Raw genomic sequence first — 56,085 nt, forward strand, 5'->3', positions numbered from 1 at the left:
TGGTACTGCACTCGGGAGGGTGTGGGAGAGTAGGTCACCGCCGGACAATCTTTGATGACGGGGAAGGGCTCCACGCACACGCGTGGGGCCCTTTTTCGCGTTTCATTCGCGTTTCAGGGGCCTCGCGCGTTGCGGGGCCTTGCGCGTTGTGGGGTTTTGCGCGTTGTGCGTTGGGCCTCTTTTCGCGTTGACGCGGTGTACTGGAACGGCAGCGTCGACCGCCAACTCCAACAGCGATTCCGCGGGGGGCAGCTTCGGCTAGAAGACCGGTAGGTTCGACTGCTCCGGCCCCGGCAAGCCGGCCTACGCCAACGCCGACGCGTACGCGTACGACACGATGTCGGGGCGCTGGTCGGCTCGCGTCCCTGTCCGGATCAGGTGTGCCGTGCTGTGAACTGCGCCCGTGCTGTGAGCTGGTCGTGCTTTGAGATGCGCCGTGGTGTGAATGTGCGACTGAGAGGGCCGACCTGGTACATCCGGGTCGGCCCCTCTGCTTGTACGGCTGCCTGCACGCCTACATGTACGGCTTGTACGGCTTGTCCGCAAGCTTGCGGCAGTGGCGGCCACGCTATGGCCAGCTGCCGCCAATGTGTCCCGCCTTTTCCTTCTCCACACGTGTGGCCGCCCCTCGTGGCCTCCCCTTGTGCGGTCCCGGGGTGCCGTGCTCGGGCGACTCGGACGCGGTTTCGCGGGTGCAGGGAAATAAGGGAAATAGTGGAAGGGAGCGGCGCTGGGGGTGGTGATCAAGGGCGGGGATTCTCGCATGCGCTCCTATGGGAACCAGCTTGGCGGAGCCGCGTGTGCGCTCTCACGGGTTTCGGGCCCGACGGAGTCGCACGCTGAAACCGACCTGGTGGAGCCACGTGTTCGCTCACGCTGGTACCGGACTGGCGGAACCGTGTGGCCCGCACTGGTACCGCGCCGCGGAGTCGTGCCCGCTCATACCGCAACTGCTAGGCGGAGTTGTGCCCGCTCACACCGAAACCGCTCGGCGGAGCCGTGCCCGCTCACACCGAAACCGCTCGGCGGAGCCGTGCCCGCTCACACCGCAACCGCTCCGCGGAGTCGTGCGTACACCTCGATCTCGAAGCGCATGCGGGGATCGGACAGGCCGCACACGAGCATCGTCGCCGACGGGCGGATCTCGCCGAAGTAGCGGCGGAGGGTCGGCCAGCACGGCTCGAAGTCCTCCCGGTCGGGCAGCAGGTAGCGGACCCGGACGACGTCGGCGAACGTACAGCCTGCGTCCGTCAGCGCGGTCCCGACGTTGCGCAGGCACTGTTCGGCCTGTTCGACCACGTCGTCGGAGATCGTCATGGTCGCATAGTCGAACCCGGTGGTCCCCGAGACGTGGACCCAGTCGCCGTCCACCACGGCTCGGGCATATCCGATCTGCTCCTCGAAGGTGGAGCCGCTGAAGATCGCGCGTCTTGCTTCTGTCATACGCCGAACCGTAGGGGAACTGCTGTGATACGTCTAAGACGTTTCAGCGAATGATGTGATATCTCTGCGCGTATGGAACGCCCTCAACTTGCGCTGCATCAGCTCTACGCGTTCGCCGTTCTGGCCGAGGAACTGCACTTCGGGCGGGCCGCCGTACGACTGGGTGTCGCGCAGCCGCCCTTGAGCCAGCAGATCAGGCGGCTGGAGGAGAGAGTGGGGCATCCGCTGTTCGAGCGAAGGGCTAGTGGGGTCGTTCTGACGTCGGCGGGGCACGAACTGCTGCCTGCCGCTCGGCGTGCGCTCGGCGAGATAGCGGACGGGCTGGAGGCGGCGCGGCGCGTCGGTGGGGGAGAGGCCGGGCGCATTCGGGTCGGGTTCGCGGCGTCGCTGGCGTTGACAATCCTGCCGGGGATGCTGCGGGCCTATCGGGATCGCTATCCCGGGGTCGAGATGGAGATCAGGGAGATGACGACGGCGCCGCAGGTGGCCGCGCTCCTTGAGCGTTCGATCGACGTCGGGCTCCTGCGGGAGCCGCCTGACGATCCGGGGCTGGCCGCCGAGGTTGTGCTCTCGGAGGAGTTCGTGGTGGTTCTGCCGGTTGGTCATGTTCTTGCCGATCGGCGGGTGGTTCCTGTCGCGGCGCTGGCGGAGGAGCCGTTCGTGCTGCTGAACCGGGACGCGGGGCCGACGGTTCACGATCGGATCGTGGGTCTGTGCCGGTCGGTGGGGTTCGAGCCGCGCATCGGTCAGTACGCGGTGGAGTGGGCGACTGTCTCCGCGCTGGTCGAGGCGGGGCTCGGGGTGTCCCTTGCCCCGGCGAGCGTGCGGCGGATCAGGCTCAAGGGGGTGGCCTATCGCCGGATCGAGCCGGACAGCGCGCGGACCACGGTGGCCATGTGCTGGCGGCGGGATGATGCGAATCCGCTGGTCGCTCGGTTTCTGGACGTGGGTAGGGAGAGTCTCCCCGGCCCGCGTTAGTGTTACATGCCTTGATGCGTACATACGCCTTGAGGTATGTTGGCTGGTATGAGCGATGTGATCTGGGCGGCTCTCGTGGATCCTCATCGGCGAGCGGTGCTCGATCTGCTGCGTGAGCGTGATCGGTCGGTCACGGAGCTGGTCGACGAGCTCGGTGTCACCCAGCCGACCGCGTCCAAGCATCTCCGGGTGCTCCGGGCGGCGGGGTTGGTCCGGGTGCGCAAGGACGCGCAGCGTCGCATCTACGCGATTGATCTGGAGCCGATCGCCGAGCTCGATCAGTGGCTGGCCCCGTACCGGCGGCTCTGGAACGACCGGCTCGACACCCTCGGGCGCCACCTCGATGAGATGGGCACAGGCGCAGACATAGGCAAGGAGTCATGATGGACCGCGGAACATACGTCGAGATCGACGGCCGGCCGGCCGTACGCTTCCAGCGCACGTACCCCCACCCGATCGAGCGGGTGTGGCGGGCGGTGACCGAGCCGGGCGAGCTGACTCACTGGTTCCCGCAGAACGTGACGATGGACGCGCGGGAAGGCGGGAAGATCGAGTTCTCTGGCGACCCGCATATGGACAGCATCACCGGCACCATCCTGGCCTGGGATCCGCCGCGGCGCTTCGCTTTCACGTGGGGCGGTGACGAGTTGCGGCTGGAGTTGGCGCCCGACGGTGCTGGTGGGTGTACGTTCACGCTGGTCAACGTGATCCAGGCGCAGGACGCGGCGGCGCGCAACGCGGCAGGATGGGCGGTCTGCCTGGCCGAGTTGGACAAGGTCGTGGCCGGGCAGCCGGCCGACGGGCCGCACGGCAAGAGCGCCGAGTCGTGGCGTGAGCACTACGACGCCTATGTCGCGGACGGCCTGCCGTCGGGTGCCGAGATTCCTCAATAGTGCCCTAGCCTGGCCCTTCGTCCGCCGGGAGAGCTTCCCTGTTGCACGAGTGGTCGGCCGCGCCCTCGTCGATGAGATCCTCGTACACCCCGACCTTGTAGTTGATCAGGTCCATGCACTCGCTGAGGTTCGCCATCTGGGTGATCAGATACTCGCGGTGCCGTCTCAGCAGGGCGAGTCGTTCCGCCTCGTTCCCCGCGCCCTCCCTGACTAGCTCGGTGTAGCGGCGGATCGCCGCCAGCGGCATGTCGGAGGCGCGCAGGACCATGCACAAGGTCAGCCACTCGATGTCCTGCTCGCTGTAGACGCGGTTCCCGCCGGCCCCGCGGCGCACCGGACTGTGCAGGATGCCCTCGCGCTCGTAGAAGCGCAGCGTGTGGATGCTCAACCCGGTCCGCTCCGCGACCTGCCCAATGCTCAAAATATCCGGCATGTCATACAGGTTAGGGCTTGATCTAGAGTCGACTCCAGATCCTAGGATGCCGCGCATGACCATGCGTTACCGCACTCTCGGCGGCACCGGCATAGAAGTAAGCGTCCACTGTCTCGGCGCGATGATGTTCGGGGCTGTCGGCAACAAGGACCACGATGAGTGTGTCCGCATCATTCATGCCGCGCTCGACCGGGGGATCAACTTCATCGACACCGCGGACATGTACTCCGCGGGTGAGTCCGAGGAGATCGTCGGCAAGGCGCTCGAGGGACGCCGCGACGAGGTCGTGCTCGCCACCAAGGTGCACTTTCCCATGGGGGAGGGCCGCAACCGGGGCGGCAATTCGCGGCGCTGGATCGTCAAGGAGGTCGAGGAGAGCCTGCGGCGTCTCCGGACCGACTGGATCGACCTCTACCAGGTGCATCGTCCCGACCACATGACCGACATCGAAGAGACGCTCTCCGCGCTGACCGACCTGGTACGCGCGGGGAAGATCCGCGCCTTCGGCTGCTCGACCTTTCCGGCCGACGAGATCGTCGAGGCGTATCACGTCGCCGAGCGCCGGGGCCTTCAGAGGTTCAGGACCGAGCAGCCGCCCTATTCGCTGCTCGCCCGGGGGATCGAGGCCTCGGTGCTGCCGGTCTGCCAGCGCCTCGGGATGGGGGTGCTGACCTGGAGCCCGCTCGCGTCCGGCTTCCTGAGCGGCAAGTACAGGAAGGGGCAGGCCGTCGATCTCACCACCGGTCGTGCCTCGCTCACGCCGGCCCGGTTCGACCCCTCCATCCCCGGGAACGTGGCCAAGTTCGACGCGGTGGAGGAGCTGGCCGAGGTCGCGGACGGTCTCGGGTGCTCGCTCCCTGAGCTTGCCGTGGCCTTCTGTGCGGCGCATCCTGGGGTCACGTCGGTGATCACTGGGCCGAGGACTATGGAGCAGCTGGAGTCGTTGCTGAAGGGGGCCTCGCTTACGCTCGACGACGCGGTTCTTGACCGGATCGACGAGATTGTGCCGCCGGGGACCAACGTCTACCACCCGGACGGCGCCTGGACCCCGGCGACGCTGTCGGACCCCGCTCGGCGTCGGCGGCCGCTGGTGGAGCGCGCGGCGGGTTGATGGGTCGCAGGACGCTGAAGGGCCGTTGCCTGGCTCGCTGGTGATCTGGGTGGGCGCGGCTTAGCTCGCGCTCACCTGGCCGGGTCGCGTTTGCCTGGCTGGTGCCGGTGACCACTGGTTCGCCGGGTGGTCCGTCACGCGACCGTCTCGAGCCCTGTGGCCGTTCGTCGTGGCTGGGGTCCCTCGGAGGAATACCCCCTTCGGGGAATGGAAGAGACGGTCCGTCGTGGTTGGGGCCCTCAGGTGGGATTCCCGCTTCCGGGGGGCGGAGGAGGACGGTCCGTCGTGGGTGGGGCCCTGGGGAGGGATTCCCCTTCCGGGGGAGCGGAAGGGGCGGTCCGTGGTGGTTGGGGTCCCTGGGTGGGATATCCCCTTCCGGGGGGTGGGCGGTCCGTCCCGGAAGGGGTCCCGTTCGGGGGCGAGCGGGTGGTTACTTCGGCAGGATCAGTAGGGCGTCGCCGACGCCGCGCTCCACCCCGTCGGACGGGCGGTTGACCAGCTTGTTGCCCACCACCATCGCGGTGGAGCCGCCACCATCCAGGTTGACCGCCTGGTTGGCGCCCAGCCAGCGCATGAACTGGGCCGCCTCGATGAAGTTGGCCCCCACCGACACGCCGGGCTGCCGGCCGTCGATGGTCGCCAGGATCAGGCTGCCGTTGCGGGTGGTGCCCAGCAGCGTGCGCGGGTGGCGGCGGAGGATCATGTTCACGGAGTCGTGGCCGTCACGCTTGGCGGTGATCTTGACGTGCCCGTTCCTGACCAGGCCGACGTTGCCGCCGATCACGCTGAGGTCGGGGGTCAGCTTGAGTGCCTTGCCCGCCCGTACGTCCACGACCTTGGTGTCGATCTTGACGGTTCCGCCTTCCGCCGCGTGCGCGTTCAGCCATTCGGCGGCGATTCCGGCGGAGCCGTGCAGGACCCGGGAGCCGGCCGGTACCTCGGCGCCCGGCGCGCGTAGTGCCACGACCTTGTCGTTGGCGTCGAGTACGGCGTCGGCGCCGTTGTCCGTGGGCGTCTTGGCGCCGTACTCCGCGGTGTAGAGGATCAGCTCGTCCGCTGCCGCGGCGCGGTTGACGCCGTTGACCACCAGTTTCTGGCCGTCCTGCGCGATCGCGGTCACGGTCGACTTGAGCTCGGTGATGCGGGCCGTACGGCCCTTGAGCACGACGGCCGAGCGGCCCGGTACGGCCTCGCTGAGCAGTCTGCCGCCGACCACCGAGATGCCGACCGGCTCGCCGCGCAGGTTCTTGGCGGTGTGGATGTTGAAGAAGCCGCCGTTCACGGCCGCGAGTGCCTTGTTGGCCTTGGCCATCGAGGAGACGGTCTCGCGGGCGGCGACGCTGGTGCCGAGCGTGGAGCTGTACGAGCCGCGGAACTTCCTGGCGTCGATCATGACCACCTTGACGTCCCAGGGCCCGGTGGTCTTCATGCCGTCGTCGCCGACGTAGTCGACCCTGACCTTCAGACCGGCGTCCTTGAGCTTCTTGGCCGTCTCGGCGGCCTTGTCCTTCTCCTCAAACTTCCAGAGGCCGACCCGCACCATGTAGACGGTCTGGGCGTCGGCGTCGGCGACCTTCGGCCGGACGACCTTCTGCAGGCTGGCCGTCTCGCCCGTGGCCTCGACCTCGGCGACCTTGGCCTCGGCCGTCTGCTGCATGCCGTAGTCGCGGCCGCTCGGCATCAGGACCGTGACGGTGAAGCCGTCGGTCGCCTTGCCCGCCTTCACGTTCCAGAGGTCGATGCCCGGCGCCACGCTGGTCATCGTCTTGGCCGGTACGGCCGGCACGCCCAGCGGGAACTTGGCCGAGGGGAACGAGACCGAAACCTGCTCGGCGGCTGCGCTGGGGACAGCCGTCGCCGTGAGGACCGTGGCTAGCGAGAAGCCGACGGCGAGGGTGCGTCGAGACATGAAAACTCCAGAGGGCGGGCAAAGGGACCGACCCATCCTGGCGAGATCATGGTGGCGGAGGCGGGGAAACACGCTAAACGGTCTGAGAGGTTACAAGATTGACATCCCTCGGGGGATTTTCCTGCGCGCACTGTGGGCGCGGCGTTACCGTGCGGTAGGCCGCGACCGAGCGGCGTACCAGTCCGAGAGGCAGCCGTGATGGGGCTGAACATCCTCCTTGTGATCATCGCGAGCGTGGTTCTGGGGTTCATCCTGGGCGCGTTCGTCACCCGTCCGCGCGGATGGGTGATGTATCCCGACGACCGGACCCGCCCCGTCGTGACGCGCGATCCTCACGAGTGACTACGAGCCGGCGCAAGCCGCACAGCTTCTGGGTTCTGTGCGGCTTGCGCCTACCCCTGCAACTACAATGGAGCGCATGACACGCATCAGCATGTGGTGGCGGCCGACAGACGGCCGCTGATCTCCGCATGCTCGGGCCGTCCTCAGGACGGGCCCGGCGCGTGGGTTCTTCTTCAGGACGGCATGACCTGAAGAAAGGAACCCATGATGGACCACGTCGTGCTCACCGGAGACCGCCCGACAGGGCCGCTCCACCTGGGCCACTACTTCGGCACGCTGGCCAACCGCGTCGCCCTGCAGGACGTCCACCCGATGTACGTGCTGGTCGCCGACTATCAGGTGATCACCGATCGGGATCTTCCCGGCGCGATCCAGCAGAACATCACCAGCTTGGTACTCGACTATCTCGCCATCGGGCTCGACCCCGCGAAGGTGACGATCTTCCAGCACAGCGCGATCCCTGAGCTGAACCAGCTGCTGCTGCCCTTCCTCAGCCTGGTGTCCGTGGCCGAATTGAGCCGCAACCCCACCGTCAAGGACGAGATCGCGCACAGTACGCAGCAGGCGGTCAACGGCCTGATGTTCACCTACCCGGTGCATCAGGCGGCCGACATCCTGTTCTGCAAGGGCACGCTGGTGCCGGTCGGCAAGGACCAGCTGCCGCACGTCGAGGTGACACGGCTGGTGGCGCGGCGCTTCAACGAGCGCTACGGGCCCGTCTTCCCGGTGCCGGAGGCGATGATGGGCGCGCGGCCGCTGCTCAAGGGCCTCGACGGCGGCAAGATGAGCAAGAGCCGGGGCAACGCGATAGCCCTGTCCGCCACCGAGGACGAGACGGCGGCGCTGATCCGCGCGGCCCGTACCGACTCCGAGCGGCTCATCACCTTCGACGAGGCGAACCGGCCGGAGGTGGCGAACCTGCTCACCTTGGCCGGCCTCTGCCTCGGCCGCGCGCCCGAGTCCATCGCCGAGGAGATCGGGAACGGCGGGGCCGCCGCGCTGAAACGGCTGGTCACGGAGGCGGTCAACGAGTTCCTGCGCCCGATGAGGAAGCGTCGCCTTGAGCACTCGGCGGCCGATGCCAGGCAGGTGCTGATGGACGGCAACGAGCGCGCCCGTGAGCGGGCGATCGTCACCCTCGGGGAGGTACGAGCGGCGATGGGCTTCTAGGCGAGGGGTTTAGCGTGGTTTTTAGCGCGGCCCTCTGGCGATGGCCAGTTCGGTGGCCGGGGATCTCAGGGGGCGGCGATGCCGCGGTCTGGTGAATCCGGCCGCCCTGAGCAGGCGGGCCACTTCCTTGTAGTCACGTATCCGGCCGCCGCCCGCCACCAGGTAGTTGAGGTGGAGCAGGTGGAGCAGGGTGCGGCTGGCCCGGCCCGGCATGAGGCTGTCACCGAACTGGTCGCCGATCGCGATCGTGCCGCCGGGGTTGAGCGCCTTGGCCAGCCGCCCCAGCAGGGTGCCCACCTCCTGGTCGTTCAGACAGTGCATGACGTTGAACAGCAGGATCACGTCGTACCCGCCGCCCAGGTCCTCGTCGAGGAACGAGCCGGCCCGCAGCGTCAGCCGGGGGTGGGCCGCCGCCGAGGCGAGGGCCTCGGGCAGGTCGATCACCGTGCCGCGCAGTCCCGGGTGCCGTCGCAGCAGCTCTACGCTGTAAAGGGCATGGCCGCCGCCCACGTCCAGCATCCGCGTGGCGCCCGCGGGGACCGAGATGGCGGCCGCGATGGCGGGAGCCTGGCGGCCGGCCACGGCGGCGGTCCACGCCTGGAACGAGCGCGACAGCTCGGGCTCGCTCTCCGTCAGCGCGTACAGCGAGGTGATGGGCGATCCGTCACGTACGGTCCGTTCGAGCTGGGGCCAGATCACGCAGGCGGTACGCTCCCAGAAGTACAGGCCCTCGACCAGGCAGGCGGGGGAGTCGGCGGTGAGCCAGACGCGCGCCGTGCGGGTCAGCCGGTAGCGGCCGCGTCTGGCGCGCAGGTAGCCGAGGCCGGCCAGCCCGCGCAGCAGCACGTCCGTCGCGTGCGGGTTCAGGCCGAGCGAGCCCGCGAGGTCGGCGGCGGTCGCGGGGCCGCCGCGCAGGGCGTCGAAGAGGCCGAGCCGCATCCCCGCGATCAGCGCGTGCAGGCCCATGACGCCGAAGTAGTCGAGCATCGGGGGCAGGATCGACAGGCGGTGCGCCGCCGCTTCCAGGGGATTACCGAATAAGGGCACATCGCGACGGTAAGCCGAAATGTTATCTGCTGTCCCGGCGGAACGACTCCAGCGCCAGCAGCGCCACGTGCAGGGACAGGCACGACTCGACGTCGTCCAGGTCGGTGTCGAGGATGCGTTCGAGGCGGCGCAGCCGGTCGTAGAAGGCGGGCCTGGACAGGTGGGCCTTCTGGGCGGCCACCGCCTTGTTGCGCCCCGCGTCCAGATAGATGCGCAGGATGCGGGCCAGGTCGCCGCCCCGCTGCGCGTCGTGCGCCAGCAGCGGTCCGAGCTCCCGCTCGGCGAACGTCTGCAGCCTGGCGTCGTCGCGCAGCAGGTGGAGCAGCCCGCGCAGGCGCAGGTCGGGCAGCCGGTAGAAGGCCCGGCCGTCGGGCTGCCGGACGGCCACGTCGGCCACCTGCTCGGCTTCGAGGAAGCTGCGGCGTACGTCCCTGATCGACTCCACCACCGAGCCCGAGGCCAGGACGAACGCGGCGCCGGGCTTCCACAGGACGCGCAGCCGATCGGCGAGCGCCGTCAGCGCGGGCTCGGCGCCCGAGCGTGGGGGCAGGGGGAGCAGGACGCCGACGCGGTCCTGGTCGAGCGCGCCCACGAGGGCGGGCAGCCGGGCGTCGCGGCAGGCGGCGGCGGTGGCCTCGGCCAGCTCGCCGAGCTGCGCCTGCCCGTCGAGCGCCTGCTCGACGGGCTCGGTCGGCCGGATGACGACGCTGACCAGCTTGCGCCCGGTGAGCGGCACGCCCACGGCGCGGGCGCGGGCGGCGGCCTCGTCCGGATCGGCGTAGGCGTGGGTGAGGATGCCGGTGATGATCGTGCCGTGCGCCTGGCGTTCGAGGGACTCCTGGTGGCGTTCGAGCAGGCGGCCCAGGGCGAGCGTGGTGGCGGCGCGCTCGGCGAGCACCAGGTCGCGGGGCGACGGCGGCCTCTCGCAGATCAGGATCAGCCGCCCCCAGTCCTGTCCGCGCGCGCCGACCGTGGTGACCAGCCAGCCGGAGGCGGCGTCGTAGGCGGTCCGCTCGGCCGGTGCGACCGCGCGTGACCTGCTCTCCCAGCCGGCCAGCAGCGCGCCGGCGTCGCGGCCCGCGGACTCGCAGGCCAGCACCTGGTGGGCGAGGTTCTCCAGCAGGACCGGGCGGCTGGACAGCCGGGCCACCTGGACGAGCACCTCGGCGGGCGAGGCGCCCTCCACGGACAGCTCGGTGAAGACCTCGTGCAGCTGCTCGGAGGCGCGCAGCTCCTCCAGCTGGATGTCGATGATCCGCTCGTGTACGGACTCGGTGATCTGCACGAACGGCGTCTCGCGGGTCAGCACGATCAGCGGCAGCCCGTGCTCCTCCGCCGTCTTGACCACCGCGCGGGGCAGTTCGCGGACGAACCGGCGGCCCAGCTCGACGATCAGCCCGGAGGCGCCGACGGCGGACAGCTCGCCGATGTAGTCGGCGAGCTTCTCCGGGTCCTCGGGCAGCGCCACTCCCGTGGTGAGCACCAGCTCCCCGCCACGGAGCAGGTGGGCGATGTCGACGATCTCGCCGACGTGCACCCACCGCACCTTGGTGTCCAGCCGGTCGCCGCCCGCGACCACGCGCGGGTTACCGCGGCGGACGGTGTCCAGGGCGAGGACGTCGGCGATGGTGGGCAGCACGCGCCCGAGCCTAGCCGATCAGCCTGTAAGATCGGATAGGTACCCATTTACAGAGTGCCGGTCACGAGCCCAGTTCGTCCTCTCTGAACTCCTGGGCGGCCGCCCGCTCCCGCAACTCCACTCTCCGGATCTTGCCGGAGATGGTCTTGGGCAACTCACCGAACTCCAGCCTGCGCACGCGCTTGTACGGCGCCAGTTCGCGCCGCGAGTGCTCGAAGATGGAGCGGGCCGTCGCCTCGTCCGCCTCGAACCCGGGCGCCAGCGTCACGTAAGCCTTGGGTACGGCCAGCCGCACCGGATCGGGCGCGGGCACCACGGCCGCCTCCGCGACGGCCTCATGCTCCAGGAGGACGCTCTCCAGCTCGAAGGGTGAGATGCGGTAGTCGGAGGCCTTGAAGACGTCGTCGGTCCGGCCGACGTAGGTGATGTAGCCGTCGCCGTCACGGGTCGCGACGTCGCCCGTGTGGTAGTAGCCGCCCCGCATCGCCTCACTAGATCCACCGACATATCCGGACATGAGGCCGAGGGGGCGGTCGGTCAGCGGCAGGCAGATCTCGCCGTCGTCGCCCACCTCGCCGGTGATCGGGTCGAGCAGCACGACGTCGTAGCCGGGCAGCGGCCGGCCCATCGACCCCGGCTTGACCGGCTCGCCGGGCACGTTGCCCACCTGGGCGGTGGTCTCGGTCTGGCCGTAGCCGTCCCTGATCGTCAGCCCCCATGCCTTGGCGACCTGGTCGATGATCTCCGGATTGAGCGGCTCGCCCGCCGCGACGGCCGTACGCAGTGGCAGCCGCCAGGCCGCCAGGTCCTCCTGGATGAGCATCCGCCACACGGTCGGCGGCGCGCAGAACGTGGTGACCCGCTCGTCGCGCAGCACCTCCAGCAGGGCGACAGCGGAGAAGCGCTGGTAGTCGTGGATCAGCACGGTGGCGCCCGCGTTCCACGGCGCGAACACGTTGCTCCACGCGTGCTTGGCCCAGCCGGGCGAGGACACGTTGAGGTGCACGTCGCCGGGCCTGAGCCCGATCCAGAACATGGTCGACAGGTGGCCCGCCGGATAGGAGGCGTGCGTGTGCTCGACCAGCTTGGGCTGCGAGGTCGTGCCCGAGGTGAAGTAGAGCAGCAGCGTGTCGCCGGCCCGGGTCGGCCCGTCGGGGGAGAAGTCCGCGGCCGCCTCGCGGGTCTCGGCGTAGGGCAGCCAGCCGTAGGCGTCGCCGACCGCGATCCTGGTGTAGCCGCCGTCGCCGAACTTGCCCGCGTCGGAGGCGTTCGCGATCACATGGGAGACGCCGCCGCGTTCGACGCGCTCGACGATGTCCTTGGCGGTCAGCAGCGTCGTGGCCGGGATGATCACCGCCCCCAGCTTCATGGCCGCCAGCAGCGACTCCCACAGCTCGGCCTGGTTGCCCAGCATGAGCAGGATCCGGTCGCCCCGTCGTACGCCCTGCTCGCGCAGCCAGTTAGCCACCTGGTTGGAGCGGGCGGACAGCTCGGCGAAGGTGTAGGTGACCTTGCCGACGATCTTCAGCGCGACCGCGTCGGGGGTCTCGGCGGCCAGGACGCCGTCGAACCAGTCGAGCGCCCAGTTGAAGTCCGTCAGCTCCGGCCAGCGGAACTCGCGGCGAGCCGTCGGATAGTCGGCTTCGAGGAGGAGGTCACGTGCGGCACGGAAATCGCTCATGTTCGGGATCCTGCTACGTCACCAGCCGCCTCTCAAGGCCGTCGAGCACCGACACGAGGCCGAAGTCGAAGCACAGCTCGCGCATCGCGCGGGGATCCTCGTAGTTGGCGGTGTTGATCGCGTCCGAGAGGTCGGGGTAGTCGGCTGCGGCCTTGGCGACGGTCTGGCGGAGCTCGTCCCCGTCGTAGTCGTAGCCCGCCATCGCGGTGTCCCAGGCGACCTCGGGGATCGTCATGCCGAACACGAAGGCGGTGAGCGTCGCGTTGGCGTAGTCGATGTCCGCTCCGGTGAATCCGGCCAGCTTGAACGTCTTGCGCGTCTGGTCGGAGATCATGAGCGCGTTGGGCCCCAGCGCCGGCAGACGGCCGATGAGGTCGGCCGACCACCGATGCCGCAGGATCACCTGGCGCATGCTGTGGGCCATGACCGAGGCGGCGTCCCGCCAGCCCACCTCCTCGGGGTCAGGCGCCATCATCTCGCCCCAGATCTCGTCGTAGACCAGCTCCAGCAGTTCGTCCTTGTTGGCCACATACCAGTAGAGGCTGGTCGCCCCCGCGCCGAGCTTCGCCCCCAGCTTGCGCATGCTCAGCCCGGCCAGGCCCTCGTCGTCGAGCAGCTCTATGGCGGCCGCGACGATCTCTGCGCGGCTGCGACCGGGGCCGGGGCTGGCCGGCTTGCGCTGCTCGCGGAACCACACGGAGTTGTACTGCTTGCTGGTCACGCCTCCAGGATAATTCCACTCGCACACTGTACGAGTTTTGTCGTACGGTGTGCGAGTGGAATCGAACACTGTGCGAGATCCCCGTCGTTGGTGGATTCTCGGCGTCCTCTGTCTGTCACTCCTGGTCCTGGTCGTCGACAACACTGTCCTCAACCTGGCCATCCCCAAACTGATCAAGGATCTGGGCGCGAGCCCCGGCGACATCCAATGGATCATTGACGCCTACGTGCTGGCCTACGCCGGTCTGCTGTTAACCGCGGGCAGTCTGTCCGACCGGTTCGGGCGCCGGCGGTTCCTGATCATCGGCCTGCTCTTCTTCGGCGGCGCGTCGCTGCTGGCGGTGCTGTCGTCCGAGCCGTGGCAGGTGATCGGGTCGCGGGCCCTCATGGGCATCGGCGGGTCGCTGCTGATGCCCTCGACACTGTCCATCCTGATGACCGTCTTCGACGAGGAGGAGCGGCGCAAGGCCATGGCCGCGTGGAGCGCCGTCGCCATGGTGGGGGTGATCGCGGGCCCCACGCTGGGCGGCTTCCTGCTCGACCACTACTGGTGGGGCTCGGTCTTCCTGCTGAACATCCCCATCGCGCTGATCGCGGTCGTCGCCGCCGTGACGCTGATGCCGGAGACCCGCAGCGCGGGCCGGAAGATCGACCCGGTGGGCGTGGTGCTGTCGATCATCGGCCTGACCTCGGCCGTCTATGTCATCATCGAGCGCGAGTGGAACCCGGTCGGCATCGCCATCGCCGTGGTCGCGCTCGGCGCGTTCGTGATCTGGGAGCGGCGGTCGGACCACCCGATGCTGCCGCTCGAACTGTTCAGGAACCGCAACTTCAGCGGGGCGTCGTTCTCGATCCTGCTGATGTCGTTCGGGGCCGGCGCCGTGATGCTGATGCTGACGCAGTATCTGCAGTTCGTGCTCGGTTACGGGCCCATGCAGGCCGGTCTGGCGCTGCTGCCGTACGCCATCGCCGCGACCGTCTTCAACGTGGTCGGCGCCGGACTGGGCAAGAAGGCCAGCAACCGGGTGCTGATCTCCACAGGGCTGGTGGTCATGTGCGGCGGTTTCGTGGTGCTCGCCACGACCACCGGCTACGTCGCGGTGCTCACCGCGCTGCTGATCATGGGCGTCGGTGGCGGCCTCGCCGGGCCCGCGGCCTACGCGTCGCTGATGGGGGCCATCCCCATGGAGCACGCGGGGGTCGGCTCCGCGCTGAACGACACCGTGCAGCAGGTCGGCATGGCCATGAGCATCGCCATCCTGGGCAGCGTGCTGGCCGGGGTGTTCACCTCGGCGATGCCCGCCGACGCGCCCGAGGCGGCCAGGGAGTCGATCGGCGGCGCCTTCAACCTGGGCATCGTGGAGCCCGCCCGCGCGGCCTTCACCGACGCGATGCACTTCGGTTCCTGGGTCGGGGCCGGGTTCTGCGTGGCGGCCGCGCTGCTCGCCCTCGCGGTGCTGCGGCCGGCCGCTCCCGCAGTCACCGCCGACACCACCGAGTCCGCCCCGGTCTAGCGGATGCGAGGCTCACGCATGGCCTCCAGGCTGTCCAGTTTGTGGGTCCGCTCGTCGTGGCCGACCTGCCGCAGCAGGTCGGCCACCGAGTGGTAGCGGCCGTACTCGGCGGCGTAGGTGCCCGGGTCGGGGACGAAGTCCAGGCCGGGGTTGTCCGCCACGAACGTCATGTACTCGTGCTCCGCGTGGTCCTCGAACTCCGCGTTCAACCGGTAACTCCAGTCGGGCCGGACCAGGAACAGCACCCACGACACGTGGTAGTAGAAGAACGAGATCAGCCACGGCGCCGCCTTGTGCAGCAGCCAGTTCTGCTTGAGACCGTGCCGCTGGACGAGGTCCTGCATGATCAGCAGGTGCCACTGCTCGTTGTCCTGATCGGTGCGGGCCTCCACGATGCGCTCGAAGACCCGCCTGGCCAGGCCCGAGCGGCCCGCGTGGCGGTGCACCGCCCAGTAGCCCATGCGCTCCCACGCCTGGTACGGCACGCGGGCGATGATCTCCAGCATGGCGAACTTGGTGAACGAGCCCTGCTTGCCGTACATGAGGTCGACGGGCTTGAACATCATCTTGGCCAGCAGGCTGTACTTCATGCGCGGGGTGTCGAGCGTGTCCCGCTCGGCGCGGAGCAACTGCTCGCGGTCGAGCTTCGGCGGGCCGGGGTGCACGTCGGGCCGGTGGTCCACGGTGATGGTCATGTCCGCTCTCCCTGAGTCTTCTTCGGTGATGACTCGATGGTGGGGGAGCGGGGGGTGGCCGGTCGTCGGCCTCCGGTGGGCAATCGTGGTGCCCCCGCGGGCGTAGCGATCAAGGCGGTCGTACGCCCGCGGGCGGACGGGAGATCCCCTAGGGGATCTGCCCGGGCTTGTCGACGATGCCGGACCTCAGCTCGGCGGACGCCCAGAAGCTGCCCGCCTCGAAGGCCGGCTCCGGTGCCTTGCCCGGCATGGTGATCCACTCGTCGCGGTTCCAGATCGTGCGACGGCCGAGCAGGTGGTAGGTCGCCGGATCGAGGACGAGGTACTCCGTGGTGACCTGCTGCCCCTTCGGCTCGTAGTAGACGCCGATGCCCAGCCGGTCCTCCGCGTCGGGGACGTCCACGGCGATCTTGACGCCGGGGATCCTCGCCATGGCCCGGAAGATCGCGGCCTCCAGCTTCGGCGGCATGACGGCCTGCTGCTCCAGGTAGACCGAGAGGACCCGATACGCCCGGTCGTCGGCCGGCTCGCCGGCGCCTGGGTCCTCTTTCGGCAGGTCGCTCCAATGCCTGTCGCGCGAGACCTTCGCGAGCAGCTTGTCGGGCTCGGTCGGCAGGGCCGTCAGCCTGTCGTGGTACTTCTGCGGCGAAAGGTCGTCGTCGTCCGGGTCCGGCGGGACATCGGAGACCTTCAGCTCGCCGTCCAAGAAGTCGGCGCGCTGCTTTCCGTCGTATCTGAACCAGCTCTCTTGGGTGGTCACGCGGCCGTCGCCGGGCTGCACGACCTTGGACATGGTGTAAACCCACTGGTCGGGGCGCGGAGTCGAGGAGGTCTTGTTCTCGACCGCCGTGGCCGCCTGCTCCAGCAGCAGGAGGCTGCCCGGGCGCATGCTGGGCGCCGGACGCGTGGGACGGCTCTCGTGGGCGGGCCCGGCGAATGTCAGCGCGACCACCAGTCCGGCCGCCAGGGTCCCGGCGAGCAGCGCGCGCCTGGCGAGGGGCCGCCACAGCCGGCGCCGCTCAGGAGGCGAGACCGTCGCGGTCGTGGCCGAGGTGAGGCGGTCGCGCAGGGCCGCGAGCCGGGCCGCGTCGGGCTCCGGCGCGTCCGCGCGTAGCCCCTGGAGCAGGTTCAGGTCATCCACGGTCGGCCTCCTCGTCGGTGATCGCGGTGGGGTCGACGCCGCCCAGCGCGGCGCGGGTGCGTTTCCTGGCCCGGTGCAGCCGGGAGCGGACGGTTCCGAGGGGGATGTCGAGCGCCCTGGCGACCTCCTCGTAGCTGAGCTGCGCCCAGGCGACCAGCAGGAGCACCTCCCGGTCGTCGGCGGAGAGCGCGGCCAGCGCCTCGGCCAGCTCCCGGTGCACGGCCGAGGCCGACACGCGGGCCTCCACCCGGTCCGTGTAACCCTCCGCCACCTCGTCGATCCCGGTCCTGGCCAGCGCCAGGTAGGACCTGACCTCCCGGCGGCGATGGTGGCCGATGAGGTTGGCGGCCATGCCGTACAGCCAGGGGCGGGCATCGGCGCGCCCGGGGTCGTAGTGTTCGCGCCGCCTGAACGCGGCCAGGAACGTCTCCGCGACGATGTCGTCGGCCAGCGAGTCCCCCAGACGGCGGGTGACGTAGCGATGTAAGGCGGGCGCGTGCCGGTCGAACAGCGCGGCGAAAGCGCCCGGATCGCTGTGGGAGCGCCGGATCACCTCGGCGTCGTCCATGCCGCTCAACACCGCGCCGCCGTCGGCCGACTCTGTTTCCACAACCACCCGGTACTCCCGTCGCCGATACTGTCAGCCCCTTTCACCCGATACCGCGATATGAGTTCTCGGGAGTTGTAAGTCCTTATGTCCTGACATATGGTCGAAGTTGGCGCAGGAGTCTGCAAGACATCATGTAAGGGGATTTGGTGTCCTGTGGACACGTTGGAGGTGGGTGTGGCGATGACGAGCCGGGATACTCGAAGCATGTCGGAGCTTCTCGCCCGCCACCGGGCAGTGATCCCCAACTGGGTGGCACTCAACTACAACGAGCCGATCGAGATCGTCAGTGGCAAGGGCAATCGCGTCGTCGACGCCGATGGCAAGAGCTACCTCGACTTCTTCGCCGGCATCCTCACCAACATGATCGGGTACGACGTGCCCGAGGTGCGCGAGGCCGTCGAGCGTCAGCTCGCCACGGGAGTCGTCCACACCAGTACGGTCTACCTGCTGCGCGGCCAGATCGAGCTGGCGGAGAAGATCGCCAGGCTCTCCGGCATCCCCGATGCCAAGGTCTTCTTCACCAACTCCGGCACCGAGGCGAACGAGACCGCGCTGCTGCTGGCCACCTACGCGCGCAAGAGCGACCAGGTGCTCGCCATGCGGCAGAGCTACCACGGCCGCAGCTTCGGCGCGATCAGCGTCACCTCCAACCGGACGTGGAAGAACAACTCGCTCTCTCCGCTGAATGTGCACTTCCTGCACGGGGCCGACCGGCACCTGACCCAGTTCAAGGGTCTGTCGGACGCCGACTACATCGCGGCCTGCGTCGACGACCTGCGCCACGTGCTGGCCACGGCCGTCTCCAACGACGTGGCGGCGCTGATCGCCGAGCCCATCCAGGGTGTGGGCGGGTTCACGATGGCCCCCGACGGGCTGTTCGCCGCCTACAAGGAGGTCCTGGACGAGCAGGGCATCCTGTTCATCTCCGACGAGGTGCAGACGGGCTGGGGGCGCACCGGCAGCGCGTTCTTCGGCATCCAGAACCACGGCGTGACGCCCGACATGATGACCTTCGCCAAGGGCCTGGGCAACGGGTTCGCGGTCGGTGGCGTCGTGGCCTGCGGCGACCTGATGGACAGCCTGCCCGCCGTGGGCCTGGCCACGTTCGGCGGCAACCCGATCTCCATGGCCGCCGCCAACGCCACGCTCGACTACGTGCTCGACCACGATCTCCAGGCCAACGCCGCCAGGACCGGCAAGATCATCGCCGATGGCCTGCGGGCGGCGGCCGAGCGGCTGCCGATCATCAAGGCCGTGCGCGGCAAGGGCCTGATGTTCGCCGTCGAGCTGGAGAGCCCCGCGCAGGCCGCGCGGTTCATGGAGGAGACCAAGAAGTCGGGTCTGCTCGCGGGCAAGGGCGGCCTGTACGGCACCGCCATCCGCATGGCCCCGCCGCTCACCCTCACAGTGGACGAGGCCGCGGAGGGCTTGAGCATCATCGTGCACGCACTGGAAGTCATCAACGCAGAGGCAGCGACGCAGTGAAGTTTGTCAAGCACTGGATCAACGGAGCTCTGACGGACGGCGACAGCCGTACCCAGGAGATCTTCGACCCGTCGACCGGCGAGGTCAGCGGGCACGTCGCGCTGGCCTCGGCCGCCGATGTCGACGCGGCCGTGGCCGCCGCCGTGGCGGCCTTCCCCGCCTGGCGGGACGCCTCGCTGACCAAGCGGGCGCAGGTGCTGTTCCGCTTCCGCGAGCTGATGTACGCCCACCGCGACGAACTGGCCGCGCTCATCTCGGCCGAGCATGGGAAGGTGCACTCCGACGCGCTCGGCGAGGTCGCTCGCGGCCTGGAGGTCGTGGAGTTCGCCTGCGGGATCCCGCACCTGCTCAAGGGCGGCTTCTCCGAGGGCGTCTCGACCCGGGTCGACTCCTATTCGCTGCGCCAGCCGCTCGGGGTGGTGGCCGGCATCACGCCGTTCAACTTCCCGGCCATGGTGCCGATGTGGATGTACCCGATCGCGATCGCCTGCGGCAACGCGTTCGTGCTCAAGCCGTCGGAGAAGGACCCGTCCGCGTCGCTGCTCATGGCGCGGCTCTGGCAGGAGGCCGGGCTGCCCGACGGCGTCTTCAACGTCGTCCAGGGCGACAAGGTCGCCGTCGACCGGCTGCTGGAGCACCCCGACGTGCGCGGCGTCTCCTTCGTCGGCTCGACCCCCATCGCCAAGTACGTCTACGAGACCGGCACCAGCCACGGCAAGCGGGTGCAGGCGCTCGGCGGGGCCAAGAACCACATGCTCGTCCTGCCCGACGCCGACCTCGACCTGGTCGCCGACTCGGCCGTGTCGGCGGGCTTCGGCTCGGCCGGCGAGCGGTGCATGGCGATCTCCGTCGTGCTGGCCGTCGACCCGGTGGGCGACGAGCTCGTCCAGAAGATCGTCGAGCGCGTCGACAAGCTGGTGATCGGCCCCGGCTCCGACCCCAGGTCCGAGATGGGGCCGCTGGTCACCGAGGCGCACCGCGACAAGGTCGCCTCCTACCTCGACCTCGGCGTCGAGGAGGGCGCCAAGCTGGTCGTGGACGGCCGGGACACGCGTGTCGAAGGCGGCGGCAAGGCGTCGGAGACGCCCGGCTTCTGGCTCGGCCCGACCGTGCTCGACCACGTGCCGGCCGGCTCGCGGGTGCACACCGAGGAGATCTTCGGCCCGGTCCTGACGATCGTCCGCGTCGGCTCGTACGAGGAGGGCCTGCAGCTCATCAACGGCGGCGCGTACGGCAACGGCACCGCGATCTTCACCAACGACGGCGGCGCGGCCCGGCGCTTCCAGAACGAGGTCGAGGTCGGCATGATCGGCATCAACGTGCCGATCCCGGTGCCGATGGCGTTCTACAGCTTCGGCGGCTGGAAGGCGTCGCTGTTCGGCGACACGCACGTGCACGGCACCGAGGGCGTCCACTTCTACACCCGCGGCAAGGTCGTCACCTCGCGCTGGCTCGACCCGTCGCACGGCGGCGTGAACCTGGGCTTCCCCACCAACGGGTGAGCGATCTCCACCGGGGAGGGACGCGCCAGGCGTCCCTCCCCGTCGTGTGCCCGATAAACTCCAGCACACGGACGAGGGAGGAACGTGGATCGCCGCATACCTGCCATGGCGCTGGCCATGACGGCTCTGATCGCCAGCATGGGGGCGGCGGTCCCATCGCCGAAGCAGACCCCGTCCCCGACCCCCACCCCGTCGGCGAGTCCGACGCAGGGCGACGGCACGCTGCAGATCCTCACCTACCGCGGCTACGCCGAATACGGCGGCACCAGCCCCAGGGTCAACTGGGTGGGCGACTTCGAGAAGACGACCGGCTGCCGCATCGCCCGCCTCGACACCGTGCAGACCGCCGACGACATGGCGACGTACGTCGACCAGCGCTCCTACGACGTGATCTCGGCCGGCCCGGTGCTGGCCGCCTCGATGATCGAGCGCAGGCAGGCGCAGCCCATCGATCCGGCCAAGGTCACCGGTTACGACGACCTGACCAAGCGTTTTCGCGACATGACCAAGGTGTCGGGCAAGGTCTACGGCGTGCCGTACCTGTGGGGGTTCCACGAGTTCCTTTACGACTCGACCAAGGTCAAGGACGGCGGCCTCAAGCAGGTCTTCCAGTCGGACCGGGTGTCGCTCAAGGAGGGCCCGCTGACCATCGCCGACGCGGCGCTCACCGACGGCAGCGTGGACGACCCCTTCGAGCTGACCAAGAGCCAGCTGGACCGGGCGATGGCGCTGCTGAGCGAGCGCAAGGGCCGCACTTACTGGAAGAACCCGCTCGAACTGGTCAAGGGCTTCGCCACGGGCTCGCTCGACTACGCCCAGGCCACGCCGTACTACCGCCTGCTCCTGCAGAAGGCCGGCAAGCCGATCAAGGCGGTCAGCGCGCGCAAGATGACCGGCTGGCTCGACTCCTGGATGCTCGGCGCGAACATCCCCAACACCGACTGCGCCTACCGCTGGCTGAGCTGGATGGCGGCGCCGTCGGCCCAGCGTGACGCGGCCGCCTGGGTCGGTCTGGCGCCGGCCAACCCCAAGGCGTGCAAAGGGCGGGCCAAGCAGATGTGCGACGCGTACGGAGCCGACAAGCCGAAGTGGCTCGACCGGGTCGCCTTCGCCGCTCGGCCGCCAGGGGGTTGCCGGGGATCTGAGGGGGAATGCACTGATTACGCCACATGGAGCAAACAGTGGGGCACACTGGTGAATTGAGCGGGGGCTGCTTTACCCACACATGACTTTCGCCGCAGGCTCGCCCCGTCCCCCCGCTGGGCCGTGCCTGCAGAGACGCCCCGGGCCTCCCCCCGCTCCGGGGCGTCTCGCTTTTCCGGAGGACTGGCCGAAAATTCGACTGAATGACCAGTCAGTGAGTATGTTCTGGTCATGAGAATCCTTCTGGTCGGCGCCGGCGGCGTCGGCTCCGCTGTCGTGCCCATCGCCGCGCGCCGAGATTTCTTCGAACACATCGTGGTCGCCGACTCCCAACAGAGCCGGGCGGCGCGAGCCGTCGCCGGCGTGGACGATCCCCGCTTCAGCGCGATCAGCCTCGACGCCGCCGATCGGGCGGCGGTGGCGGCGGCGCTCCGGGAGCACCGGTGCGACGTGCTGTTCAACGCCGTCGATCCGCGGTTCACGATGCCGCTGTTCGAGGCGGCGCTGGCGGCCGGGGCGGACTACCTGGACATGGCGATGTCGCTGTCCAGACCGCACTCCAGCCGGCCGTACGAGATGCCGGGGGTGAAGCTGGGTGACGAGCAGTTCGCGCGCGACGAGGAGTGGCGGGCGCGGGACCGGCTCGCGCTCGTCGGGATGGGCGTGGAGCCGGGGCTGGCCGACGTGTTCGCCCGCTACGCCGCCGACCACCTGTTCGACGGCATCGACGAGATCGGCGTCAGGGACGGCTCGAACCTGGTCGTGGACGGCTACGACTTCGCGCCGACGTTCTCCATCTGGACGACGATCGAGGAGTGCCTCAATCCGCCCGTCGTCTGGGAGGACGGGCGGTGGCACACGACCGAGCCGTTCAGCGAGCCCGAGGTGTTCGACTTCCCCGAGGGCATCGGCCCCGTGGAGTGCGTGAACGTCGAGCACGAGGAGGTGCTGCTCGTGCCCCGCTGGATCCCGGCGAAGCGGGTGACGTTCAAGTACGGGCTGGGCGAGGAGTTCATCGGCGTGCTCAAGACCCTGCACAAGCTCGGGCTGGACAGCGCCGACAAGATCAGGGTGGGCGGTGCCGACGTGGCGCCGCGTGACCTGGTGGCGGCGAGCCTGCCCGACCCGGCGACCCTCGGTGACCGGATGCACGGCAAGACGTGCGCGGGCACCTGGGTGAAGGGCACCGGCAAGGACGGCGGGCCCCGCGAGGTGTACCTCTATCACGTGGTCGACAACGCCTGGTCGATGCGCGAGTACGGCTCGCAGGCCGTCGTCTGGCAGACCGCCGTCCACCCCGTGGTCGCGCTGGAGCTGCTGGCCCGCGGTGCCTGGAAGGGCACGGGCGTGCTGGGGCCGGAGGCATTCGACGCGGTGCCGTTCCTCGACCTGCTGACCGAGTACGGCTCGCCCTGGCGGATCCGCGAGGCGGCCGCCTGACGCCGTCTCCAGCGCGCGGAAAAGGCTCTGACGCGCGGAAAGGCTCTAGCGCGCTGGGAAGGCGACCACTGTGGCCATCGGCGCCGGGATGAGCGCTTCGGCGCAGTCGCCGCAGGCCAGCACGGGAGAGTCGTCGGGGAAGCGCCCGACGCGGACGCGCGGCCTGGGCCACCTCTTGTGGCAGACCACGCAGGCTTCGCCCTCGAGCTGTGCCCGGCTCAAACCATCAGGGTCGAACGTCAACATTCTCTGTGCCGTTCCTGTCGGACCCCAGTTCATCATGCTCCCAGCAGCGGTCGGCCACTCGTATACCGGATCCGTTATAAGCCCGGGGGCGCTCCTGATCGTCTAGGGCAGCGTCAAGCCCGGGTGAATTCTCTACCCGGCTCACACGCCTTACACCTACAAAAACGGGCATCCAGCCACAAGCTGGATGCCCGTTTCGCGCGTTTCCTACAGTTCAGCGAAAGCTTTCTCCAGGATGCCGAGACCCTCCTCAAGCAGGTGCTCGGGCATGACCAGCGGCGGCAGGAAGCGCAGCACGTTGCCGTACGTGCCCGCGGTGAGCACCAGCAGGCCTTCCGCGTGGCAGCGCCGGACGACCTCGGCGAGCGCGGCCGGGTTCGGCTCCTTCGTGCCCGGCTGGACCAGCTCGACGGCGATCATCGCCCCTCGGCCGCGCACATCGCCGATCACGTCGAAGCGCTCGCGCAGCGCGTGGAGGCGGGGGAGCATGATCTCGCCGATGCGGCGGGCCTTGGCGACCAGGTCCTCCTCCGCGATGGTCTCCAGCACGCCCAGCGCGGCCGCGCAGGCGACCGGGTTGCCGCCGTACGTGCCGCCCAGGCCGCCGGAGTGCACCTTGTCCATGATCTCCGCGCGGCCGGTGACGGCGGCGAGCGGGAGGCCGCCCGCGATGCCCTTGGCGGTGGTGATGAGGTCGGGCACGATGCCCTCGTCCTCGCAGGCGAACATCTGCCCGGTACGGGCGAAGCCGGTCTGCACCTCGTCGGCGACGAACACGATGCCGTTGTCCCGGCAGAACTCGGCGATCCTCGGCAGGAAACCCTTGGCCGGCTCGATGAACCCGCCTTCGCCGGCGATCGGCTCGATCACCACGGCGGCGACGTTCTCGGCGCCGATCTGCTTGACGATCATGTCGATGGCCTGCGCGGCGGCCTCCTCAGCGCAGTTCTCCGGGCCCGTCGGCCAGCGGAACGGGTAGGCCAGCGGCACCCGGTACACCTCCGGCGCGAACGGGCCGAAGCCCTGCTTGTAGGGCAGGTTCTTGGCCGTCAGCGTCATGGTCAGCAGCGTGCGGCCGTGGTAGCCGTGGTCGAACACGACGACCGCCGGGCGGCCCGTGGCGTGCCTGGCGATCTTGACGGCGTTCTCGACGGCCTCGGCGCCGGTGTTCAGCAGGACCGTGCGCTTCTCGTGGTCGCCGGGGGTCAGCTCGTTGAGCTTCTCGCATACCTCCACGTACGACTCGTACGGGGTGACCATGAAACAGGTGTGGGTGAAGTCGGCGACCTGCTCCTGGACCCGCTCGACCACCTTGGGCGCGGCGTTGCCGACGCTGGTCACGGCGATGCCGGAGCCGAAGTCGATCAGCGAGTTGCCGTCGGCGTCCTGGACCACGCCGCCGCCGGCGCGCGTCACGAACACCGGCAGCGCGGTGCCGATGCCCGGGGGCACGGCGGCCTGCTTGCGGGCCAGCAACTCCTGCGATTTCGGGCCTGGGATCGCGGTGACGAGACGACGCTCCTGCGGAATGCTCATGCGCCCGACGCTACGCCGGGCGCCCACCTGGTCCGATGCGTCGATATGTCACACTGGAGTGCCCGTCTTTGCCGGAATGGACAACTCGTATGGCGCCTTCGCTGCGGACCGTGGTGCGACGGACAGGGCTGCGGCCGCTGGCCGGCACCTTGGACTCGGTCGTGCGCTGGGTGGCCGTCAGCGAGCTGGAGGATCCGACACCCTACCTGGAGGGCGACGAGCTCCTCCTGACCACGGGTATGCGCCTGGAAGGCGACTTTTCGCAATATGTCGCCCGCCTCGTGGCACGTGGCGTGGCCGGGCTCGCCCTCGGCGTCGGGCTCTCGCACGAAGAGGTGCCGCCCGCGCTGCTGGCGGCGGCCACGGCGGCCGGGTTGCCGCTGCTGGAGGTGCCGCGCGAGACGCCGTTCATCGCGGTCGGCAAGGCGGTCAGCGACCTGCTGGCCGCCGAGCAGTACGACGAGATCACCCGCGCCTTCGCCGCCCAGGGCCGCCTCACGCGGGCCGCCCTGCGGACCGAGGGCCCGTACGCGGTCATCGACCGGCTGGCCAAGGAGGTCGGTGGCTGGGCCGCGCTGCTGGACGAGCACGGCGAGGTACGCCACGCCACCCGCGCCGCCAAGGCCGAGGCGGCGGCCCGCGAACTGGCCCGGCTGCGCGGCGAGCACGGTGTCTGGCGGGGCGGCGGGGCCAACGGGCGGCCGCCCGCGAGCCTGGCGCTGTCCGGGCCGGACGAGCACGTCGTCCTGCAGCCGCTGGGCGGGGGGCCGAGGCCGCGCGGGTTCTTCGTGGTCGGGGCGTCCCGGGCGTTCTCGCCCGTCACGCAGACGGTCATCAACGCGGCCGGATCGCTGCTCACGCTGGCCGTCGAGCAGGGCGGCGCCCAGCGGGAGGCCGAGCGCCGGGTGCGCTCGGCCGTACTGGGGCTCCTGCTGGACGGAGGTAAGGGGGAGGGGCGCGCGGGGCCGGCCTGTGTGGAGCGGGCGCGCGCGGTGCTGGCGCCGCTCGGCGGGCGGCTGCCGGAGGAACCGGTGGTCGTGCTGGCGGTGGCGGGCGACGCGCTCGACGCGGTGGAGCCGCACGCCTTCACCGCCCACGTCCCTGAAACCGCCCACGTCCCTGAAACCGCCCGCTTTCCCGAAGCCGCCCGCATTCCCGAAGCCGCCCGCACTAACGAAGCCGCCCGCACTAACGAAGCCGCCCGCACTAACGAAGCCGCCCGCCTCCCTGATGCCGCTCCGCTCGGGTTGCCGGTCGTGGTGCTGGTGGCCGCGGCGGAGGCCGAGAAGGTGGCCGCGCTCGCCGAGGGGACCGTCGGGATGAGCGCGCCCAGCGCGTACGGTGAGCTGCCCGGCGCGCTCGACCAGGCCCGGCGGGCGTTCGAGAGCGGCCGTGACGGCCTCGTCAGGTTCGCCGACCTCGCCGGCCAGGGCCTGCTCACCCTGCTCGACCCCGCCGCCGCCCAGGCGTTCGCGGCGGCGATGCTCGCGCCCCTCGCCAGGTACGGCTCGCGGGCCGACCTGGTCGAGTCGCTGCGCGCCTACATCGGCAGCAATGGCCACTGGGACGCGGCGGCCCAGCGGCTCGGCATCCACCGCCACACGCTCCGCTACCGCATGAAGCGGGTCACCGAACTGCTGGGCAGGGACCTGGACGATCCCGGAGTGCGTGCCGAGCTCTGGATCGCGCTGGCGGCTACTTCTTCTGCCTGTCCACCAGGTAGCAGCAGATCGTCGCCGTCGTGACCGCCTCGTAGGTGCGGCCGTCGCGCAGGTGACCGGCCCGCTCCAGGCTGATCGCGCCCTGGGCGGCGGCCCACAGCGCGTCGGCGATCTTGCGGGGCTGGGTCGGGACGAGGTACCCGGCGGAGATGCAGTCGGCGATCACCCGGTCGAGGATGTTGAGCGCCGCGCGGGCCAATGTCCTGGCCCGCTCGCTGGGTTCGAAACCGGGGATCGCCCGCTCGAACATCAAGCTGTAGTAGCCGGGCTCGGCCAGACACGCCTGACGGTAGGCGGGGCCGAGCGCGGTGAGGTTCTCGAGGGCGTCCCGCCGCTGCGGGACCGCGTCCAGAAAGCGCCGGAAACGCTCGAATCCCTCCAGGTAGAGGGCCTCCGCCAGCCCTTCCCTGTTGCCGAACATCGTGTAGATGACCGTCGTCGTGCAGCCGGCCTCCGTGGCGATCCTGCGCATGGTCAAGCTCTCGGGGCCGTCGCTGAGCAGCAGGTTGACCGCGACGTCGAGAAGCCGGGAACGCAGTTCGTCATGGGTGGCCCGCTCACCGAGCAAGTAGGCGCCTTGGAGCCCGAGAGGCGCCGAGGAGGTCATGGGGCCACGCCTTTCTGCGTCGGGGGCCCGCCGCGCTGAGGACCCGCACACGATGACTTAGCCAGCCGGGAGAAAGTTCAAACCGCCCTGCATGGTAAACATCCCGAATTAGGTCTACTTCTGTTACATCCTGGGTAGGCAAGGGAGGTTGTACTTAACGGTGAGGTCTGGTGGGGGTCTTGTGCACGGTGGTGTACGTCCCCGATCGTGGCCTTGGCATAACGTCGAGAACATGGACGTGCGTACCTTCTGGCTCGCGGGCCGGCCAGCCACCGGCGACTCCCAGCTCACCGTGACCAATCCCCACGACGGTCGCGACGTCGGCCGCTATTCCGTGCCGACCGACGCCCAGGTCGAGGAGGCCGTCGCGGCCGCCCACGCGGTCGCCGGACAGGCCGCCGCGCTCCCCGCGCACGTACGCGCCGAGGCGCTGGCCCATGTCTCGCGCCGCATCGCCGAGCGGGCCGATGAGATCGCCCACCTGATCACCGCCGAGAACGGCAAGCCGATCTTCTGGGCTCGTGGCGAGGTCACCCGCGCGATCGCCACCTTCCGCTTCGCCGCCGAGGAGACCCGCCGCTGGTCGGGCGGTGTGCAGCGGCTCGACACCGAGCCCGCCGCCGCCGGGCGCCTGGCGTACGTCTCCCGTCTGCCGTACGGGCCGGTGCTCGCGATCACGCCGTTCAACTTCCCGCTGAACCTGGTCGCTCACAAGGTCGCGCCCGCCATCGCCGTCGGCGCGCCCATCATCGTCAAGCCGGCGCCGGCCACGCCGCTCACCTCGCTCCTGCTCGGCGAGCTCCTGGCCGAGACCGACCTGCCCGCCGGGATGTTCTCCGTGCTGCCGGTCGAGAACGAGCGCGCCTCCGTTCTGGTGGAGGATCCCAGGCTGCCGGTGGTGTCGTTCACCGGCTCCGCGCCGGTCGGCTACGCGATCGCCGATCAGATCCCGCGCAAGCACGTGACGCTCGAACTCGGCGGCAACGCCGCGGCCGTCGTGCTGAGCGACGCCGACCTCGACTGGGCGGCCCAGCGCGTCGCGCTGTTCTCCAACTACCAGGCCGGTCAGAGCTGCATCGCCGTGCAGCGGGTGATCGTCGAGCAGCCCGTCTACGACGCCTTCGTCGAGCGCCTGCTCCCGGCCGTCGGCGGGCTCGTGACCGGCGATCCGGCCGACGAGAAGACGCAGGTCGGACCGCTGGTCTCGGTCCACGCCGCCGAACGCGTCGAGCAGTGGGTCCAGGAGGCGGTCGACGGGGGCGCCCGCGTGCTCGCGGGCGGCGCCCGCGAGGGCGCCACGTACGCGCCCACCGTCCTGGCCGACGTGCCCTCCGACGCCAAGGTCCTGCGCGAGGAGGTCTTCGGGCCGGTCATGGTCCTGCAGCCGGCCGCGAACATCGACGAGGCGTACGCGATGGTCAACGACTCCAGGTACGGCCTCCAGGCCGGAGTGTTCACGCGGTCGCTGGACGCGGCCTTCCGGGCCAACCGGGAGCTGGAGGTGGGTGGCGTGATCATCGGCGACGTGCCGTCGTACCGGGCCGACCAGATGCCGTACGGCGGCGTGAAGGACTCCGGCGTCGGCCGCGAGGGTCTGCACTCGGCGATGCAGGACTACACCTACGAGAAGGTCATGGTGCTGACTGGCCTGTCGCTCTAGCTACGCCCGCTGGGCCGTGTCGAACAGGGCCTTGGCGGCGTCGCCGAAGTACGGGCCGTACATGGTGCGCTGGTCGTCGCTGTACTTGAAGCTGCTCAGCGACGTGATCTCGCCGGTGCCCGTGGCGGGGTCGAAGCCCGACAGCCACGGGCCGCCGCTGGAGCCGGCCGTCATGTCGCAGCCCAGGCCCTGGTCGCGGGTCTGCTCGTAGGGGTCGCCGCGCAGGCGGCCCGCGCAGTAGACCAGGTGCTCGCCGTCGTAGGGCGGGTCGGCCGGGAAGCCGAAGCCGAACGTCTGGCCGCCGCGCGCGCCGTTGAAGGCGATCTGCTGGCCGCCGACCACGTCGGTGACGTGCTGGCTCTCCGCGGTCGTCAGGGCCACCATGCCCACGTCGTAGCTGTCGTCGGCGGAGTGCGCCCACGGGCCGGTGACGAACATGCGGCGGGCGGCGTACTGGCCGTAGGGGTGGCCGCCGCCGTCGCGGTAGCCGGGCACGAACTGCCAGTTGGCCGCCCACTCGCCGGTGCCGTCCTTGACGCAGTGGCCGGCGGTGACCACGAGGTCCCTGCTCGCGCTCTTGACCGTGCTCGCCGAGCACACGAAGTCGATGCCGCTGACGGTCAGGAAGACGCGGCCGGTGGTGCGGGTCACCGCGCCGCCGGTCAGCCAGCGGGAGCCGGACGTGGTGGTCAGGGGCCGGGCCGACTGGAGGCGGGGGACGGGGATCCTGGCCTTCTCGCTCTCGCGGGTCACTTTCTCGCCGGTCAGGCCGGGTGCGGCGGCGATCCCCGTCTTCTTGGCGAGGCCGCCCAGCAGGCCGTCACGCTTGGTCACGATGCCGAGCATGTCGATCGGCAGGGCGTCGGCCATCCGGGCCGGGGTCCAGTAGTCGAGCACGCGCCGCTGCTCGGCGGGGCTGCGGGCGGCCACGTGCTCGACCACCTCCGTCCGCTTGGCCGTGTGCACGACCTGCTTGGCGACGCGATGGGCGGGGTCATGGTGCTGGGCGGGCATGGCGCCGATGAGCGCGGGGCCCATCAGCCCCGTGACGAGCGGTACGGCTGTCAGCAAGGGGATGCTCAGGCTCATGACCCCCGAGTCTGCACCACAAGATGTGTTCTTGTGACTACTTTCGGTGAACGGCTTCAGGGGGCGTTGGTGCTCTGGGCGGCTTGGTAGACGGCTTGGGCCTCTGACCCGAAATAAGGGCCGAACATCCATTTAGCGGCGAAGTTGTATTTGAAGCTGTTGACGGAGTTTTGCGTGCCGAGGCCGGTCGTTTCATTGAAATTCTGGAACCATGGACCGCCGCTCGAACCACCAGTCATGTCGCAGGTCAAACCCTGATCCTTGGACATCAGGAAATCGTCGAACGCGCGGCCGCTGCAGTAGGTCAGCTTCGAGCCGTCGTACGGGGCCGCCGCCGGGTAGCCGAAGGCGTACATCTGCTGGCGCCGCGCCTGGTTGAACGCCACGCCCTGGCCGCCCACGACGTCGGTCAGCGCCTTGCCCTGCAGCGGCGCCACCACGGCGGCGGCGACATCGAAGTCGATGTCCTCGCCGGCGTTCCACTGCGGGGTGGTCAGCAGCCTGGTGGCCGCCCAGGTGCCGTTCGGGCGGCTGCCGTTGTCGTATCCGGGGACGAACACCCAGTTGGTGTGGAAGGCGCCGCCCATCTTGACGCAGTGGCCCGCGGTGAGTACCACGCTCTTGTTGGCGCTGGTCACGGCCGAGCCGGAGCAAGAGGCGTTGCGTCCCTGGTAGGTGAAGAAGACGCGGCCGGTCGTCTTCGTGATCGCGCCGCCGCGCGTCCAGGCCGAGCCGCCGCTGTTGGCGGCCTGTGCGACATTGCCCGGCGCGCTGGTGGGCGGGATCGTGGTGGGCTCGCCGGGGGCGCTCATGGCCGGCTTGGCCTGCTTCTTGGGCGCGGGGGCGTCGAGCGGCTGGGCCGCCTCCATCTTCTGCGGGGTCCAGTACCGCAGGACGGTCTGCTGCTCGGAGGTGGAGTCGGCGGCCGCCTTCTGGGCGGGCTTGGGCCCCGACTGGGCCTGCGCCAGCCCGGCCGGGAGCAGGGCGCCCCCGGCGGTGAGGGTGAGGATGGAAAGCAGAGCGACTCTGCGGTGCATTACGTACCTCCCGAAATCCCGGATCTGAGGTTGGAAGGTAGCGGCCCCAATATCCCGATTTCTCAGGATTTGCTCATACGGATATGGGGATATTTGGGCGTTAATGTACTGGAATATCTGGAGTCACAGGCGTTGCCATATTCAGGGACGAGGGAGCCGCGTGCCGGGTCGCTTCCGGCAGCGGGGACAATGGACGGGTGCACGCAGACACCCTCCGCTCCGTCGTCGTCCTCGGGTCCACCGGCTCGGTCGGCACCCAGGCACTAGATGTCATCGGCACCGATCCGGGCAGGTTCAGGGTCGCCGGGCTCGCGGCCGGTGGCGGGAAGGTCGAGCTGCTGGCCGAGCAGGCGGCCGAGCACGGCGCCGAGGTGGTGGCCGTGGCCGATGCCGACGCCGTACCGGCGCTGAAGGAGGCGCTCGCGGCGCGCGGCGCGAGCCCGGTGGTGCTCGCGGGCCCCGAAGGGGTCGCGGAGGCGGCGGCGTGGCCGTGCGACACGGTGCTCAACGGCATCACCGGCGCGCTCGGCCTGACCTCCACGCTGGTCGCGCTGAAGGCGGGCCGGACACTCGCCCTGGCCAACAAGGAGTCACTGATCATCGGCGGGCCGCTGGTCAAGCGGCTGGCCGCGCCGGGGCAGATCCTGCCCGTCGACTCCGAGCACTCGGCCGTCCAGCAGTGCCTGTGGGCCAGTGGTCCCGACGGTCACCGGCCCGAGGCGGTCAAGCGGCTGGTCATCACCGCGAGCGGCGGGCCGTTCAGGGGGCGCAAGCGCGCCGACCTGTTCGACGTCACGCCTGAGATGGCCCTCGCGCACCCCACCTGGTCCATGGGTCCCATGATCACCATCAACTCGGCCACCCTGGTCAACAAGGGCCTGGAGGTCATTGAGGCGCACCTGCTGTTCGACATCGGCTTCGACCGGATCGAGGTCGTGGTGCACCCTCAGTCGATCATCCACTCCATGGTCGAGTACATCGACGGCTCCACCATCGCCCAGGCCAGCCCGCCCGACATGCGGCTGCCCATCGCGCTCGCGCTCGGCCACCCCGAGCGGATCGCGGGCGCCGCGGCCCCCATCGACTGGACCCGGTCCCAGGAGTGGACCTTCGAGCCGCTCGACGACGATGCCTTCCCCGCCGTCGCGCTGGCCAGGCATGTCGGCACCGAGGGCGGCACCGCGCCCGCCGTCTACAACGCGGCCAACGAGGCATGCCTGGAGGCGTTCATCGGTGGCGGGCTGCGGTTCCCGGCTATCGTCGACACGGTCGCCAAGGTCGTCGAAGAGCACCGGGTGACCCCGGCGGACTCGGTCGAGGAGGTGCTCGCCGCCGACGCCTGGGCTCGCACCCGCGCGAGCGAGTTCGTACGGGGCGCGGCCGGCGGATGAGACCTGGGACGGAGCTCACAGCCCGGCAGTCCCACGGGCTACCTACACTGGATACCGTTACCGAAACTCAAGGGTTGAAATGTCTTCTGTAGCACTCGGCATCCCCACGGTCCGTCCCAAGCCGCTCGCCCAACGCCGGCACTCCCGCCAGATCATGGTCGGCGGCGTCCCGGTCGGTGGCGACGCGCCGGTCTCCGTGCAGTCGATGACCACCACGGTGACCGCCGACATCAACGCCACCTTGCAGCAGATCGCCGAGCTGACCGCCTCGGGTTGCCAGATCGTGCGGGTGGCCGTGCCGTCGCAGGACGACGCCGACGCGCTGCCCGTCATCGCCCGCAAGTCACAGATTCCGGTCATCGCCGACATTCACTTCCAGCCGAAGTACGTGTTCGCGGCCATCGAGGCGGGCTGCGCGGCGGTGCGCGTCAACCCCGGCAACATCAAGAAATTTGATGACAAGGTGGGCGAGATCGCGCGGGCCGCGGCCGATCACGGCGTGCCGATCCGCATCGGCGTCAACGCCGGCTCGCTCGACCCCCGGTTGCTGCAGAAGTACGGCAAGGCGACCCCGGAGGCGCTGACCGAGTCGGCGCTGTGGGAGTGCTCGCTGTTCGAGGAGCACGGGTTCCGCGACATCAAGATCTCGGTCAAGCACAACGACCCCGTCGTCATGATCAACGCGTACCGGCTGCTGGCCGCCCAGTGCGACTACCCGCTGCACCTGGGCGTGACCGAGGCCGGTCCGGCCTTCCAGGGCACCATCAAGTCGGCGGTCGCGTTCGGCGCGCTGCTGGCGGAGGGCATCGGCGACACCATCCGCGTCTCGCTGTCGGCGCCGCCGGTCGAGGAGGTCAAGGTCGGCACGCAGATCCTGGAGTCGCTCGGGCTGCGGGAGCGCGGGCTGGAGATCGTCTCGTGCCCGTCGTGCGGGCGGGCGCAGGTCGACGTCTACACGCTGGCGGAGCAGGTGCAGGCGGGGCTCGAGGGGCTGAAGGTGCCGCTGCGGGTGGCCGTGATGGGCTGTGTCGTCAACGGGCCGGGGGAGGCCCGCGAGGCCGACCTGGGCGTGGCCTCGGGCAACGGCAAGGGGCAGATCTTCGTCAAGGGCGAGGTCGTGAAGACGGTCCCGGAGTCGCAGATCGTTGAGACCCTGATCGACGAGGCCCTGCGCATCGCCGACTCGATGGGCATCGCACTCGACGGCGAGCCTGAGGTTGTCGTCGGCTGATTTAAAACTCATATTTTTTACGGCTCAGCCCGGTCGGCCCCAGACGCCGACCGGGCTGAGCTCTGTCCAGGGGCACGCTCCTCCGGTGGAGGTGGCGCGCCGCCGTGACGTGCGCACTCTTGGCCAGTGGCGGGGCAAACCGGGCACCCCGGCCGCCCGGGAGTGGATTACGGCGGGCAATTGGGCGATTACAGAATGGTAAGCGTTCTTCCATACCCAGCGTCATGACTCGGTTACTCAGAGACCATCGGTCTGCCAATCGAATGGGAGGCCGTGTGAAGCGGGTCGTAAGAGTGATCGTCGGGATGGCGATGCTGGTGCCGGTGGTCGGGGGAGCGAGCAGCGCCGTGGCCGCCGGGCGCGCCCTGAGTTCGGGACTGGACTGGGGGGCCTGTCCAGTAGCGTCGTCATCATCGAAGACGGAGACGGACGAGGCCGATTCTGGGACGGTCATCAGACGGTCCGCGCCTCGGGTGAGCGGGGTCGAGTGCGCCTCCGTGCGGGTGCCGCTCGACTACAACGAGCCGACAGGGCAGTCGATCACGCTGGCGCTCAACCGGATCAAGGCCAAAGTGTCGCGCGACGGCGGCGACTATCTGGGCCCGCTGCTGGTCAACCCCGGCGGGCCGGGCGCCTCGGGCCGGTCGCTGGCCGAGTACGTGTCGGCGACGCTCTCGCAGAAGGCCGCCGACCGTTACGACATCATCGGCTTCGACCCGCGCGGCGTGGGCAACAGCGAGCCCGCCATGCACTGCGTCGACCCCGCCGTCTACTACGCCCCGCCCAGGCCCGACGCGGTGCCGCGCGATGAGGCAGACGAGAAGGTGCTGCTCGGCAGGGCCAGCGAATACGCCAGCCGATGCGGCGACCTGTACGCCTGGCTGCTGCCCCACCTCACCACCGAGAACACCGCCCGCGACATGGACAGCATCCGCGCGGCCCTCGGCGAGTCGCAGATCAGCTTCCTCGGCTATTCCTACGGCACCTACATCGGCGCCGTCTACGCCACGCTCTTCCCCGACCGGGTCAAGCACCTCGTCCTGGACAGCACGGTCGACCCGGACGGCGTCTGGTACAAGGCCAACCTGGCCCAGGACCGGGCCTTCGAGCGCAGGCACCGCGCCTTCCTGGCCTGGACCGCCAAGAACAACGCCGTCTACAAGCTCGGCGGCTCACTCACCCAGACCTCGTTCGCCTGGTACGCGATGCGCTCCAGGCTGCACGACCGCCCGGCCGCCGGGGTGGTCGGCCCGAGCGAGCTCGACGACACGTTCACCGTGGCCGGCTACAGCGACCGGATCTGGCCCGACCTGGCCGCCGCCTGGTCCAGGTACGTGCGGCAGGGCGACGGGAAGGCCCTGGTCGACGTCTACAACAAGTACGGCAAGCCGGACGCCGACGAGGAGAACGGCTACGCCATCTACCTGAGCGTGCAGTGCCGCGACGCCCAGTGGCCCAGGTCCTGGGACAAGTGGCGGACGGACATGACCCGGGTGTACCGGCAGGCGCCGTTCCTCACCTGGTCCAACGCCTGGTACAACGCCCCGTGCGCGTTCTGGTCCGTGCCGGGCGGCACTCCGATCAAGATCAACGCGTCCAAGCGGCTGCCTCCGATCCTGATGATCCAGTCGAAGGACGACGCCGCGACGCCGTACCAGGGCGCCCTGAACATGCGCAAACTGTTCCCGAGCGCCCGCATGGTCGTCGACGCGGGCGGCAACCACGGGTCTTCGCTGTCGGGGAACCAGTGTGTGGACCGCCACCTGGTCGCGTACCTGGTCGACGGCACGGTGCCGCGGCACACCGCCAACTGTGACAAGCTGCCGGCGCCCAAGCCCACGGCCCATATGGCGGCCGTTAGTCCTCTTGGTCACGAAAGGCGCACCGAGCTCCTCACCAGATGAGCTATTCGGTGGTCGTTCGCGTAGTCTGACCATGTGATGCTGCGTACATCGGCGTCGCGTGTGCTCGATGACAGCGACCGGGACGAAGCCCTTGCCTTGCTCGACTTCGATCCGGTCGCCAACGTCTTCGTCTCCTCCCGGGTGCGGACCGTCGGACTCAATCCGGCGCGGCTGGGCGGGCAGATGTGGGGCTTCGGGCCGCGCGGCGGGCTTGTCTCGCTCTGCTACGCGGGGGCAAACATGGTGCCGGTCAACGCCGGTCCCGAAGCCGTGCACGCCTTCGCCGACCGCGCCCGCAAGCAGGGCCGCCGCTGCTCGTCCATCGTGGGTCCCGCCGACGCGGTCTCGCTGCTGTGGGAACGCCTGGAGCCGTACTGGGGCCGGGCCCGCACGATCCGCTGGGCACAGCCGGTCATGGCCACCTCGCGCAGGTCGCCCGTGCCCGCCGACCCGCTGGTCCGGCGGGTCCGCCCGGACCAGTTCGAGACGCTGCTGCCGGCCTGCGTCTCGATGTTCACCGAGGAAGTGGGGGTCTCACCCAACCTCGGCGACGGCGGCGCCCTCTACCGGACCAGGGTTGCCGAGCTGATCCGCATCGGCAGGTCCTACGCGCGCATCGACGACGGCCGCGTGGTGTTCAAGGCCGAGGTCGGCGCGGTCACTCCCCATGCCTGCCAGATCCAGGGGGTGTGGGTCGACCCCGCGTTGCGCGGCCAGGGACACGCGGTGGCCGGGATGGCCGCGGTCGTGGACGCCGCCCTGGACTGCTTCGCCCCTGTGGTCTCGCTGTACGTCAACGACTTCAACCACTCGGCCCGGGCGGTCTACCGGAAGGTGGGCTTCCACGAGGTCGACACGTTCATGTCCGTCCTGTTCTAGCCATGATCCTGGTGATGGGGATCTGGGAGTCGCTGGTCAAGGTGTGACCGCGGGTGACGGTGACTCGGTCAGTGCAATGGCGCGTTCGCCCTTGCCGCCGCGGGACTCCTCGACGGCCGTGACCTCGGCGCGCATGTGGCCAACCAGCTCGCCCGCCGTCTGGTAGTCCCCGCCCGCCCGGCCGGGCGGGGAGCACGTTCGTGTTCGGGTTGGGGCTGCTATCCGCCGATGTGCGGTGCGCGCGCGGCGGCGGAGCCGTCCCGGATCACCTCGCCGGTGAGGTTGCCGTTGGCTCCCGAGCCCAGGAAGACGATGAGGTTGGCCACGTCGTCGGAGTGGGAGAGCCTGCGGGTGGGGGTGGCGGCGGCGAGGGCGTCGGTGACGAAAGCCGGGATGTCGGGGCGGCTGTCGGTCAGGGTGAAGCCCGGTGCCACGACGTTGACCAGGATCCCGTCCGGGCCGCCGTTCCAGGCCAGGCTACGGGCGAGCCCGTACAGGCCCGATTTGGCGGTGCCGTAGGGGCCCGGGCCGGGCAGGCCCTCCTCGGCGACGCTCGAGGAGATCAGCACGATACGGCCCCAGCCCTTGGCGCGCATGCTGGACAGGACCGCGCGGACCGTGGCCGCGGTTCCGATCAGGTTGGCGCCGATCATCGCGTCCCACTCCTGCAGCGGGGCGTCCTCGAAGCGAAGGCTGGGGTCGGGCGGGCCGTCGCCGCCCCAGCGCACGGCATTGGCGATGAGGACGTCGATACCTCCCCAGCGCTCTATGACGCTCGCGACAGCTTGGTCGATGGTGGGCAGGTCTTCGAGGTCGAGTCGGACGACGTGCGCCTGCCCGCCGGAGGACTCCACGTCAGCGGCCACCTTCTCGGCGCTGTCGGGGTTGTTGCGGTAGGTGATCGCCACCCGGGCGCCTTCGCGCCCGAAGGCGCGGGCGGTCGCGGCTCCGATGCCGGTCGACGCGCCGGTGATCAGGACCACGCGGCCGTTGAGATCTGTGTTCATGATGCGATTTCCTCTCGAGTCAGGTTGCGGACGGGATCTCGGCGCGGGCTCGGGTCGCCAGGGCGTGCACCGCGTCGAGCGCCGCGGCATGGGAGGCCTCGTGCTGGTCGCGGAACTGGGCGAGGAAGGGCATGACCGTGGCATGCGTGAGCTCGGCATGGACGAACTCCACGTCGTCCAGCCCGAGCACGGAGAAGTAGGCGCGCAGGTAGGGCTCCTGGAAGTCGAACTGCTCGCGGGGCATGCCCGGCCCATAGCCCCCGCCGCGCGCGCTCAGCACCACGGCCGACTTGCCCTTGAGCGGCAGCCAGGGCAGGGTCACGCGGTCGATCCACGCCTTGAGCGCGGCGGGCACCGTGAAGTTGTACATCGGCACGCCCAGCAGCAGGACGTCGGCCGCGAGGAGCTGTTCCACCAGCGGACGGGTGGCCGCCCAGCTCCTGGCCAGTTCGGGGGCGGTCGCGGCCACCTTGTCCATGGCCTCGATGTCGCGTACCCCGTTCACGGATGACTGGGTGGCGAGGTGGACCCGGTTCTCGTCGATGGGTGGCACCGGGTCCGCCACGAGGTCGCGGTAGGTGTAGATGCCGTCGGGATGGGTGGCCCGCCACCCGGTCACGAAGGTCCTGCCGAGCCTGCGCGAGAACGAGTCGCTGCGTCCGCTGGCGTCCAGATGCAGGAGATGCGTCACAAAATTGCCTCACATTCAAGATGGTCTGGAATCCCAATCAATATAGAGCAAGATAGTTGCAAGTCAAGAACATATGAGTTTGGTATTATGCTGGGCATGGCCAACGCTCCCGCCCCGGAAGGCTCGCCCGGCAGCTGGTTGCACCAGGACCTGCACTGGCTGTTCGCGCGGCTCAAGCAGGGTCTGGCCACAGCCGAGAGCGCGGCCGTACGTGAGCACGGCATGACCCTGTGGGGCTACACGGTCTTGATGGCCATCGTTGAAGCCCCTGCCAGCTCCCAGCTCGCTCTCGCCCAGGCCGTATCGGTCGACAAGAGCAAGCTGGTCCTTATCCTCGACGAACTGGAAAGCGCTGGCCTGGTGCGCCGCCGGCCGGACCCCGCCGACCGCAGGGCCCGCATCATCGAGGTCACCACCGAAGGCAGCCACGCCCTCAAAGCCGCCCGCGCCGCCATAGAGGCGATCGAGGACCGGCTCTTGGCCGACCTCGCCCCCTCGGCGCGGAACTCTCTGCAGAGCGCGCTACAACATCTCGTCGGCGAGCCCATCGCGAGGGTCGAGGACGGACGGCCACACGAAACCGCCTGCGCCCCCGACCCAGCCTGACCGTGGCCGGAGCCCATTCTCGACGCCGCACTCCCGAAATCCGGTGAGGCACGGATATCGGTCCGGTGTACCTTGCTGGTGCGGCCGTCTGGGGTCAGGGCTGTCTGGGGTCAGGGCTGTCTGGGGTCAGGGCTGTCTGGGGTCAGGGCCGTCTGGGGTCAGGGCCGAACCAGTTTGTCGAAGAGTCTGGCCAGCTCGGTGTCCGGGTCGGCGGTGAGACCGGCGTGGACCGGCCCGGTCTGCACGATCGTGCTGCGCGGTGCCGTCAGCCAGCGGAACCTGCCGCCGAGCGACTCCTTGGCCAGTGGTCCGGCCTCCTCGCCGCAGGCCAGCTCGTAGGCACTGAGCGCCTGTCGTACACCGTCGATGTCCACCGCCGGGTCGAGGGCGCGCAGCCGGGTCGCGTCGAGATCGACCCGCGCGCAGAGGTAGTCGCGCGGCTGGCAGTAGAGCAGCACGCCCGCGTTGATCAGCTCGCCGCGCTCGACGCGCGGCATCACGCGGATCACCGCGTACTCGTAGACGTCCCTGCTCATCGGTCGCCTCCCCGCCAGAACTCGCCGACGGAGGCCGGGCCCGTGGGTTCGCCGACCGGGGTGGCGGGCGGTCTCAGCCACTCGTACGGTGCCCGCGCGCGCTGGAGCAGGTGGTCGACATAGGCGTCGCGGACGGCCTGCGCCGAGTCGAAGCCGGGTTCGTCGTCGAGCCATTCGTCGGGCACCAGCGCGGTGACGGTTTCCAGGAGCTCGGGAGTGATCTTCGCGGACAGCTCGGCCGCTGCGGCCTCAAGGTGAGTCGCGAACGGCGCCAGCACATGGTCTCCCACGTCGAACGGCCGTCGCGGGTCGGCGGTCCGCCAGTTGTGGTGGAACCAGAGCGCAGCGCCATGGTCGATCAGCCAGATGTCGCGGTGCCAGACGAGCAGGTTGGGGTTGCGCCAGCTGCGGTCGACGTTGTGGATCAGGCCGTCGAACCAGACCACCCGCGAGGCGAACATCCGGTCGGGCGTCCACGTCAGCGGCTCGAACCCGAGGGAGCCGGGCAGGAAGTCGATCGCCAGGTTGAGGCCGGTGCTCGCCTTGAGCAGGTCCTGCACCTCCTCGTCGGGCTCCCGGATGGCGATCTGCGGGTCGAGGTCGATCAGCTTGATCTCGGGAGTACGGAGTCCGAGCCGCCTGGCCAGCTCGCCCGAGATGATCTCCGCCACGAGCACGCGGCGGCCCTGGCCCGCTCCCCGGAACTTCACCACGTAGGTGCCGAGATCATCCGCCTCGACCACGCCCGGCAACGATCCGCCCTCGCGCAACGGCGTCACATAACGGGTCGCCGCGATCTTATCCAGCACGACACGAGGCTATCGCCCGATCAGAGCACTTCCGCCTCCCGCCGTCACACGCGCCGGATGGTGCGGCGGATCAGGAGCGGGCCCGGATGGCGAACAGGATGATGCGGCGGATCAGGCCGCTGCCGAGGCGGATGACGATCCAGTAGCGGAGGAATGCGCGGCGGGCGTCGGGGCTGGTGGCGAGCACCCTGGTCTCGGTGACCAGGCGGATGCGCCCCGGCCCCGCGTCGTCCAGCAGAAAGCTGAACGTCCCTTTGGCGTAACCGGGCCGGTCGAAGGCGCGAAAGTCGTCCTCGTCGCCGATCGCCGGGGCGTGCTCGGCGCGGCCCAGACGCCACCACTGCCCGATCGTTCCCAGGACGATCTCCCGCATCGGGTCCACGGCCAGCAGCGTGAAGGGGGGCGCTTCCTGCTTCGGCCGGTCACCGGAGGAGCGGGAGAACAGGCGCCGGATGGCGAACAACGGCTTGGCCAGGCGGATGTCCCGCGAGTCCAGGTGGATGAGTGCCTGCCAGACGCGGTCACGGGAGGCGTTGATCACGATCGAGTGCAGTTCCGCCGCGTCCGGGCGGGGGATGAAGTCGTCTACCAGCGTCGGCATGGGGGGCTCCTCGTGCACGGGGCCTGCTCGCGGCCTCCATACGGTTGCGTATGGAGGCGACTATACGCCGCCGTATGGCAGGCTGTCGGAGCGGGACGGTGTCCGTCGGCGGGGTGCGGTCGAGCGAGGGGAGGTGTGGGGTGGCTGAGCGAGGGAAACGTGCGGTGGCGGAGCGGTTGGGGCCCGACGACTGGGCGAGGGCCGCGCTGGCGGCGCTCGCGGAGGGTGGCCTGGGCGCTGTCGCGGTGGAGCCCGTCGCGGTACGGCTCGGCGTCTCGAAGGGCAGCTTCTACTGGCACTTCGCCAACCGCCGGGCACTGGTCGAGGCGGCCCTGGCGCACTGGGAGGCCGGGACCGAGCGGGTCATCGCCCGGCTGGAGTCGCTCGACGAGCCCGTGGCGCGCATGCGGACCCTGCTGGACCTGGCCTTCGGTGACGCGGAGAACGCGGCGATCTCGTTCCGGCTGATCAGCGAGGTGGACGATCCGCTGGTCGGCGAGGTGGTGCGGCGGGTGAGCCGACGCCGCCTGGACTTCATGCAGGACGTACTGCGGGAGCTCGGCCAGCCGGAGGAGGAGGCGCGCAGGCGGGTGCTGGCGGCTTACAGCGGTTACCTCGGGCTGGCCGCCCTCGTGCGCATCGGGGCGGTCGACGAGGTGCCGGGGTCCCTGGTCGACCTGGCCATGGCCGAGCTGGGCCTGCCCCCGGCCGTAGTGAGCGGACTGCTCCCGGCCGACCCTGTGGCTGTTCCCCGGGCGGATGCGACCAGGTGGAAGCCGCCATGGTCATGACGTTGGTGATCGGCCGACGAGATCGTCTTGGTTGTCGGCGGCCCACTGTGCGAGGTGCGCGAGGGGCCCATTGGTGAACGATTCCCCCAGCGTGGAGAGCCGGTAGACCGCGCCTGTGTGCATCGACGCTTGATCGGCGCTGCTGCCTCTCACGACGAGCCCGCGTGCCAGGAGACGATCTAGCGCCTGAGCCAGCACCTTGTCGCTGACTCCCGCGATCCTCGTGAGCAGGTCCTTGCGTCGCGTTGGCCCCAGGCGCAGCGCCGAGAGCACGACAGGATCCCAAGCGTGGCTGATAAGTTCGGCCGCCGCGCGCACCTGGCAGTCGGAGATGAATGTCTGGCAGGACCCCTTGAGCACGAAACCCAGTATCGCCTCGCTCTCCTACCAAATGGTAGGAGTTCCATCCGTAGCGTCCCAAGAGCACAGCTTCGAGACAGAGGAGATCGCTGTGAACATAGGAATCTTGGGGACCGGAAACCTGGCCGTGACGCTTGGCCGGGCCTGGGCTCCGGCCGGTCACTCGCTGCTGGTGACAGGGCGCAACTCCCTGCACGCCAAGGCGGCCGCCGACCAGATCGGCCCTCCGGCGAAGGCTGTCGATCCCACGGACCTCGCAACCCGGGTCGACGCGCTCGTGGTTGCGGTCCCATGGGAAGGGCTGGAGGCGGCGCTATCTCTCGTCGGCGCCCCCGAGGGGTCACTGGCCGGCAAGGCCGTAATCGACTGCACCAACCCCGTCGACTACACAACCTGTGAGCTGAAGCCGACATCCGGCTCGGCAGCGGCGCTCGTGGCGCACACCGCTCCCGGGGCGCACGTGGTGAAAGCGCTCCACCTGTTCGCGGGAGCCTCGTGGCCGTACGTGGGTCCGCAGGAGTCAGCACCGGTCGTGGCGATCTGCGGCGACGACTCGGGTGCTCTCGATCGCGCTGCGGCGCTTATCCAAGATCTTGGTGCCCGGCCCGCGGTGGTCGGTGGACTCAACTGCGCCCGGCAGCTGGAGGAGGCCGCCGGATTCGTCATGAGGGTCGTCGCGGCGGGTCACAACCCGAGGCTCGCCGTTCCCGATGTGGATCCGGCACTCCTTCGAGCAGCACAGACGACGGTCGGCTAAGCCGGCAGACCACCGGAGAGGGTCGTGACCTCGACCTCGCGGCCCTCTCGTTCACCCCTGATGCCCCCACCGCGACTCACCCGTTTCGGAGATCTCCAGCAGGCCGGGCCTTGCTTTCACAGACAGCCGGCCGCGGCAGGGGTCACATCTTCGCGATGACCTCCTCCGCGAAGCGTTCCATGGTGGCGATCTTGAGCTCCAGGGTGCCCTCGCCGTACCGCTGCTTCTCCTCAGGGGTGGCCAGCCACCACGGGGCGGCCATCGTCCCGGTGACGCCCTTGGCGGCGAAGTGCCGGTACGTGTCGGCGTCCGGCAGCACCGCCAGCGGGGCGATGATCTCGAACGGCCCGGTCCTGCCGTTCTCGTCCAGCAACCGTCGTAAGGAGTCGAGCACGGTGTCGAGCTGCTCCTCCGTGTAGATGCGGTTGCCGATCCAGCCGTCGCCCAGCTTGGCCGCCCGGCGCAGCGCCGCCTCGCTGTCGCCGCCCACCATGACCGGGATCGGCTCGGCGGGGGTGGGTGAGATGGACAGCTCGGGCAGGCCGTCGATCGTGACGGTACCGCCGGTCCAGAGGTCCCGGAGCACCGGGATCATCTCGTTGAGCCGCCGTCCACGCGTGTGGAAGTCCTGGCCGGTGGCGGCGAACTCCTCCGCGCACCACCCGACGCCCACCCCGAACGTGACGCGGTCCCGCGACAGCACCGCCGCCGTGGACACCTGCTTGGCCACGGTGAACAGGTCGCGCGCCGGGGCGATGTAGACGTTGGGGGCGAAGCGCAGCGTGGTGGTCACCGCGGACATCGCGCCGATCGTCACCCACACGTCCGGCCAGTGTGTCTCGGCGGTCCAGCGCGGCCGGCCGGACTTGGAATAGGGGTACGGCGTCGCGAAGTCGGCGTAGAAGAGGTGGTCCGACAGGGTGAGCGTGTCGAACCCACACCTTTCAGCCGTCCTGGCCAGCTCCAGGAACTGGTCGGTGTCCGCGAATGAGGCTCCCAGCCAGAATCTCACTGGAACTCCGGAATGACCTTGGTGGCGAACATCTCCAGGTTCCGCTTGACCGTGTCGAGCGGCAGCACGCCCTGCTGTCCCTGCATGTAGAGGCCGAACCACTCCAGGTCGGGCATCCGGTCGAGCATCCGCTGGATGCCGCGCTTGACGTCGTCGGGGGTGCCGAACAGCGCCATCTCGACGTCGTTCATGCGCTTGGCGTCGCCCTTCTCGGGGGAGATGGGCTTGTGCTTCTCGTCCTCCTTCTTCCGCAGCACCTCCAGGTAGCCGAACGGGCCGAAGAAGGCGGCGAAGTCCTTGGGGATGCTCCGGCCGAAGGTGTTGATCGCCTCCTCGGTCGTGTCCGCGATACCGACGATCTTGAGGATGCCGGTGTGCTCGCCCAGCTTGTAGTCACGGCCCTGCCGGGCGGACTCCTCCTGGTAGAGCTTGGCCTTGGCGGCGTGGTCGTCGGGGTTCGGGGTGAACATCCACGGCAGGATGTTCTCCTGCGCGGCCCTGATGACCGAGCGGTCGGAGATCGTGAACGGCTGCCACAGCTCGGGATGCGGGTTCTGGTACGGCCGCGGGCAGACCGAGACGGCCTGCACCTTGTCGTCGTCCGAGATCTCACCCGGGGCGCCGAACGTCTTGGTCCACTCCAAGGCGGGCCAGCCCTCGATGCCGTCGAACGGATAGGGCACCTCGTAGTCAAGTACGTCGGACTTGTAGCGGATGGTCTCCTGGGTCCAGGCCATCTTCATGATCTTCAGCACCTCGCCGAAGACGTCGAAGTTCCGCGTGTCGGAGGCCGAGCCGTCGGAGCGGGCGGCCGCCGCGTGCCAGCGCTGGCCCAGTACGTTCATCCACCGGTTCTGGTAGCCCCTGGCCACGCCCAGCCGGAGCCGTCCCTTGCAGAACTGGTCGAGCAGCGCCACGTCCTCCGCCGCCCGGATGGGGTCCCAGGCCGGCAGCACCATGCCGAGCGGGGCGAGCAGGATGCGTTCGGTCCTGGCCGCGAGGTCGGTGAGGAACATCAGGGGATTGACCGAGAACTCCATGCCTTCCGAGTGGAAGTGGTGCTCGGTCATCATCAGCGCGTCGAAGCCGATCTGGTCGGCGTGGACGGCTATCTCCCGTACCTCGTGCAGCAGCTTCTGGTACGACTCCGTGTCACGTCCGATGGGCCGCTTGGCCTTGGCGTTCTCCTCGGCCGCGTATCCGGAGCCCGGAATCTGGGGATTCAGGAAGATGGAAAACTTCACCGGGAGACCTCTTTCCGCGGGGCGCTTCTCTGACCGGCAAGCTACTCTAGAAATCTTAGCCGAGCAATCGCTTGGTTGACGTCAAGGAGAGACGTATGCGGCTTGGTGTCACCATGTTCACCACGGATCTGGGCATGCCGGTCGTGGATCTGGCCAAGGCGGCCGAGGAACGCGGGTTCCACTCGCTCTACGTACCGGAGCACACCCATATCCCCATCTCGCGGCGCACACCGCACCCGATGGGGATGGACGAACTGCCCGACGAGTACAAGCGGGTGCTGGACCCGCTCGTCGCGCTGTCGTTCGCCGCCGCCGTCACCGAGCGGCTGGTCGTCGGCACCGGCATCCTGCTCGCCGCCCAGCGCGACCCCATCGTGACCGCCAAGGCGATCGCCACCCTCGACCAGCTCTCCGGCGGGCGCGTGGTGGTCGGCGTCGGCTTCGGCTGGAACGTGGAGGAGATCGAGAACCACGGCGTGCCGTACGACCAGCGGCGCGAGGTCGCGCGGGCCAACGTCCTGGCGATGCGGAAGCTGTGGCGGGACGAGGTGGCCGAGTTCGAGGGGTTCGAGCCGTCGTGGTCGTGGCCCAAGCCGATCTCCGAGCCGCCCGTCTACATCGGCGGCGCGGCGGGCCCGAAGCTGTTCGCGCACGTCGCCGAGTGGGCCGACGGCTGGATCCCGATCGGCGGCAAGGGGATCAAGGCCGCGCTGCCCGCCCTGCGCGATGCCTGCGACAAGGCCGGGCGGCCGATGGCCAAGGTCATCCCCTTCGGGACGTTGCCGACCAGGGAGAAGCTCGACTACTACGCCGAACTGGGCATCGAGGAGTCGGTGGCCAGCCTGCCCAGCGGATCGGCCGACGAGATCCTGCCGCTGCTCGACCAGTACGCCCGGCTCATCTGAATCGCGGCGCGGAAACCCGATCCTTCAGGGGCGGGAGGAAGCGCCAGGAGGTCACCAGGCACGTCACCCCGGGGTTGCGGTCAGGGAGAGGTCGTCCACGGTCACCGTGACGGGGGTGTCGGTGGCCGTACGGGACAAGTAGGTCAGGACGCCGGCCCCACCCGGGACCTGGAGCCCGGAGGTCGCGTCCGTGACGGAGAGCAGCCAGTCCGGCTCGGGCGCGCCGATGGCCCAGACCTTGCCGCGGATCGTGGTCGGCGACGTGCCGGTGACCTGGACGCGTACCCGCATCGCGATGCCCGCGCCCGCGGTCAGCCCGGGGACCCGCAGCGGCTGTGCGAGGTCGATCTCACTGCGGCCCGCCTCGGAGCGGATCAGCTGGAACAGGACCTTGCCGGTGGGCCGCAGGCTCACGTGCGCCCGGTACCCCCCGACTGTCGGGATCCTGCGTCCCACGGCGGACACGTAGATCCCGCCGCCGGTGGGGGGCTTGTCGCAGGCGAAGGTGAAGCCGAGGTCGGTTCTGGTCTCCTTCACTCCGTCCAGGTACACGCTGGAGCCGGCTCCGGGGGGCATCGTGATCCGGCCCTTCTTGCCGTCCACCGAGTAGCCGCTCGCCGGAACGCCGACCGACCAGTGACGCTCCCCGTCGTCCGTCGTACCGAATCCGGTGCTGACCGTGCGCCCGAACGTGTCGGACACCCGCAGCCCCCCGCCCGGGACCGCCGACACACCCGGACTCGCCGACCCGCTGGGCGAGACCTCCCGTGAGCCCGACGGTGCGGCCGATGAGGGCTCGGCGGAGGTGGGGGCGGAAGCGTCGGGATGTGAGGCGGCCGAGGAGCGCGGCTCACCGGTACCTGAAGACGCCTGAGACCCCGTCCCGCCGACCGGCCGCAACCAGGCGAGCGCCCCCACCACGACCACGACCAGCGCCGCCGCCACGGCGAGCGCGGCACGGCGGCCCCGCCCAGTGGTCCACCCCATGAGCACCGGAGCCCGCGAGGAGGGCGGGGCGGCCGGCTCCCCGGTCGGTCCCGCGGTGCCCTCACGGCCAGCCGGTCCCGTGGTGCCCCCACGACCGGTGGGTTCCGCGGTGCCCCCACGACCGGCCGCCCCGGCAAGATCCCGACCGCCGGTCGCGGCCGACGTTCCCCGATCGTCGGCCGGTTCGGCGGCGAGGCGGCTGCCCAGGCTGGTGAGCTCCACGATCGACCGGCCGCGGCCACCGGAGACCGGGTCGATCAGGTGGGACAGCAGCTCGCCCGCCGCCGGCCGGTGCGAAGGATCCTTCTCCAAGGCGGCGGCGATCGAGTCGCGCAACGGCGGCGGGACCGCTGACAGATCCGGTTCGTGGGTGACGATGCGGTTCAGCACGTCCGCGATGCTCGCGGCGGCGAACGGGGAGGTGCCGGTGGCGGCGAAGACCATGGTGCCCGCCCAGGCGAAGACGTCCGAGGCGGGTGCGGCGGGGGCGCCGCTCAGTTGTTCGGGCGCGAGGTAGGCAGGGGTGCCGATGAGTCCGCTGGTCATGGTCGTGACACCGTCCGCTCGGGCGATGCCGAAGTCGACCACCCGGGGACCGTCCGGGCCGAGCAGCACGTTGCTCGGTTTGAAGTCGCGGTGCACGACGTCGGCCGCGTGGATGGCGGCCAGGGCCGTCGTGGTGCCGACGGCCAGCCGTTCCAGCTCGCCGCCGTGCAGGGGGCCGTGCTCGTGCACCCGTTCCGCCAGCGTCGGCCCGTCCACGAACTCGCTCACCACGTACGGCCGCGGCCCGTCCGGCACGGCCGTGAGCACGCGTGCGGTGCAGAAAGGCGCCACGCTCTCCACCGCGGCCAGCTCGCGGGCCAGACGGGCGCGGGCCTCGGCGTCGGCCCTGATCAGCACCTTCACCGCCACCCGCTGCCCAACTGGATCGCGGGCCAGGTAGACGATCCCCTGGCCGCCCTCACCGAGCCGGCCCAGCAGCTCGAAATCACCCAGACGTGGAGGATCCTCAGGGGCCAGAGGGGCAAGCATGCTCCATACGGTACTGATCCGCTCGACCAAGTGTGAGACGTCTGGTGCGGGTGATGTTGAGGCGGTGTTGAGCCGCCGGAGCAGGCCGTCACATCAGGGCGTCACACCAGTTCTTCGCACCAGGGCGGCGAGTAGGTCCAGCGCGGTCGCCCTGCCGGGTTCGTCGGCGATGCCGTCGAAGATCTTGAACGCGTCCTCGGCCAGCTTGCGCGCCGCGTCGCGGTCGCCCTCAGCCCGGTTGACCCGGGCCAGCGCCAGCAGCGCGTGCGCGTCCAGCAGCCGGTCGCCGAGCCGTACGGCGATGGACCTGGCCCGCTGCGCGCAGTCCCTGGCGTCGGGCACCCGCCGCTGCGCCAGCCGTGCCGCGGCCAGCTCCAGCAGGGTATCGGCGTGCCGGTGCCGGTCGCCCAGAGCATCGAAGAAGCCCGCGGCGGCGGCGAGCCGGTCGGCTGCCTCGTCGGGGCGATCGGCCCGCCGCAGCACCGCGCCAAGCGCCTGCTGCGCCTCGGCGCCGGCCCTCCCGCCGCTGAAGGCGTGCAGAGAGGAGGTCAGCTGGCGTTCTGCCTCGTCCAGACGGCCCTGTTCCAGGTACACCTGGCCGATCCTGCGCCGGATCTGCGCGGCCTCCTTGCCGCTGGACGTACCGAGGCTCGTGAACGCCCCGAGCGCCTGGGTGAGCAGATCCAGCGCCTCTGGCCACCGGCCCTCGGCCCGGCACAGGTCGCCCTGGTCGCGCAAGAGCAGGGCCTCGGCGCGAGCGTCACCCGTGCGCCGCGCCGCCGCGAGGCCGGTCTCGGTGACCGGTCGCCAGTCGTCCAGGAAGCGCCGCCGTTCCAAGAACGGGCCCAGCAGATGCGCGAGCCGCCATGCGCCCTCGTCGAGCCCGGCCCCGTACAGGTCCTCGACCAGGGCGACGAGGAACGCGCGCTCGGCGACGAGCCACTCGACCGATTCCTTGATGTCCCTGGTCACGAAGCTGCGCATGGTCGGCTCACCGGAGACCAGCGGGAACCGGGACGCCTGCGCCCGGGCGATCACCACGGCCTGGAGCCGCGCGAGCGCGTCCCGTACCGCATGCACGCCCTCCTCCTCCACCAGCCGCTCGCGGGCGTAGAGCCGGGTAAGGTCGTGCATGCGGTAGCGGACCTGGCCCGCCACGTCCACGGTGTGCGCCTCCAGAAGGCCGGTGTCCACGAGCGTGTCGGCCTGGTCGCCGAAGACCTGGGCGGCCCAGTCGCCGACGTCGGGGGCCGACAGCGCGCCCAGCAGCCGCAGCATGCGGCGCGCCGGCGTGGGCAGACCCTCGTAGCCGACCGCGTACACGCTGCGGACCGTCTGGTCGCCCGAGTGAAGGCGGTCCAGTCGCTCGCACTCGTCCTCCAGCAGGCCCGCGAGGTAGCCAGGGGTCCAGCCTGGTCTGGTGGCCAGGCGGGAGCCGGCGATGCGCAGCGCGATGGGCAGCCCGCCGCAGAACCGCATCAGCTCCCGCACCCCGCCGTCGTCCGCCCGTTCCTCGCCGATGAGCTTGACGAGCAGCTCACGGGCCTCGTCGTCGTCCAGGATGCCCAGCGGTAGCCGTACGGCGCCGGTCAGCCCGCCGAGCGCCGACCGGCTGGTGATCACGGTGGGGCATGAGGTGAGCAGCGGCCGTACCTGGGACTCGTCGGCGGCGTCGTCCAGCACGACGAGCATGCGGCGGTTGGCGGTGTACGTGCGCAGCAGCCGCTGCCGCTGGCCCTCCGATGCCGGTACCGCCTGGGCCGGGCAGCCGAGCCAGCGCAGGAAGTCCTCCAGGATCGCGCCGGGCCGGGTGGACTCGCGCAGGTCCGCGTACAGGATCCCGTCGGGGAAGCGCTCTCTGTGCCGCCAGGCGGCGCGTACGGCGAGCGCCGACTTGCCCACCCCGGCCGGGCCGTGCACGACCACCAGGCCGGAGAACACCTGGTCGAGCAGGTTGGCGCGGCCGGTGAAGTGGGCGACGTCCCGCGGCAACAGCACCGGCGGGCCCGCGGAGACGTGCAGCATGACGTCGTCGTGCAGCATGCGGTGATAGAGCAGCTGCAGCTCGGCGTCGGGCTCGATGGCGTGCCCGCTGTCGAGCTCGTCGCGCAGCGCCGTGTACGCGGCCAGCGCCTCCACGCGCCGCCCGCTGCGATAGAGCGCCAGCATGAACTGGCCGCGGAAACCCTGCCAGAGCGGGTGCTGCGCGACCAGCCTCCGCACCTCGGACAGCAGCTCGCGGTGCCGGCCCGCGTCCAGGTCGAGCTCGATCCGGCGCTCCAGGGCGAGCAGGCGAAGCTCTTCGAGCTCCTCGCGCAGCCGCCCGGTCTCGGCCCAGCGCCTCGCGTCAGGATCCACGTCCGCCAGAACCGGCCCGCGCCACAGGCCCAGCGCCTCTCGCAGCTTCCGGTAGTCACGCCCGGCCAGCCCCTCCTGTATGAGCCGGCGGAAGCGACCGACGTCGAGCTGATCGTCGTTGATGGCCAGCGTGTATGTGCCGGACACGGTGGTGATGACGTCCTTGCCGATCAGCTGCCGGAGCTGGCCGATGTAGCCGCGGATCAGCGAGTCTGACCGGTCGCCCTCCTCCAGCGGCCACAGCAGCTTTCGCAGTCGCTCGACGGTGAGCGGGCGGCGGGCGTTGAGCACGAACATCGCCAGCAGGTCACGGTGCTTCGGAGCAGTAGGGGTGCGATCCTCGGCGCCGTCGCGTACCGACAATGCCCCCATAATCCGAAATTCCATGACAAATCCCTGGGTACGGCGGGCAGGACGTGGCGTCAAAGCCTCCACGATCCCACAGCTCCACCGCACCTCGCGCCCGGGATTCGTCGGGCGAACCACCGGCTTCAGCCGGTGGCAGTTGATCGGAGACTGCCGTAATCTCAGGGGCTCCCAAACAAGGTCGAGGCGATGCGGCGGGCACGGGTGTGGCAGGTGGCCGTGGCCGGTGCCGGGCTGGTCATGGGGGTGGCCGGGTTCGTGCTCTGGCTGCGGGGGGCGCAGAGCCCAGGGCTGGTGGGAGAGTGGACCGGGTCGGCCGGCACGGCGTCAGTCCGCGCGGGGACGGCCGGGACGGGGCCGGTCTTCCCGGTGGCGATGGAGCTGGCGGACGATGGCTCGGCCCTGCGATGGGGTGTGGGGCTGCGTTGTTCGGGGCGGTTGAGTCCGATCAGGGGCCGGCTCGTGTTCACGCTCGATCGGGTCAAGGGCGAAGGGTGTGTTCCGGGGACGCTGCGGGTGTTCCCGACGCCGGAGCCCGACCAGGTGGTCATCAAGATGACACGTCAGGGTGACACGGACATTACCTATTCAGGCACGCTCTCACGACATTCTTGACCGGCTGTGTCACGGTCAGGCGGCATTGCGTCGATCACCGTTGACTGTCCGGCGTCCGTTGCCTTCAGTTGGATGCAGAGTGGATGCAGAAGGTGGGTGGCGGCGAGGGGAGGCAACCCCGTGCCAACGGCACAGCCACTCAGAACGGGGGATCCGCGGCGGCTCGGCGCCTACGAGCTGTCCGGGCGTCTGGGCGAGGGCGGCCAGGGCGTGGTGTACCTCGGGACGAGGGCCGAGGACGTCTACGCGGTCAAGCTGCTGCACGGGCCCGTGGGGGACGAGAAGGTGGCGTTCCTGCGGGAGGTGGAGCTGGCCAAGCACGTGGCGCGGTTCTGCACGGCCCAGGTGATGGACGCCGGGTTCGACGACGGCCGGCCGTACATCGTGAGCGAGTACGTGGACGGGCCGTCGCTGCAGCGTGAGGTCGCGCTCACCGGGCCGCGCCGTGGATCGGCGCTCGAACGGCTCGCCGTGGGCACGGTCACCGCGCTGGCGGCGATTCACCGGGCGGGCATCGTGCACCGCGACTTCAAGCCGCAGAACGTGCTGCTCGGTCCGGACGGGCCACGGGTGATCGACTTCGGGCTGGCCAGGGCGCTGGACGCGGCGGCCACGGTGAGCGGGCGGGGAGTGGGCACGCCCGCGTACATGGCGCCGGAGCAGATCACCGCGTCGGCGCTCACGGGAGCGGCGGACGTGTTCTCGTGGGCCGCCACGATGTGCTTCGCGGCCAACGCGTCGGCGCCGTTCGGGCAGGACTCGGTGGCGCCGGTGCTGCACCGCATCCTGACCGCGCCGCCGGAGCTCGGGCGGCTGGACGGGTCGTTGCGGGAGCTGGTGGTGGTGTGCCTGGACAAGGACGCCAAGAACCGGCCGACCAGCCGGGAGTTGCTGCTGGCGCTGCTGGGTGACGCCGGCTCCGCGCCGCCGGAGGTGCTGCGCTCGCCGCCGTCGCACATTCTGCGGGTGACGCCCGCCCCGTCGGTGGCGAACGGGGTGCCTGACCGGCTGCCGCCGCCCTACCCGATGGCCGAACCGGAGGCGACGGGGGCTGCCGGTGGTTACCGGTGGCCGGGCGCCTCTGCGGAAGGTGTCGCGTCGGAGGGCGTCGCGTCCTGGTCGCCGACGGTCCCGCGGCAGGGCGCCGGGGAACCGGACGCCCAGCCGAACGGTGCCGCGGAACCGGACGTCCGGCCGCACGGTGCCGGGGAGTCGGACGTCGGGCGGAATGGCGTCGGGGAGTCGGACGCCCGGCGGAATGGTGCCGGGGAAGCCGGTCCGCCCCACGACGGCGCCATCTCTCCCGATGACGGCGCCGTCTCTTCCGGTGGCGGTCCCATGGGGCTGTCGGGTGAGCGGCGGAAGGGTACCCGTCAGGCGGTGGGCCGGGCGGCGCTCGCGGTCACCGCCGCGCTCCTGGTGAGTGGCGCCGTGCTGGTCAGCGTGCTGGTGCCGACGTTCAGGGACGAGAAGGAGGCCCGTCCGCAGGCAGCGGCCGTCCAGCCGTCGGTCGTGACGACCGAGCCGCCCGCGACCACGTCCCCGCCCACCCGGGCGGCGACCAAGCGGGGAGAGCAGGCGGGGGAGAGCCATGTGCCCTCCACCCAGGGACCGTCCGTCGGCGTCGCCGGGATGCGGGTGCCGGTGGTGGCCGGGATGGGGCGGTCGGCTGCGGTCGCGGCGATCAAGCGGGCCGGGTTCGTGGTGGGGGAGGTCACGCAGGTCGACTCGCGGCGGAAGATCGGCCAGGTGCTGGGCAGCAGTCCCAGCGGAGGGGCCACGGTGGCGCGGGGGAGCACGGTCTCGCTTCAGGTGTCGGCGGGGCTGGCGGTGCCGGCGGTCGTCGGGGTGGAGCGCGAGCAGGCTGAGGCGGCGCTGGTCAATGCCGGGCTGGTGGTCGGCGGGACGAAGAGCACCTGCTCCGATCGGCCGGAGGGGCAGGTGCTGTCCAGCGAGCCAGGAGCGGGGACGCGGGTCTCGGGCGGTACGAAGGTGACGCTGGTCGTCGCCCGCAACGGAGCGACGGTGCCGTCCGTCGTCGGGCAGTCCAAGGCGGCGGCTCGGGCGGCGTTGCGGGGGGCCGGGTTCGCCGTGAGCTTCAAGACGCAGGTGGTCACGGACGACGCTCAGGTGGACGTGGCACTCTCGCAGAGCGTCGCGGCCGGGAGCTGCGCCAAGGCGGGGGCCGCCGTGGTCGTGACCGTCGGCGTCGAAGGCCAGGGCGGTCCCGATCCGACCGAGCCCACGCCGACGGTCACCGTGGAGACCCCGCCGCCGGACTGACGGCCTCGGGTGTGACTACCGCGATCTCGCCCCGCAGGCGGGATCGCTCGGCCGCCCAGGCGATGAGATGGCTGTGCAGGCTCTCGCTCGGTGAGGAGAGGATCTGGGCGCGGTCGCGGGTGCGTACCGCCGTCAGGAACGCCTCCACCAGCGCCTCGTCACCGCCGCCGTGCCCACCGCCGGCGGTGCCGTCGCCCGTGGGGCGGGTGTCGACGGTATCGGTGCCGCCGGTGAGGAAGTCGGTGACGGTGAGGCGGTCGCCGTCGCCCTCGATCGAGCCGCGGGTGCCGAAGATCCGGGTCTGCCGGTGCGCGGCCGGGGTGAAGGCGGTCATGGTGAACGCGACGGTGACGCCGCCCTCGAACTCCAGGTTCACCACCTGGTGGTCGACCACGTCGTTGTCGCAGGCGTACACGCACCTGCCGTACGGGCCGGTCCTGAGCGCTTCGAGGACGCCGCGCTCGGAGAGGTCGTCGGTGACCACGTTCAGCGGCCAGGCATCCTTGCCCGCCAGCGGCAGGTAGATGCGCTTGGCCGAGTAGGGGCAGGTGTCCTCGACGGCGCAGTCGAGGCAGCGGTCGGCCGCTCCCTCGGGCCGGTGCTCCGGCCGGAAGTGCTGGAGGCCGCCGAACGACGACACCTTGGTGACCTGCCTGCCGGTGAGGTGGACGAGCCAGTCGAGGTCGTGGCAGGACTTGGCGAGCAGCATGAACGTCGACTCATCGGACCTGCGCCAGTTGCCGCGTACGTACGAGTGCGCCTGATGCCACCACCCGACCGGCTCCAGGTGCTGGATGCTGACGATCTCGCCGATCCGGCCGGCGTCGAGCAGCGCCTTCAGCGCGCGGGTGTACGGCGTGTAGCGCAGTACGTGGCAGACCGCGAAGATCGCGTCGGAACGCTCGGCGGCGGCCACGATCGCCCGGCAGTCCTCCTCGGAGACGGCCATCGGCTTCTCCAGCAGGATGTCGTAGCCCAGCTCGGCGAACCGCACCGCGGGCTCGACATGATCGGCGTCCTGCGTCGCGATGATCACGGCGTCGGCCTGCCGGGGGAGCGCCGCCAGCTCGCGCCAGTCCGCGTACGGCGTCGCGCCGGGGTGCCTGGCCCGGCGGCTCTCGACCGGATCGGCCACCGCGACCACCCGCGCCCCGCCGGACTCGACGGCATGGCGAGCGTAGGAGGTGCCCCGAGAACCCGCGCCGACGATGGCGAGAGTCACCATGTACGCCTCCACTTATGTAATCAGTTACCGTATGTCGGCCGATGCTAGGATCCGCGGAATTGGTCGTCAATAGGGAAGTTATGAGAGAGGGTCACGAAAGTTGACCGAGCTCCGGCCGGGAGACGCTTCGCTGTTGCGCAAGGTCAACACCCAGGCGACGCTCAGCGCCCTGCGGCGCGAGGGCGTGTCCACGCTGACCCGGCTCGGCCGGATCACCGGGCTGTCCAGGCAGACCGTCGAGACGGTGCTCGAGGAGCTGAAGGATCGGGGCTGGGTCAGGGAGGTGCCGCCCGACGAGGGGGTCATGGGACGGCCCGCCCGCCGGTTCGAGTTCCGGGCGGACGCCGGCTATGTGGTGGGCGTCGACGTGGGCGGCGAGCGGATCGTCGTCTCGGTGGCCGACCTCAACGGCGAGGTCGTCGCCTGTGAGCGGGCCGCCGTCTCCGAGGAGGCCGCCGCGCCCGAGCGGCTGGCGGCGGCCCGCCGCGCCGCGCTGGCCTGCGTCGACGGCGCGGGCGTCTCGCGGGCGCGGGTGCTGGCCGTGTCGGTGGGCACATCGGGCATCGTCGACCGCTCGGGGCGAGTGTCGCTGTCGATCACGCTGCCGGGGTGGACGGGCGTGGACCTGGCGGGAGTGGCCGGGCGGTGGTTCGGTTGCCCGGCGCTGGCCGCCAACGACGCGAACCTGGCGGCGCTCGCCGAGCACTGGCGGGGCAGCGCCCAGCACGCCTCCGACGTCGTCTACATCCTCGTCGGCCACCGGCCGGGCGCGGGCATCCTCATCGGCGGGCGCCTGCATCGGGGTCGGTCGGGCGCCGCGGGGGAGATCGGCACGCTGCGCCAGGTCGGCTGGGAGGACGCCGCGGCGGAGCTGGCCAAGGAGGGCGGCGCGGCGGAGGTGTTCGCGGCGGCGGGGGCGGGTGACGTGCTCGCGGCGCGCCGGGTGGACCGCTACGCCGAGAACCTGGCGATCGGCGCCTCGGCGCTCGTGCTGACCGTGGACCCCGATCTGCTGGTGATCGGCGGCGGCTACTCGCGGGCGGGCGACGTGCTGCTCGGCCCGCTCCGCCGCCACCTGGCCGAGCTCTGCCTGAGCGCGCCGGAGGTGGTCGCCTCGACGTTCGGCGACGAGTCCGTCGCTCTTGGCGGGGTACGGCTGGCGCTCGATCACGTCGAACGCGAGGTGCTGGGCCTCTAGCCGGTGACCCGCCGCTGATCATCGAACGAGGCATCATGAAATAGCGGGATAACGGCCGACAAAGGAGAGAACCCTTGGCAAATGGATCGCTGGCCATGCTGAACGAGTGCCTGGACCGCGTCAGTGCCGATCAGGACGTCTCTCGCACGCTTGATCCGGCGCTGCTCGAACACGCCCGCCGCCTGTTCGCGGCCCACGATGACGGACAGCCCGACATCGCGGTTCTCTCAACGGTGGGCTGGTTCCACTGGTTCCGGTATCTCGCGCTCGACGGGAAGAGCCCCGATGAGAAGGAAATAGCGGTCAAGGCGTTCGCCCGCTGTCAGATCTATGACGACAATCCCTTGCCGCAGAGGATCGTTCCGCATGTGCTCGACGAGGCCATGGATCTGGCCACCGACCTTTTGCAACGGACAGTGACCTCCGACGATCCGCTCCTCGCCGACCAGGCCGTGGACGCGTGGCGACGCATCGAGGCCGTCATGCCCGCCGACGACCTCAA

51 protein-coding genes (1 of these 51 only partly in view) are annotated in these 56,085 nt (G+C 70.0%); 25 read left to right on the plus strand and 26 right to left on the minus strand.

Features of this window, described 5'->3' with window-relative positions:
* Nucleotides 1–1,041: 1,041 nt before the first annotated feature.
* Nucleotides 1,042–1,443: a RidA family protein gene (locus tag ACGFJ2_RS41425; protein ID WP_393477872.1), complete on the minus strand. Its 402-nt coding sequence runs from the start codon at nt 1,441–1,443 to the stop codon at nt 1,042–1,044.
* Nucleotides 1,444–1,515: 72 nt separating this feature from the next.
* Here ACGFJ2_RS41425 and ACGFJ2_RS41430 point away from each other — a divergent pair, with 72 nt between their 5' ends.
* The 3 genes from ACGFJ2_RS41430 to ACGFJ2_RS41440 are packed head-to-tail and all read left to right on the plus strand — an operon-like array spanning nt 1,516 to nt 3,314.
* A complete protein-coding gene (locus tag ACGFJ2_RS41430; protein ID WP_393477875.1) occupies nt 1,516–2,421 on the plus strand; it encodes a LysR family transcriptional regulator in 906 nt (301 codons plus the stop codon).
* Nucleotides 2,422–2,469: 48 nt separating this feature from the next.
* Nucleotides 2,470–2,805: a metalloregulator ArsR/SmtB family transcription factor gene (locus ACGFJ2_RS41435; protein WP_357946386.1), complete on the plus strand. Its 336-nt coding sequence runs from the start codon at nt 2,470–2,472 to the stop codon at nt 2,803–2,805.
* The gene (locus ACGFJ2_RS41440; RefSeq protein WP_358174756.1) at nt 2,802–3,314 is read left to right on the plus strand and encodes an SRPBCC family protein; all 513 of its coding nucleotides are present in this window, start codon (nt 2,802–2,804) and stop codon (nt 3,312–3,314) included. The genes ACGFJ2_RS41435 and ACGFJ2_RS41440 overlap by 4 nt, the downstream gene beginning before the upstream one ends.
* 4 nt (nt 3,315–3,318) lie before the next feature.
* Here ACGFJ2_RS41440 and ACGFJ2_RS41445 read toward each other — a convergent pair whose 3' ends face one another.
* Nucleotides 3,319–3,747, minus strand: a complete 429-nt coding sequence (locus ACGFJ2_RS41445) for a MerR family transcriptional regulator (RefSeq protein WP_393477880.1) — start codon at nt 3,745–3,747, stop codon at nt 3,319–3,321.
* Nucleotides 3,748–3,802: 55 nt separating this feature from the next.
* Between ACGFJ2_RS41445 and ACGFJ2_RS41450 the strand changes: the two genes are divergently transcribed.
* Complete coding sequence (locus tag ACGFJ2_RS41450) at nt 3,803–4,858, plus strand: aldo/keto reductase (RefSeq protein ID WP_393477883.1); 1,056 nt, start codon at nt 3,803–3,805, stop codon at nt 4,856–4,858.
* Nucleotides 4,859–5,288: 430 nt separating this feature from the next.
* On the opposite strand, the gene ACGFJ2_RS41455 is transcribed toward ACGFJ2_RS41450, so the two are convergent.
* Nucleotides 5,289–6,767, minus strand: a complete 1,479-nt coding sequence (locus ACGFJ2_RS41455) for a phosphodiester glycosidase family protein (protein ID WP_357946398.1) — start codon at nt 6,765–6,767, stop codon at nt 5,289–5,291.
* 198 nt (nt 6,768–6,965) lie between these two features.
* On the opposite strand from ACGFJ2_RS41455, the gene ACGFJ2_RS41460 reads away from it, so the two are divergent.
* Both ACGFJ2_RS41460 and trpS read left to right on the plus strand, forming a co-directional pair.
* On the plus strand, nt 6,966–7,109 hold the full coding sequence (locus ACGFJ2_RS41460) for a hypothetical protein (protein ID WP_357946400.1): 144 nt from the start codon (nt 6,966–6,968) through the stop codon (nt 7,107–7,109).
* A 207-nt stretch (nt 7,110–7,316) separates the two neighbouring features.
* A complete protein-coding gene (gene trpS / locus ACGFJ2_RS41465) occupies nt 7,317–8,279 on the plus strand; it encodes a tryptophan--tRNA ligase (RefSeq protein ID WP_393478514.1) in 963 nt (320 codons plus the stop codon).
* Between the two features lie 21 nt (nt 8,280–8,300).
* Here the strand turns inward: trpS and ACGFJ2_RS41470 are convergent, their stop codons facing one another.
* From ACGFJ2_RS41470 to ACGFJ2_RS41485, 4 genes are all read right to left on the minus strand, one after another.
* Nucleotides 8,301–9,326, minus strand: coding sequence for a methyltransferase (locus ACGFJ2_RS41470; RefSeq protein ID WP_393477888.1), 1,026 nt, complete (start codon nt 9,324–9,326; stop codon nt 8,301–8,303).
* Between the two features lie 22 nt (nt 9,327–9,348).
* The gene (locus ACGFJ2_RS41475; RefSeq protein ID WP_358174747.1) at nt 9,349–10,965 is read right to left on the minus strand and encodes a PucR family transcriptional regulator ligand-binding domain-containing protein; all 1,617 of its coding nucleotides are present in this window, start codon (nt 10,963–10,965) and stop codon (nt 9,349–9,351) included.
* Between the two features lie 61 nt (nt 10,966–11,026).
* A complete protein-coding gene (locus ACGFJ2_RS41480) occupies nt 11,027–12,646 on the minus strand; it encodes an AMP-binding protein (RefSeq protein ID WP_393477891.1) in 1,620 nt (539 codons plus the stop codon).
* A gap of 13 nt (nt 12,647–12,659) precedes the next feature.
* Complete coding sequence (locus ACGFJ2_RS41485; RefSeq protein WP_393477894.1) at nt 12,660–13,367, minus strand: TetR/AcrR family transcriptional regulator; 708 nt, start codon at nt 13,365–13,367, stop codon at nt 12,660–12,662.
* 55 nt (nt 13,368–13,422) lie between these two features.
* Between ACGFJ2_RS41485 and ACGFJ2_RS41490 the strand changes: the two genes are divergently transcribed.
* Nucleotides 13,423–14,880 (plus strand): MFS transporter, encoded by a 1,458-nt coding sequence (locus tag ACGFJ2_RS41490; protein WP_364004684.1) that lies wholly within the window; start codon nt 13,423–13,425, stop codon nt 14,878–14,880.
* On the opposite strand, the gene ACGFJ2_RS41495 is transcribed toward ACGFJ2_RS41490, so the two are convergent.
* The 3 genes from ACGFJ2_RS41495 to ACGFJ2_RS41505 form a co-directional block, all read right to left on the minus strand.
* Nucleotides 14,877–15,575: an alternative oxidase gene (locus ACGFJ2_RS41495; RefSeq protein ID WP_357946414.1), complete on the minus strand. Its 699-nt coding sequence runs from the start codon at nt 15,573–15,575 to the stop codon at nt 14,877–14,879. The two genes, ACGFJ2_RS41490 and ACGFJ2_RS41495, sit on opposite strands and share 4 nt — an antisense overlap.
* Before the next feature lie 148 nt (nt 15,576–15,723).
* Nucleotides 15,724–16,716 (minus strand): CU044_5270 family protein, encoded by a 993-nt coding sequence (locus ACGFJ2_RS41500; protein ID WP_393477898.1) that lies wholly within the window; start codon nt 16,714–16,716, stop codon nt 15,724–15,726.
* The gene (locus tag ACGFJ2_RS41505) at nt 16,709–17,332 is read right to left on the minus strand and encodes an RNA polymerase sigma factor (protein WP_357946418.1); all 624 of its coding nucleotides are present in this window, start codon (nt 17,330–17,332) and stop codon (nt 16,709–16,711) included. The genes ACGFJ2_RS41500 and ACGFJ2_RS41505 overlap by 8 nt, the downstream gene beginning before the upstream one ends.
* Nucleotides 17,333–17,530: 198 nt before the next feature.
* Between ACGFJ2_RS41505 and ACGFJ2_RS41510 the strand changes: the two genes are divergently transcribed.
* The 4 genes from ACGFJ2_RS41510 to ACGFJ2_RS41525 all read left to right on the plus strand — a co-directional run bounded on the left by ACGFJ2_RS41510 (nt 17,531) and on the right by ACGFJ2_RS41525 (nt 22,896).
* Complete coding sequence (locus ACGFJ2_RS41510; RefSeq protein WP_393477901.1) at nt 17,531–18,811, plus strand: aspartate aminotransferase family protein; 1,281 nt, start codon at nt 17,531–17,533, stop codon at nt 18,809–18,811.
* Complete coding sequence (locus ACGFJ2_RS41515; protein WP_357946423.1) at nt 18,808–20,313, plus strand: CoA-acylating methylmalonate-semialdehyde dehydrogenase; 1,506 nt, start codon at nt 18,808–18,810, stop codon at nt 20,311–20,313. Before ACGFJ2_RS41510 ends, ACGFJ2_RS41515 begins: the two co-directional genes overlap by 4 nt.
* Nucleotides 20,314–20,397: 84 nt before the next feature.
* Nucleotides 20,398–21,516: an extracellular solute-binding protein gene (locus ACGFJ2_RS41520; RefSeq protein ID WP_358174736.1), complete on the plus strand. Its 1,119-nt coding sequence runs from the start codon at nt 20,398–20,400 to the stop codon at nt 21,514–21,516.
* A 171-nt stretch (nt 21,517–21,687) separates the two neighbouring features.
* Nucleotides 21,688–22,896 (plus strand): saccharopine dehydrogenase C-terminal domain-containing protein, encoded by a 1,209-nt coding sequence (locus ACGFJ2_RS41525; RefSeq protein ID WP_357946428.1) that lies wholly within the window; start codon nt 21,688–21,690, stop codon nt 22,894–22,896.
* A gap of 45 nt (nt 22,897–22,941) precedes the next feature.
* Here the strand turns inward: ACGFJ2_RS41525 and ACGFJ2_RS41530 are convergent, their stop codons facing one another.
* Both ACGFJ2_RS41530 and gabT read right to left on the minus strand, forming a co-directional pair.
* Complete coding sequence (locus ACGFJ2_RS41530) at nt 22,942–23,118, minus strand: hypothetical protein (protein WP_357946430.1); 177 nt, start codon at nt 23,116–23,118, stop codon at nt 22,942–22,944.
* A gap of 231 nt (nt 23,119–23,349) precedes the next feature.
* Nucleotides 23,350–24,678 (minus strand): 4-aminobutyrate--2-oxoglutarate transaminase, encoded by a 1,329-nt coding sequence (gene gabT, locus ACGFJ2_RS41535; RefSeq protein WP_364004659.1) that lies wholly within the window; start codon nt 24,676–24,678, stop codon nt 23,350–23,352.
* Nucleotides 24,679–24,767: 89 nt separating this feature from the next.
* On the opposite strand from gabT, the gene ACGFJ2_RS41540 reads away from it, so the two are divergent.
* Complete coding sequence (locus ACGFJ2_RS41540; RefSeq protein WP_393477907.1) at nt 24,768–26,423, plus strand: PucR family transcriptional regulator; 1,656 nt, start codon at nt 24,768–24,770, stop codon at nt 26,421–26,423.
* Here ACGFJ2_RS41540 and ACGFJ2_RS41545 read toward each other — a convergent pair.
* Complete coding sequence (locus tag ACGFJ2_RS41545) at nt 26,374–27,006, minus strand: TetR/AcrR family transcriptional regulator (RefSeq protein WP_357946438.1); 633 nt, start codon at nt 27,004–27,006, stop codon at nt 26,374–26,376. The genes ACGFJ2_RS41540 and ACGFJ2_RS41545 overlap by 50 nt on opposite strands.
* Nucleotides 27,007–27,238: 232 nt before the next feature.
* Here ACGFJ2_RS41545 and ACGFJ2_RS41550 point away from each other — a divergent pair, with 232 nt between their 5' ends.
* The gene (locus ACGFJ2_RS41550; RefSeq protein ID WP_393477910.1) at nt 27,239–28,666 is read left to right on the plus strand and encodes an aldehyde dehydrogenase family protein; all 1,428 of its coding nucleotides are present in this window, start codon (nt 27,239–27,241) and stop codon (nt 28,664–28,666) included.
* Here ACGFJ2_RS41550 and ACGFJ2_RS41555 read toward each other — a convergent pair whose 3' ends face one another.
* Both ACGFJ2_RS41555 and ACGFJ2_RS41560 read right to left on the minus strand, forming a co-directional pair.
* On the minus strand, nt 28,667–29,755 hold the full coding sequence (locus ACGFJ2_RS41555) for a trypsin-like serine peptidase (protein WP_393477912.1): 1,089 nt from the start codon (nt 29,753–29,755) through the stop codon (nt 28,667–28,669).
* A 56-nt stretch (nt 29,756–29,811) separates the two neighbouring features.
* Entirely contained in the window at nt 29,812–30,792 is a 981-nt protein-coding gene (locus ACGFJ2_RS41560; protein ID WP_393477915.1) for a trypsin-like peptidase domain-containing protein, read from the minus strand.
* Nucleotides 30,793–30,989: 197 nt separating this feature from the next.
* Between ACGFJ2_RS41560 and dxr the strand changes: the two genes are divergently transcribed.
* The 4 genes from dxr to ACGFJ2_RS41580 all read left to right on the plus strand — a co-directional run bounded on the left by dxr (nt 30,990) and on the right by ACGFJ2_RS41580 (nt 36,197).
* Entirely contained in the window at nt 30,990–32,183 is a 1,194-nt protein-coding gene (dxr, locus tag ACGFJ2_RS41565) for a 1-deoxy-D-xylulose-5-phosphate reductoisomerase (RefSeq protein WP_393477917.1), read from the plus strand.
* Between the two features lie 79 nt (nt 32,184–32,262).
* Entirely contained in the window at nt 32,263–33,414 is a 1,152-nt protein-coding gene (ispG, locus tag ACGFJ2_RS41570; RefSeq protein WP_357946451.1) for a flavodoxin-dependent (E)-4-hydroxy-3-methylbut-2-enyl-diphosphate synthase, read from the plus strand.
* A gap of 275 nt (nt 33,415–33,689) precedes the next feature.
* A complete protein-coding gene (locus tag ACGFJ2_RS41575) occupies nt 33,690–35,318 on the plus strand; it encodes an alpha/beta hydrolase (protein WP_393477920.1) in 1,629 nt (542 codons plus the stop codon).
* A 36-nt stretch (nt 35,319–35,354) separates the two neighbouring features.
* Nucleotides 35,355–36,197: a GNAT family N-acetyltransferase gene (locus ACGFJ2_RS41580; protein WP_357948106.1), complete on the plus strand. Its 843-nt coding sequence runs from the start codon at nt 35,355–35,357 to the stop codon at nt 36,195–36,197.
* Nucleotides 36,198–36,415: 218 nt separating this feature from the next.
* Here ACGFJ2_RS41580 and ACGFJ2_RS41585 read toward each other — a convergent pair whose 3' ends face one another.
* Complete coding sequence (locus ACGFJ2_RS41585) at nt 36,416–37,204, minus strand: SDR family NAD(P)-dependent oxidoreductase (protein ID WP_393477922.1); 789 nt, start codon at nt 37,202–37,204, stop codon at nt 36,416–36,418.
* A 19-nt stretch (nt 37,205–37,223) separates the two neighbouring features.
* Nucleotides 37,224–37,895: an FMN-dependent NADH-azoreductase gene (locus ACGFJ2_RS41590; RefSeq protein WP_393477925.1), complete on the minus strand. Its 672-nt coding sequence runs from the start codon at nt 37,893–37,895 to the stop codon at nt 37,224–37,226.
* A 96-nt stretch (nt 37,896–37,991) separates the two neighbouring features.
* On the opposite strand from ACGFJ2_RS41590, the gene ACGFJ2_RS41595 reads away from it, so the two are divergent.
* The gene (locus tag ACGFJ2_RS41595) at nt 37,992–38,501 is read left to right on the plus strand and encodes a MarR family winged helix-turn-helix transcriptional regulator (protein ID WP_393477927.1); all 510 of its coding nucleotides are present in this window, start codon (nt 37,992–37,994) and stop codon (nt 38,499–38,501) included.
* A gap of 158 nt (nt 38,502–38,659) precedes the next feature.
* Here the strand turns inward: ACGFJ2_RS41595 and ACGFJ2_RS41600 are convergent, their stop codons facing one another.
* The 3 genes from ACGFJ2_RS41600 to ACGFJ2_RS41610 all read right to left on the minus strand — a co-directional run bounded on the left by ACGFJ2_RS41600 (nt 38,660) and on the right by ACGFJ2_RS41610 (nt 40,447).
* Nucleotides 38,660–39,037, minus strand: coding sequence for a DUF3037 domain-containing protein (locus ACGFJ2_RS41600; protein ID WP_393477930.1), 378 nt, complete (start codon nt 39,035–39,037; stop codon nt 38,660–38,662).
* Nucleotides 39,034–39,846: a HipA family kinase gene (locus tag ACGFJ2_RS41605; protein ID WP_358174710.1), complete on the minus strand. Its 813-nt coding sequence runs from the start codon at nt 39,844–39,846 to the stop codon at nt 39,034–39,036. Before ACGFJ2_RS41605 ends, ACGFJ2_RS41600 begins: the two co-directional genes overlap by 4 nt.
* A 70-nt stretch (nt 39,847–39,916) precedes the next feature.
* Nucleotides 39,917–40,447 carry a hypothetical protein gene (locus ACGFJ2_RS41610; protein WP_358174708.1) on the minus strand — a complete coding sequence of 177 codons (531 nt, stop codon included), beginning with the start codon at nt 40,445–40,447 and terminating at the stop codon, nt 39,917–39,919.
* Nucleotides 40,448–40,611: 164 nt separating this feature from the next.
* On the opposite strand from ACGFJ2_RS41610, the gene ACGFJ2_RS41615 reads away from it, so the two are divergent.
* Nucleotides 40,612–41,238 carry a TetR/AcrR family transcriptional regulator gene (locus ACGFJ2_RS41615; RefSeq protein WP_393477933.1) on the plus strand — a complete coding sequence of 209 codons (627 nt, stop codon included), beginning with the start codon at nt 40,612–40,614 and terminating at the stop codon, nt 41,236–41,238.
* Here the strand turns inward: ACGFJ2_RS41615 and ACGFJ2_RS41620 are convergent.
* On the minus strand, nt 41,233–41,598 hold the full coding sequence (locus ACGFJ2_RS41620) for a winged helix-turn-helix transcriptional regulator (RefSeq protein ID WP_393477936.1): 366 nt from the start codon (nt 41,596–41,598) through the stop codon (nt 41,233–41,235). The genes ACGFJ2_RS41615 and ACGFJ2_RS41620 overlap by 6 nt on opposite strands.
* 91 nt (nt 41,599–41,689) lie before the next feature.
* On the opposite strand from ACGFJ2_RS41620, the gene ACGFJ2_RS41625 reads away from it, so the two are divergent.
* Nucleotides 41,690–42,355 (plus strand): NADPH-dependent F420 reductase, encoded by a 666-nt coding sequence (locus ACGFJ2_RS41625; protein WP_393477938.1) that lies wholly within the window; start codon nt 41,690–41,692, stop codon nt 42,353–42,355.
* Between the two features lie 142 nt (nt 42,356–42,497).
* Here the strand turns inward: ACGFJ2_RS41625 and ACGFJ2_RS41630 are convergent, their stop codons facing one another.
* Together ACGFJ2_RS41630 and ACGFJ2_RS41635 are read right to left on the minus strand one after the other, a co-directional pair.
* On the minus strand, nt 42,498–43,367 hold the full coding sequence (locus ACGFJ2_RS41630; RefSeq protein ID WP_357946479.1) for a TIGR03619 family F420-dependent LLM class oxidoreductase: 870 nt from the start codon (nt 43,365–43,367) through the stop codon (nt 42,498–42,500).
* Entirely contained in the window at nt 43,364–44,611 is a 1,248-nt protein-coding gene (locus ACGFJ2_RS41635; RefSeq protein WP_357946481.1) for an LLM class flavin-dependent oxidoreductase, read from the minus strand. The genes ACGFJ2_RS41630 and ACGFJ2_RS41635 overlap by 4 nt, the downstream gene beginning before the upstream one ends.
* A 95-nt stretch (nt 44,612–44,706) precedes the next feature.
* Between ACGFJ2_RS41635 and ACGFJ2_RS41640 the strand changes: the two genes are divergently transcribed.
* Nucleotides 44,707–45,516, plus strand: coding sequence for a TIGR03619 family F420-dependent LLM class oxidoreductase (locus tag ACGFJ2_RS41640; RefSeq protein WP_393477941.1), 810 nt, complete (start codon nt 44,707–44,709; stop codon nt 45,514–45,516).
* A 63-nt stretch (nt 45,517–45,579) separates the two neighbouring features.
* Here ACGFJ2_RS41640 and ACGFJ2_RS41645 read toward each other — a convergent pair whose 3' ends face one another.
* Nucleotides 45,580–47,538, minus strand: coding sequence for a protein kinase (locus ACGFJ2_RS41645; RefSeq protein WP_393477944.1), 1,959 nt, complete (start codon nt 47,536–47,538; stop codon nt 45,580–45,582).
* Nucleotides 47,539–47,631: 93 nt separating this feature from the next.
* Nucleotides 47,632–50,283, minus strand: a complete 2,652-nt coding sequence (locus tag ACGFJ2_RS41650; protein ID WP_393477947.1) for a BTAD domain-containing putative transcriptional regulator — start codon at nt 50,281–50,283, stop codon at nt 47,632–47,634.
* Between the two features lie 168 nt (nt 50,284–50,451).
* On the opposite strand from ACGFJ2_RS41650, the gene ACGFJ2_RS41655 reads away from it, so the two are divergent.
* Together ACGFJ2_RS41655 and ACGFJ2_RS41660 are read left to right on the plus strand one after the other, a co-directional pair.
* Complete coding sequence (locus tag ACGFJ2_RS41655) at nt 50,452–50,877, plus strand: hypothetical protein (RefSeq protein WP_357946491.1); 426 nt, start codon at nt 50,452–50,454, stop codon at nt 50,875–50,877.
* Nucleotides 50,878–50,997: 120 nt separating this feature from the next.
* Nucleotides 50,998–53,160, plus strand: a complete 2,163-nt coding sequence (locus tag ACGFJ2_RS41660) for a PASTA domain-containing protein (RefSeq protein WP_393477950.1) — start codon at nt 50,998–51,000, stop codon at nt 53,158–53,160.
* Here ACGFJ2_RS41660 and ACGFJ2_RS41665 read toward each other — a convergent pair.
* A complete protein-coding gene (locus ACGFJ2_RS41665; protein WP_393477953.1) occupies nt 53,132–54,385 on the minus strand; it encodes a Gfo/Idh/MocA family protein in 1,254 nt (417 codons plus the stop codon). The two genes, ACGFJ2_RS41660 and ACGFJ2_RS41665, sit on opposite strands and share 29 nt — an antisense overlap.
* Before the next feature lie 100 nt (nt 54,386–54,485).
* Between ACGFJ2_RS41665 and ACGFJ2_RS41670 the strand changes: the two genes are divergently transcribed.
* Together ACGFJ2_RS41670 and ACGFJ2_RS41675 are read left to right on the plus strand one after the other, a co-directional pair.
* Nucleotides 54,486–55,583, plus strand: a complete 1,098-nt coding sequence (locus tag ACGFJ2_RS41670) for an ROK family transcriptional regulator (RefSeq protein WP_393477956.1) — start codon at nt 54,486–54,488, stop codon at nt 55,581–55,583.
* 74 nt (nt 55,584–55,657) lie between these two features.
* Nucleotides 55,658–56,085: the 5' portion of a hypothetical protein gene (locus ACGFJ2_RS41675; RefSeq protein WP_357946501.1), read on the plus strand. 277 nt of this gene lie beyond the right edge of the window; 428 of the gene's 705 nt are visible here — the first part of the coding sequence; it begins with the start codon at nt 55,658–55,660; its stop codon lies beyond the right edge, outside the window.

Origin of the sequence: Nonomuraea sp. NPDC049028, from assembly GCF_043197735.1 — a bacterium.
Taxonomy (GTDB): Bacteria; Actinomycetota; Actinomycetes; order Streptosporangiales; family Streptosporangiaceae; genus Nonomuraea.

Coding starts and splice junctions, on each gene's coding strand:
- ACGFJ2_RS41425 (WP_393477872.1), bottom strand. CDS start 1,443: ATGACAGAAGCAAGACGCGCGATCTTCAGCGGCTCCACCTTCGAGGAG.
- ACGFJ2_RS41430 (WP_393477875.1), top strand. CDS start 1,516: ATGGAACGCCCTCAACTTGCGCTGCATCAGCTCTACGCGTTCGCCGTT.
- ACGFJ2_RS41435 (WP_357946386.1), top strand. CDS start 2,470: ATGAGCGATGTGATCTGGGCGGCTCTCGTGGATCCTCATCGGCGAGCG.
- ACGFJ2_RS41440 (WP_358174756.1), top strand. CDS start 2,802: ATGATGGACCGCGGAACATACGTCGAGATCGACGGCCGGCCGGCCGTA.
- ACGFJ2_RS41445 (WP_393477880.1), bottom strand. CDS start 3,747: ATGCCGGATATTTTGAGCATTGGGCAGGTCGCGGAGCGGACCGGGTTG.
- ACGFJ2_RS41450 (WP_393477883.1), top strand. CDS start 3,803: ATGACCATGCGTTACCGCACTCTCGGCGGCACCGGCATAGAAGTAAGC.
- ACGFJ2_RS41455 (WP_357946398.1), bottom strand. CDS start 6,767: ATGTCTCGACGCACCCTCGCCGTCGGCTTCTCGCTAGCCACGGTCCTC.
- ACGFJ2_RS41460 (WP_357946400.1), top strand. CDS start 6,966: ATGGGGCTGAACATCCTCCTTGTGATCATCGCGAGCGTGGTTCTGGGG.
- trpS (WP_393478514.1), top strand. CDS start 7,317: ATGGACCACGTCGTGCTCACCGGAGACCGCCCGACAGGGCCGCTCCAC.
- ACGFJ2_RS41480 (WP_393477891.1), bottom strand. CDS start 12,646: ATGAGCGATTTCCGTGCCGCACGTGACCTCCTCCTCGAAGCCGACTAT.
- ACGFJ2_RS41495 (WP_357946414.1), bottom strand. CDS start 15,575: ATGACCATCACCGTGGACCACCGGCCCGACGTGCACCCCGGCCCGCCG.
- ACGFJ2_RS41510 (WP_393477901.1), top strand. CDS start 17,531: ATGTCGGAGCTTCTCGCCCGCCACCGGGCAGTGATCCCCAACTGGGTG.
- ACGFJ2_RS41525 (WP_357946428.1), top strand. CDS start 21,688: ATGAGAATCCTTCTGGTCGGCGCCGGCGGCGTCGGCTCCGCTGTCGTG.
- gabT (WP_364004659.1), bottom strand. CDS start 24,678: ATGAGCATTCCGCAGGAGCGTCGTCTCGTCACCGCGATCCCAGGCCCG.
- ACGFJ2_RS41540 (WP_393477907.1), top strand. CDS start 24,768: ATGGCGCCTTCGCTGCGGACCGTGGTGCGACGGACAGGGCTGCGGCCG.
- ACGFJ2_RS41545 (WP_357946438.1), bottom strand. CDS start 27,006: ATGACCTCCTCGGCGCCTCTCGGGCTCCAAGGCGCCTACTTGCTCGGT.
- ACGFJ2_RS41550 (WP_393477910.1), top strand. CDS start 27,239: ATGGACGTGCGTACCTTCTGGCTCGCGGGCCGGCCAGCCACCGGCGAC.
- ACGFJ2_RS41555 (WP_393477912.1), bottom strand. CDS start 29,755: ATGAGCCTGAGCATCCCCTTGCTGACAGCCGTACCGCTCGTCACGGGG.
- ACGFJ2_RS41560 (WP_393477915.1), bottom strand. CDS start 30,792: ATGCACCGCAGAGTCGCTCTGCTTTCCATCCTCACCCTCACCGCCGGG.
- ispG (WP_357946451.1), top strand. CDS start 32,263: ATGTCTTCTGTAGCACTCGGCATCCCCACGGTCCGTCCCAAGCCGCTC.
- ACGFJ2_RS41580 (WP_357948106.1), top strand. CDS start 35,355: ATGCTGCGTACATCGGCGTCGCGTGTGCTCGATGACAGCGACCGGGAC.
- ACGFJ2_RS41585 (WP_393477922.1), bottom strand. CDS start 37,204: ATGAACACAGATCTCAACGGCCGCGTGGTCCTGATCACCGGCGCGTCG.
- ACGFJ2_RS41595 (WP_393477927.1), top strand. CDS start 37,992: ATGGCCAACGCTCCCGCCCCGGAAGGCTCGCCCGGCAGCTGGTTGCAC.
- ACGFJ2_RS41600 (WP_393477930.1), bottom strand. CDS start 39,037: ATGAGCAGGGACGTCTACGAGTACGCGGTGATCCGCGTGATGCCGCGC.
- ACGFJ2_RS41610 (WP_358174708.1), bottom strand. CDS start 40,447: ATGCCGACGCTGGTAGACGACTTCATCCCCCGCCCGGACGCGGCGGAA.
- ACGFJ2_RS41640 (WP_393477941.1), top strand. CDS start 44,707: ATGCGGCTTGGTGTCACCATGTTCACCACGGATCTGGGCATGCCGGTC.
- ACGFJ2_RS41645 (WP_393477944.1), bottom strand. CDS start 47,538: ATGCTTGCCCCTCTGGCCCCTGAGGATCCTCCACGTCTGGGTGATTTC.
- ACGFJ2_RS41650 (WP_393477947.1), bottom strand. CDS start 50,283: ATGGAATTTCGGATTATGGGGGCATTGTCGGTACGCGACGGCGCCGAG.
- ACGFJ2_RS41655 (WP_357946491.1), top strand. CDS start 50,452: ATGCGGCGGGCACGGGTGTGGCAGGTGGCCGTGGCCGGTGCCGGGCTG.
- ACGFJ2_RS41665 (WP_393477953.1), bottom strand. CDS start 54,385: ATGGTGACTCTCGCCATCGTCGGCGCGGGTTCTCGGGGCACCTCCTAC.